This is a genomic window from Micromonospora parastrephiae (assembly GCF_016802865.1).
Classification (GTDB): Bacteria; Actinomycetota; Actinomycetes; order Mycobacteriales; family Micromonosporaceae; genus Micromonospora; species Micromonospora parastrephiae.
This window is the reverse complement of sequence record NZ_JAEVHM010000009.1, coordinates 1-55,967: the sequence shown is the minus strand read 5'-3', so window position 1 is coordinate 55,967 and position 55,967 is coordinate 1. Positions and strand designations below refer to the sequence as shown.

57 protein-coding genes and 2 pseudogenes (1 of these 59 running past the window's edge) are annotated in these 55,967 nt (G+C 70.3%); 40 read left to right on the top strand and 19 right to left on the bottom strand.

The genetic code is table 11. From position 1 onward, the window contains the following. Nucleotides 1-803: the 5' portion of a PP2C family protein-serine/threonine phosphatase gene (locus tag JNW91_RS04145; protein WP_203173611.1), read on the bottom strand. The gene continues 442 nt to the left of window position 1, outside the view; only the first 803 of its 1,245 coding nucleotides appear in the window; it begins with the start codon at nt 801-803; its stop codon lies off the left edge, out of view. Nucleotides 804-926: 123 nt separating this feature from the next. Between JNW91_RS04145 and JNW91_RS31795 the strand changes: the two genes are divergently transcribed. Continuing rightward, nucleotides 927-1,118, top strand: a complete 192-nt coding sequence (locus tag JNW91_RS31795; RefSeq protein ID WP_238424330.1) for a hypothetical protein — start codon at nt 927-929, stop codon at nt 1,116-1,118. An 83-nt stretch (nt 1,119-1,201) separates the two neighbouring features. Here the strand turns inward: JNW91_RS31795 and JNW91_RS04135 are convergent, their stop codons facing one another. Then, complete coding sequence (locus JNW91_RS04135) at nt 1,202-1,867, bottom strand: response regulator (protein WP_203173610.1); 666 nt, start codon at nt 1,865-1,867, stop codon at nt 1,202-1,204. Between the two features lie 418 nt (nt 1,868-2,285). Further along, nucleotides 2,286-2,630 (bottom strand): annotated as a pseudogene (locus JNW91_RS33820) (histidine kinase); the annotation flags it as partial. Nucleotides 2,631-2,823: 193 nt separating this feature from the next. Here JNW91_RS33820 and JNW91_RS04125 point away from each other — a divergent pair. The 4 genes from JNW91_RS04125 (at nt 2,824) to JNW91_RS04110 (ending at nt 5,863) form a co-directional block, all read left to right on the top strand. Next, nucleotides 2,824-3,537 carry an ABC transporter ATP-binding protein gene (locus tag JNW91_RS04125; protein ID WP_203173609.1) on the top strand — a complete coding sequence of 238 codons (714 nt, stop codon included), beginning with the start codon at nt 2,824-2,826 and terminating at the stop codon, nt 3,535-3,537. After that, a complete protein-coding gene (locus JNW91_RS04120) occupies nt 3,531-4,283 on the top strand; it encodes a hypothetical protein (protein WP_203173608.1) in 753 nt (250 codons plus the stop codon). The genes JNW91_RS04125 and JNW91_RS04120 overlap by 7 nt, the downstream gene beginning before the upstream one ends. Continuing rightward, entirely contained in the window at nt 4,280-4,921 is a 642-nt protein-coding gene (locus JNW91_RS04115; RefSeq protein ID WP_203173607.1) for a hypothetical protein, read from the top strand. The genes JNW91_RS04120 and JNW91_RS04115 overlap by 4 nt, the downstream gene beginning before the upstream one ends. 315 nt (nt 4,922-5,236) lie before the next feature. Beyond that, entirely contained in the window at nt 5,237-5,863 is a 627-nt protein-coding gene (locus tag JNW91_RS04110; RefSeq protein WP_203173606.1) for a DUF642 domain-containing protein, read from the top strand. A gap of 132 nt (nt 5,864-5,995) precedes the next feature. On the opposite strand, the gene JNW91_RS04105 is transcribed toward JNW91_RS04110, so the two are convergent. Continuing rightward, nucleotides 5,996-6,694, bottom strand: a complete 699-nt coding sequence (locus JNW91_RS04105) for a hypothetical protein (RefSeq protein ID WP_203173605.1) — start codon at nt 6,692-6,694, stop codon at nt 5,996-5,998. A 568-nt stretch (nt 6,695-7,262) separates the two neighbouring features. Here JNW91_RS04105 and wrbA point away from each other — a divergent pair. Both wrbA and JNW91_RS04095 read left to right on the top strand, forming a co-directional pair. Then, a complete protein-coding gene (gene wrbA, locus JNW91_RS04100) occupies nt 7,263-7,871 on the top strand; it encodes an NAD(P)H:quinone oxidoreductase (RefSeq protein WP_407664250.1) in 609 nt (202 codons plus the stop codon). Nucleotides 7,872-8,098: 227 nt separating this feature from the next. Continuing rightward, a complete protein-coding gene (locus JNW91_RS04095; RefSeq protein ID WP_203173603.1) occupies nt 8,099-10,894 on the top strand; it encodes an ATP-binding protein in 2,796 nt (931 codons plus the stop codon). Between the two features lie 39 nt (nt 10,895-10,933). Here the strand turns inward: JNW91_RS04095 and JNW91_RS04090 are convergent, their stop codons facing one another. After that, nucleotides 10,934-11,350 carry an SRPBCC family protein gene (locus JNW91_RS04090; RefSeq protein ID WP_203173602.1) on the bottom strand — a complete coding sequence of 139 codons (417 nt, stop codon included), beginning with the start codon at nt 11,348-11,350 and terminating at the stop codon, nt 10,934-10,936. A gap of 504 nt (nt 11,351-11,854) precedes the next feature. Between JNW91_RS04090 and JNW91_RS04085 the strand changes: the two genes are divergently transcribed. The 4 genes from JNW91_RS04085 to JNW91_RS04070 all read left to right on the top strand — a co-directional run bounded on the left by JNW91_RS04085 (nt 11,855) and on the right by JNW91_RS04070 (nt 16,030). Next, the gene (locus JNW91_RS04085) at nt 11,855-12,691 is read left to right on the top strand and encodes an alpha/beta fold hydrolase (RefSeq protein WP_203173601.1); all 837 of its coding nucleotides are present in this window, start codon (nt 11,855-11,857) and stop codon (nt 12,689-12,691) included. A 125-nt stretch (nt 12,692-12,816) separates the two neighbouring features. Beyond that, nucleotides 12,817-13,824, top strand: a complete 1,008-nt coding sequence (locus tag JNW91_RS04080) for an alcohol dehydrogenase catalytic domain-containing protein (protein ID WP_203173600.1) — start codon at nt 12,817-12,819, stop codon at nt 13,822-13,824. 160 nt (nt 13,825-13,984) lie between these two features. Next, nucleotides 13,985-14,878 (top strand): dioxygenase family protein, encoded by an 894-nt coding sequence (locus JNW91_RS04075; protein WP_203173599.1) that lies wholly within the window; start codon nt 13,985-13,987, stop codon nt 14,876-14,878. Nucleotides 14,879-15,067: 189 nt separating this feature from the next. Next, entirely contained in the window at nt 15,068-16,030 is a 963-nt protein-coding gene (locus tag JNW91_RS04070) for a hypothetical protein (RefSeq protein WP_203173598.1), read from the top strand. 144 nt (nt 16,031-16,174) lie between these two features. Here the strand turns inward: JNW91_RS04070 and hemC are convergent, their stop codons facing one another. Next, the gene (hemC, locus tag JNW91_RS04065; protein WP_203173597.1) at nt 16,175-17,116 is read right to left on the bottom strand and encodes a hydroxymethylbilane synthase; all 942 of its coding nucleotides are present in this window, start codon (nt 17,114-17,116) and stop codon (nt 16,175-16,177) included. Between the two features lie 150 nt (nt 17,117-17,266). Beyond that, on the bottom strand, nt 17,267-18,457 hold the full coding sequence (locus tag JNW91_RS04060) for an amidohydrolase family protein (RefSeq protein WP_203173596.1): 1,191 nt from the start codon (nt 18,455-18,457) through the stop codon (nt 17,267-17,269). 89 nt (nt 18,458-18,546) lie between these two features. Here JNW91_RS04060 and JNW91_RS04055 point away from each other — a divergent pair, with 89 nt between their 5' ends. After that, nucleotides 18,547-19,086, top strand: a complete 540-nt coding sequence (locus tag JNW91_RS04055) for a GNAT family N-acetyltransferase (RefSeq protein WP_203173595.1) — start codon at nt 18,547-18,549, stop codon at nt 19,084-19,086. Here JNW91_RS04055 and JNW91_RS04050 read toward each other — a convergent pair. Both JNW91_RS04050 and JNW91_RS04045 read right to left on the bottom strand, forming a co-directional pair. Further along, entirely contained in the window at nt 19,083-20,255 is a 1,173-nt protein-coding gene (locus JNW91_RS04050; RefSeq protein ID WP_238424328.1) for a SpoIIE family protein phosphatase, read from the bottom strand. The genes JNW91_RS04055 and JNW91_RS04050 overlap by 4 nt on opposite strands. Nucleotides 20,256-20,338: 83 nt before the next feature. Continuing rightward, complete coding sequence (locus JNW91_RS04045) at nt 20,339-21,145, bottom strand: alpha/beta fold hydrolase (protein WP_203173593.1); 807 nt, start codon at nt 21,143-21,145, stop codon at nt 20,339-20,341. A gap of 248 nt (nt 21,146-21,393) precedes the next feature. Between JNW91_RS04045 and JNW91_RS04040 the strand changes: the two genes are divergently transcribed. The 9 genes from JNW91_RS04040 (at nt 21,394) to JNW91_RS04000 (ending at nt 29,918) form a co-directional block, all read left to right on the top strand. Further along, a complete protein-coding gene (locus JNW91_RS04040) occupies nt 21,394-22,182 on the top strand; it encodes a hypothetical protein (protein WP_203173592.1) in 789 nt (262 codons plus the stop codon). 11 nt (nt 22,183-22,193) lie between these two features. Beyond that, nucleotides 22,194-22,880, top strand: a complete 687-nt coding sequence (locus JNW91_RS04035) for a class F sortase (RefSeq protein WP_203173591.1) — start codon at nt 22,194-22,196, stop codon at nt 22,878-22,880. 61 nt (nt 22,881-22,941) lie between these two features. After that, nucleotides 22,942-23,559 (top strand): ECF RNA polymerase sigma factor SigK, encoded by a 618-nt coding sequence (gene sigK, locus JNW91_RS04030; RefSeq protein ID WP_203173590.1) that lies wholly within the window; start codon nt 22,942-22,944, stop codon nt 23,557-23,559. Then, nucleotides 23,556-24,284 (top strand): anti-sigma factor, encoded by a 729-nt coding sequence (locus tag JNW91_RS04025; RefSeq protein WP_203173622.1) that lies wholly within the window; start codon nt 23,556-23,558, stop codon nt 24,282-24,284. The genes sigK and JNW91_RS04025 overlap by 4 nt, the downstream gene beginning before the upstream one ends. Nucleotides 24,285-24,362: 78 nt before the next feature. Beyond that, nucleotides 24,363-24,617 (top strand): hypothetical protein, encoded by a 255-nt coding sequence (locus JNW91_RS04020; RefSeq protein WP_203173589.1) that lies wholly within the window; start codon nt 24,363-24,365, stop codon nt 24,615-24,617. Between the two features lie 123 nt (nt 24,618-24,740). Then, a complete protein-coding gene (locus tag JNW91_RS04015; protein ID WP_203173588.1) occupies nt 24,741-26,117 on the top strand; it encodes a family 43 glycosylhydrolase in 1,377 nt (458 codons plus the stop codon). Between the two features lie 37 nt (nt 26,118-26,154). Beyond that, nucleotides 26,155-27,594 carry a glycoside hydrolase family 43 protein gene (locus JNW91_RS04010; protein WP_203173587.1) on the top strand — a complete coding sequence of 480 codons (1,440 nt, stop codon included), beginning with the start codon at nt 26,155-26,157 and terminating at the stop codon, nt 27,592-27,594. 211 nt (nt 27,595-27,805) lie between these two features. Further along, nucleotides 27,806-29,263, top strand: a complete 1,458-nt coding sequence (locus JNW91_RS04005) for an RICIN domain-containing protein (RefSeq protein WP_238424326.1) — start codon at nt 27,806-27,808, stop codon at nt 29,261-29,263. 283 nt (nt 29,264-29,546) lie between these two features. Continuing rightward, nucleotides 29,547-29,918, top strand: coding sequence for a DUF302 domain-containing protein (locus JNW91_RS04000; RefSeq protein WP_203173585.1), 372 nt, complete (start codon nt 29,547-29,549; stop codon nt 29,916-29,918). A gap of 50 nt (nt 29,919-29,968) precedes the next feature. On the opposite strand, the gene JNW91_RS03995 is transcribed toward JNW91_RS04000, so the two are convergent. Beyond that, nucleotides 29,969-30,442 (bottom strand): hypothetical protein, encoded by a 474-nt coding sequence (locus JNW91_RS03995; protein ID WP_203173584.1) that lies wholly within the window; start codon nt 30,440-30,442, stop codon nt 29,969-29,971. 309 nt (nt 30,443-30,751) lie between these two features. On the opposite strand from JNW91_RS03995, the gene JNW91_RS03990 reads away from it, so the two are divergent. Further along, nucleotides 30,752-31,228: a hypothetical protein gene (locus JNW91_RS03990; protein WP_203173583.1), complete on the top strand. Its 477-nt coding sequence runs from the start codon at nt 30,752-30,754 to the stop codon at nt 31,226-31,228. Between the two features lie 45 nt (nt 31,229-31,273). Further along, the gene (locus JNW91_RS03985) at nt 31,274-32,452 is read left to right on the top strand and encodes a MalY/PatB family protein (RefSeq protein ID WP_203173582.1); all 1,179 of its coding nucleotides are present in this window, start codon (nt 31,274-31,276) and stop codon (nt 32,450-32,452) included. Nucleotides 32,453-32,698: 246 nt separating this feature from the next. Here the strand turns inward: JNW91_RS03985 and JNW91_RS03980 are convergent, their stop codons facing one another. Beyond that, entirely contained in the window at nt 32,699-33,943 is a 1,245-nt protein-coding gene (locus JNW91_RS03980) for an MFS transporter (RefSeq protein ID WP_203173581.1), read from the bottom strand. Nucleotides 33,944-34,035: 92 nt separating this feature from the next. Here JNW91_RS03980 and JNW91_RS03975 point away from each other — a divergent pair, with 92 nt between their 5' ends. Together JNW91_RS03975 and JNW91_RS03970 are read left to right on the top strand one after the other, a co-directional pair. Beyond that, nucleotides 34,036-34,425, top strand: a complete 390-nt coding sequence (locus tag JNW91_RS03975) for a VOC family protein (RefSeq protein WP_203173580.1) — start codon at nt 34,036-34,038, stop codon at nt 34,423-34,425. A 242-nt stretch (nt 34,426-34,667) separates the two neighbouring features. Beyond that, nucleotides 34,668-35,474: a class I SAM-dependent methyltransferase gene (locus JNW91_RS03970; protein ID WP_203173579.1), complete on the top strand. Its 807-nt coding sequence runs from the start codon at nt 34,668-34,670 to the stop codon at nt 35,472-35,474. A 51-nt stretch (nt 35,475-35,525) separates the two neighbouring features. Here the strand turns inward: JNW91_RS03970 and JNW91_RS03965 are convergent, their stop codons facing one another. Together JNW91_RS03965 and JNW91_RS03960 are read right to left on the bottom strand one after the other, a co-directional pair. Further along, the gene (locus tag JNW91_RS03965; protein ID WP_203173578.1) at nt 35,526-36,056 is read right to left on the bottom strand and encodes a GNAT family N-acetyltransferase; all 531 of its coding nucleotides are present in this window, start codon (nt 36,054-36,056) and stop codon (nt 35,526-35,528) included. Between the two features lie 43 nt (nt 36,057-36,099). Further along, complete coding sequence (locus JNW91_RS03960) at nt 36,100-36,660, bottom strand: TetR/AcrR family transcriptional regulator (protein WP_203173577.1); 561 nt, start codon at nt 36,658-36,660, stop codon at nt 36,100-36,102. Between the two features lie 75 nt (nt 36,661-36,735). On the opposite strand from JNW91_RS03960, the gene JNW91_RS03955 reads away from it, so the two are divergent. From JNW91_RS03955 to JNW91_RS31790, 6 genes and pseudogenes are all read left to right on the top strand, one after another. Beyond that, entirely contained in the window at nt 36,736-37,719 is a 984-nt protein-coding gene (locus JNW91_RS03955) for an alpha/beta hydrolase (RefSeq protein ID WP_238424325.1), read from the top strand. A 131-nt stretch (nt 37,720-37,850) separates the two neighbouring features. Beyond that, nucleotides 37,851-38,735 carry an ABC transporter substrate-binding protein gene (locus JNW91_RS03950; RefSeq protein ID WP_203173576.1) on the top strand — a complete coding sequence of 295 codons (885 nt, stop codon included), beginning with the start codon at nt 37,851-37,853 and terminating at the stop codon, nt 38,733-38,735. After that, complete coding sequence (locus JNW91_RS03945; protein WP_309244215.1) at nt 38,732-39,700, top strand: amino acid ABC transporter permease; 969 nt, start codon at nt 38,732-38,734, stop codon at nt 39,698-39,700. The genes JNW91_RS03950 and JNW91_RS03945 overlap by 4 nt, the downstream gene beginning before the upstream one ends. 8 nt (nt 39,701-39,708) lie before the next feature. Further along, nucleotides 39,709-40,461, top strand: a complete 753-nt coding sequence (locus tag JNW91_RS03940; RefSeq protein ID WP_203173619.1) for an amino acid ABC transporter ATP-binding protein — start codon at nt 39,709-39,711, stop codon at nt 40,459-40,461. Continuing rightward, a complete protein-coding gene (locus JNW91_RS03935; RefSeq protein ID WP_203173575.1) occupies nt 40,461-42,077 on the top strand; it encodes an N-acyl-D-amino-acid deacylase family protein in 1,617 nt (538 codons plus the stop codon). The genes JNW91_RS03940 and JNW91_RS03935 overlap by 1 nt, the downstream gene beginning before the upstream one ends. A 32-nt stretch (nt 42,078-42,109) precedes the next feature. Continuing rightward, nucleotides 42,110-42,700, top strand: a pseudogene (locus tag JNW91_RS31790) (serine hydrolase); the annotation flags it as partial. 47 nt (nt 42,701-42,747) lie between these two features. Here the strand turns inward: JNW91_RS31790 and JNW91_RS03930 are convergent. The 3 genes from JNW91_RS03930 to JNW91_RS03920 all read right to left on the bottom strand — a co-directional run bounded on the left by JNW91_RS03930 (nt 42,748) and on the right by JNW91_RS03920 (nt 46,318). Beyond that, a complete protein-coding gene (locus tag JNW91_RS03930; RefSeq protein ID WP_203173574.1) occupies nt 42,748-43,767 on the bottom strand; it encodes a LysR family transcriptional regulator in 1,020 nt (339 codons plus the stop codon). 190 nt (nt 43,768-43,957) lie between these two features. After that, complete coding sequence (locus JNW91_RS03925; RefSeq protein WP_203173573.1) at nt 43,958-45,772, bottom strand: glycoside hydrolase family 15 protein; 1,815 nt, start codon at nt 45,770-45,772, stop codon at nt 43,958-43,960. Nucleotides 45,773-45,841: 69 nt separating this feature from the next. Further along, complete coding sequence (locus JNW91_RS03920; RefSeq protein WP_203173572.1) at nt 45,842-46,318, bottom strand: hypothetical protein; 477 nt, start codon at nt 46,316-46,318, stop codon at nt 45,842-45,844. Nucleotides 46,319-46,800: 482 nt separating this feature from the next. On the opposite strand from JNW91_RS03920, the gene JNW91_RS03915 reads away from it, so the two are divergent. From JNW91_RS03915 to JNW91_RS03895, 5 genes are all read left to right on the top strand, one after another. Beyond that, nucleotides 46,801-47,358, top strand: coding sequence for a TetR/AcrR family transcriptional regulator (locus JNW91_RS03915; protein ID WP_203173571.1), 558 nt, complete (start codon nt 46,801-46,803; stop codon nt 47,356-47,358). Nucleotides 47,359-47,469: 111 nt separating this feature from the next. After that, nucleotides 47,470-48,489 (top strand): NADPH:quinone reductase, encoded by a 1,020-nt coding sequence (locus tag JNW91_RS03910; RefSeq protein WP_203173570.1) that lies wholly within the window; start codon nt 47,470-47,472, stop codon nt 48,487-48,489. A gap of 131 nt (nt 48,490-48,620) precedes the next feature. Next, nucleotides 48,621-49,202, top strand: a complete 582-nt coding sequence (locus tag JNW91_RS03905) for a TrmO family methyltransferase domain-containing protein (protein WP_238424323.1) — start codon at nt 48,621-48,623, stop codon at nt 49,200-49,202. After that, nucleotides 49,175-49,780: a YdeI/OmpD-associated family protein gene (locus JNW91_RS03900; RefSeq protein ID WP_203173569.1), complete on the top strand. Its 606-nt coding sequence runs from the start codon at nt 49,175-49,177 to the stop codon at nt 49,778-49,780. The genes JNW91_RS03905 and JNW91_RS03900 overlap by 28 nt, the downstream gene beginning before the upstream one ends. 214 nt (nt 49,781-49,994) lie before the next feature. Further along, nucleotides 49,995-50,648 carry a hypothetical protein gene (locus JNW91_RS03895; protein WP_203173568.1) on the top strand — a complete coding sequence of 218 codons (654 nt, stop codon included), beginning with the start codon at nt 49,995-49,997 and terminating at the stop codon, nt 50,646-50,648. Between the two features lie 33 nt (nt 50,649-50,681). Here the strand turns inward: JNW91_RS03895 and JNW91_RS03890 are convergent, their stop codons facing one another. Continuing rightward, a complete protein-coding gene (locus JNW91_RS03890; RefSeq protein ID WP_203173567.1) occupies nt 50,682-51,116 on the bottom strand; it encodes a hypothetical protein in 435 nt (144 codons plus the stop codon). A gap of 112 nt (nt 51,117-51,228) precedes the next feature. Here JNW91_RS03890 and JNW91_RS03885 point away from each other — a divergent pair, with 112 nt between their 5' ends. Beyond that, nucleotides 51,229-51,492, top strand: coding sequence for a hypothetical protein (locus tag JNW91_RS03885; protein ID WP_091635044.1), 264 nt, complete (start codon nt 51,229-51,231; stop codon nt 51,490-51,492). 292 nt (nt 51,493-51,784) lie between these two features. Next, nucleotides 51,785-51,967, top strand: a complete 183-nt coding sequence (locus tag JNW91_RS03880) for a ribonuclease (RefSeq protein WP_203173566.1) — start codon at nt 51,785-51,787, stop codon at nt 51,965-51,967. 87 nt (nt 51,968-52,054) lie between these two features. Here JNW91_RS03880 and JNW91_RS03875 read toward each other — a convergent pair whose 3' ends face one another. Together JNW91_RS03875 and JNW91_RS03870 are read right to left on the bottom strand one after the other, a co-directional pair. Further along, the gene (locus tag JNW91_RS03875; RefSeq protein ID WP_238424322.1) at nt 52,055-54,094 is read right to left on the bottom strand and encodes a hypothetical protein; all 2,040 of its coding nucleotides are present in this window, start codon (nt 54,092-54,094) and stop codon (nt 52,055-52,057) included. Nucleotides 54,095-54,375: 281 nt separating this feature from the next. Then, nucleotides 54,376-54,525 (bottom strand): hypothetical protein, encoded by a 150-nt coding sequence (locus JNW91_RS03870; protein ID WP_203173564.1) that lies wholly within the window; start codon nt 54,523-54,525, stop codon nt 54,376-54,378. Between the two features lie 310 nt (nt 54,526-54,835). Between JNW91_RS03870 and JNW91_RS03865 the strand changes: the two genes are divergently transcribed. Next, nucleotides 54,836-55,030 (top strand): hypothetical protein, encoded by a 195-nt coding sequence (locus tag JNW91_RS03865; protein ID WP_203173563.1) that lies wholly within the window; start codon nt 54,836-54,838, stop codon nt 55,028-55,030. A gap of 290 nt (nt 55,031-55,320) precedes the next feature. After that, nucleotides 55,321-55,967 (top strand): cellulose-binding domain-containing protein (locus tag JNW91_RS03860; protein ID WP_238424321.1); only part of this gene is annotated, 647 nt, incomplete at its 3' end.

Below are 55,967 nucleotides of genomic sequence, written 5' to 3'. Positions count from 1 at the left end.
CGCTGGTCGAGTTCGGCGAGCACTGCGGTGATCAGCCCGTACCGGTCGTGCTCGCGGACCGCGTCGTCGATGTGATGGTAGGTGGCGGTCAGGTCCAAGCCCGTCCTGCGAGCGTTGCGGTAGGCGGCGAGGGCGATCGAGGCGAGCACCACTGCCCGCATCCCGCCGCTGGAGCCGTGTCCGGCCGCGTCGAACAGCGCCAGGTGCGCCGTGTCGCCGTTGACCGCGTAGTCGAAGGCGTCACCGCCCACGTCGTAGCACGGTTCGAGGATGCCGCTGATGATCAGGTGCCCGGTCGAGAAGGTCAGCGGCGGTAGCTGCGCGCGGAGCATCTCCGCCGCCAGTCGCATCGGTTCCCGCCGCCGGAGCCGCTCGATCGTGTCGCTGTAGGAACTCCGCGTCATGACCAGCTCGGCGAACAGGGACGCTACCGCGGCGCAGTCGTCGATGCTGTCGTCACCCAGCGGGCCATCGGCGACAACTTCCAGCACGCCCATGCGTTCACTGCCGTCGACCACCGGCACCCACGCCCGGACACCGTCCTCGCCGTTGCCGCCGACGCAGGTCGACGCCGTGCTGAACGCGCGCCCGGCGAGGGTGCCGTCAATGTCGATCGGTTCGCGGGCCGGCGCGCTGCCGCCGAGCAGCGGTAGCAGCAGCCGCTGCTGATGGTCCACCAGGTAGAGCACCAGGGCGCGCGCGTCCAGCAGAGGCGCCGCCCGCATCGCCATCTCCGGCAGATCATCCGGACGCGCATGGTGTGACTGCTGCAGCAACTGCCGCAGCGACTCCAAACTGCTCATCCTCAACCTCTCCTGCGCCGACCCGTCGATTGTCGCCCAGAAACCGCTGGGCGAGGCCCTGGCCACTGGAGTCACGTCGCACCCGCGGACCGACGTCGGCTCACTGGCCTTCGACGTGTACGTATGAGCCCGGGACTCCCGCCCGCTGTCGGGAGGCGTGGTTGGTTGCTGCCCTCGGCGCGACGGCTGCGGCTGCCCGCGGACGCCCAGCCGACCTCGGCCGAGGTGACGCTGGCCCAGCTGCGGATGCCGGAGCTGACGATCGCCGACATCGAGCGGGCGGAGGCGGACTCGCTGAAGTACCGGTACGAGTGACGGGCCGCGCAGCGATTGTCGAGCACTGCGGCCGGCGCCGTCCCGGAAGGCCAGAAGATCGGCGCAGATCGTAGTGTTCGGGTTCAGTGACGTGGTCGCACCAGCCCTGCGTCGAACGCCGCGATCACGAGTTGGGCCCGATCTCGTACGGCCAGCTTCGCCAGCAGGTGCGTGATATGCGTCTTCACCGTCTTCACGGAGATCGCCAGGGCAGTGGCGATCTCGTCGTTCGACAGGCCGCCGCCGATCAGTGTCAGCACCTCGACCTCACGGCTGGTCAGCCGCCGCAGTGCCGGCGTCGGCCGATCCCGTCGGGGCGCCGTGACGTAGTGCGCGACGAGCCGGGTGAGGATCGACGGCGCGAACAGCGACTCACCACGGTGGGTGCGGCGGATCGCCTCGATCAGCTCGTCGGGGCGGGCGTCCTTCAGCAGGAACCCGGACGCGCCCGCGTGCAGTGCCTCGTACACGTACTCGTCCAGCTCGAACATGCTCAGGACCAGGACGCGGGCGGTGGACAGCGCCGGGTCGGTACAGATGCGACGGGTGGCCTCGAGGCCGTCGAGGTGCGGCATCCGTACGTCCATCAGGATGACGTCGGGGCGGACGGTACGGGCGCACGCCACGGCCTGGGCGCCGTCGCCGGCCTCGCCGACGACGGCCAGGTCCGGCTCGTTGTTGATGATCATGGCGAGGCTGTGCCGGAGCAGCGCCTGGTCGTCCACCAGCAGCACGCGGATGCCGTTCACGCCGCCTCGTCCCAGATCCGCGCGGTGACGCGGAAGCCCGCGTCGACGTGCTCCGCCGACAGCGTGCCGCCGAGACTGCGACCCGCTCCCGTAGCCCGGCCAGCCCGTGTCCGGCGCCCGGCGATGCCAGCCACCCGTCGACTGACGGGCCGGCGTCCGCCACCGTGACCACCACGTATGGTCCGTCCCGATACACCTGCACCCGCACGTCCGTCGGCCCCGCGTACCGCGCGGCGTTGCTGAGCGCCTCCCGCACCGTCTTGCAGACGGCGACCTGTACACCCTGTGACACCGAACCGAGCGGCTCGACCGTCAGCCGTGTCCGAAGCCCTGCCAGCGACGCCCCGTGCACGATGTTGGGCAGGTCGTCGAGGTTGTCCACCGGCGCACGGCGGCTGGCGGCCGACGGCTCACGCAGGACCGTGAGCATGCGCCGTAACTCGGCCGTCGCATGCCGGCTCGCGTCCTCGATATCGGTGAGCGCCGCCTCCACCTCGGCGGGCTTGGGCAGATGCCGGGTGGCCGCCGCGCGGACCGTGATCAGACCCAACCCATGGGAGACGATGTCGTGCAGGTCGCGGGCGATCCGCAGCCGCTCGGCGAGCACCGCCTCGGACGCGGCCCAGGCGGTCAGCCGGGACTCGTAGGCGGTTCGGTCGGCGCGTGACCGCCGCACCGCCCATGCCGCGGCCGCGACGGCGCCGCCGACTATCAGCGGCGGCAGGACGACCGCGAGCGGGCCCTGTGCGCCGACGGTACACATGGCCATCACCAGCACGCTGATCACCACGGCAACCACCAGCACGACCCTGGACCGCCCGGATGGGCGCGGATGGGCGTTCACCACCCCGACTGTAGATCTCAGACCAGGGTCTGACGGTCCGTGGGCCGACCCGGCCGTCAGGATCCGAGAACGGTCCGATGTGCGCGGCCCGGAACACCTGTTGACTCGGCTTATGATCACGATCGATCGCGTCAGCAAGACCAAGAGCAGGACCCGGATTCTGTACGACGTCAGCTTCGAGGCCCGGCCCGGCCGGGTCACCGGCTTTCTCGGGCCGAACGGAGCCGGCAAGACGTCGACGCTACGTATCCTGCTCGGCCTGGACCGCCCGCAGAGCGGGACCGCGCTGATCTGCGGACGCCCGTACCGGAAACTGGACCGCCCGCTGACGACGGTCGGCGCGCTACTCGACGGCAGCGGCGCGCACCGGGCCCGCACGGCCCGCGCGCACCTGCGGTGGGTAGCCGCCAGCAACGGGCTTCCGGATCGCCGCGCCGACGAGGTTCTCGAGGTCGTGGGCCTGACAAGCGACGCGCGCAAGCGTGCCGGCCAGTTCTCGCTCGGGATGAGTCGCCGGCTCGGGCTCGCCACCGCCCTGCTCGGTGACCCTGAGGTGCTGGTCCTGGACGAACCGGTCAACGGCCTCGACCCGGCCGGAATGCGCTGGATCCGCGAGTTTCTCAAAGACAGCGCGGCGGAGGGCCGCACTGTCCTGCTCTCCAGCCACCTGATGGGCGAACTGGCAGAGATCGCCGACGACGTCATCGTGATCGACAAGGGGCGGGTCGTGATCCAGGGCGGACTCGCCGATGTCACCGGCGGTCATCGCACGCTCGAGGACGCCTTCCTGGCGCTCACCGCCGCCGAGGAGGGTGGATCATGGTGAGCCTGGTCCGCGCCGAGCTGCGGAAGCTGCTCGGCCTGCCCACCGCCTGGATCGGCCTGGTGCTGGGCACGCTGACAGCACCCGTGATCGTGCTGCTGAACGCGCCTTACACCCGCCGCGCGATCGCCGCAGGCACCCTCACCGACACGACCGACCTGGGCCTACGCGACCTGGGTATCGGCCTGATCGGTCCGATGATCCTCGGCGTGATCGTCGTGAGCAGCGAGTACACATCGACCGGGCCGGACGCACCCGGCGCCCGCCAGCTCACCACCACGCTCACCGCCGTTCCCAGCCGACGACGTCTGCTCGCGGCGAAGACCACCGCACTGATCCTGGTCGTCGCGGCGCAGGCGGCGGTCACCGCAGCCGCCACACTCACCCTCACCCAGGTGCTGCACGGCGAACACGCGCCGACACCCGCCCCGGCCCGAGTCGCCGCCGCGATCCTCTACTGGACGCTGACCGCGCTACTGGCGTACGCGATCACGCTGATCACGCGCAACGGCATCGTGCCGCTGACGCTGCTGATCATCAACAGCTCGGTCGTCTCAGTGTCGTACCTGCTGACGAAGGTCACCGACCTCGCCGCCTACCTGCCGGACATCGCCGGCGCGCAGATGTTCATCCGCAGCGCGGACGTCCCCGTCGAGATCGCCCCGCTGACCGCCGGACTGGTAATGACCGCCTGGGTTGTGGCGTTACTCGCGGTCGGCGCCGTCCTGTTTCACAGGCGGGACGTATGAACACCGTCCGCGCGGAACTACGCAAACTGCTGACCCTGCCGTCGCTGCGCCTGACCGTACTGCTGACCTGGACCGCCAACCTGATGGTGACGTACGCGTACGCAGCGGCCGAGTCCCGCGGCGAGTCGATCGGCGACAACGCCGCCCTTGCCCCGCTCGGCTACACCCAGGCCGGCTTCCTGGTGCTCGGCGTGCTGGCGGCCGCATCCGAGTACCAGGAGGGCGGCCAGATCCGCACCACACTGCTCGCGATGCCCCGGCGCCGGCACCTGCAGGCGGCGAAAGCCCTCGCGCTGGCTGCTCTGACGCTCCCGGTGGCCGCCGCGACGGCGGCCACCAGCACCCTGCCGGCCGATGGGGCCACCTGGACGCCCGCCGCGACCGCGTATCTGACGCTCACCACGCTGCTCGGGGCGGCAGTCGCCGGCGTCGTCCGCCGCGCAGTGCCCGCCGTGGTCCTGCTGCTCGGTCTGTACTTCATCGCAGGCCCGCTGCTGCGCGCCCGGTCCGCCGCCAGCGCCTCCTACCTGCCGGACACCGCCGCCCTCGATCCGTCACGCGGCGCCACCGCGTCGATCATCTGGACACTGTCCGCCCTGACGCTCGCCGCTCTCAGTCTCCACCGACGCGACGCTTGATCCCGGTCGAGGCAGCGAAGCCGCACAGCCACAGCGGCCCGGCGCGGCGTCCGCGCTCGCTGGCAGCCCGGCGGGGCGCGGCCGTCGATGGTCCGGTAGCCGGACGGCAATCGTCGCCGGGCATCAGATGTCAAGGATTTCCGACGCTCGCCATTGTCGGATTGTGGCCGACTGTCGGGAATTGAACGGCCTTGCCAGCCTTTGTGGCGTCACCGTAACGTCACTGAAGGGCATCGATGTTCCAGTGTCCGGTGGTCGATCGCGACGCGGAGTCCCGGTACCGCCCCGACCGGTGTCTACGTCGGAAGGACAGACATGGCAACGAAACGTCCTCGTACCCATCGCACGGCAATCGGAGTGGCGCTGGCGGTGGGGCTGTCCGCCCTCCTGACCGCCCTCACGGCGAGTCCGGCCGCGGCGGCCACCGTCTTCGCCGACGGTTTCGAGACCCCCGTCATCGGCGGCGACTTCCAGGAGTTTGCCGCCGGCCAGCAGTTCGGCCCGTGGACCGTCACCACCGGCACCGTCGGACTGACCCGCGACTGGCAGGCCGCGGAAGGTGAACAGTCACTCGACCTCAACGGGTTCAGCCCGGGTGCGGTCGCCCGTACGCTGCCCACGACGCTGCTCACCACCTATCGAGTGAGCTACGCCCTCGCCGGCAACCCCGACAATGGCCCCCTTGTCGTGACGGGCAAGGTCACGGCCAACGGCCATACCGTGGACACTTTCTCCTTCGACACCGCCGGCCACACGCCATCTGCCATGGGGTACGTGTACCGGACGGTCTATTTCACGAACGTCCTGTCCGCCACCACGGTTCTGCAGTTCGCCAGCACCACGGCGGGTGCCTTCGGCCCGGTCATCGACGACGTACGGGTCGAAAGCTGCCTCCTCGTCATCTGCTCCGCCGGCACGGCCGGTGCCGTCCGGGTCGCCTAGTACCGGCACCCTTCGATGAGCGGTTGGGCGGGCTGTCGGTCGGCACACGCCGCCCGGCAGCCCGGCCGACCGCGAGGGCCAGTGGCTCCAGGTCGTGTTGGCGTACTGCGGCGCGTTGCGCGGGTGCGACGGTCAGCTGTGGGATGACGTGCGGACGGCGGACAGGATGTAGCGGATGACCTGGTCATCGTCGTAGAGGCTGGAGTGCGCGAGTCCTTTCCGGGTGGAGGTGACGCGCGGCTCAAGCTGGAGCAGCGTCGCCGTGCCCGGCGGTGCGGCCTCGGCCGAGCAGGACGCGACCAGACCCGCGAACGGGCCGTCGATCCCGAATACCACCGCTGACCCAGCCATCGCCGCTGCCACCGCCACCATCACCAGGCCTGGTGCGCCAAACGCGTAGAGCAGCAGGTTGACCGCCAACTGCCCGCCGCGGCCGACGAAACCGGCCACCACGAACGCGAGCTGCGGCAGCCCTATGAGGATGGTCCAGAACCACAGATTGGTCAGCAGCCGGGTCGCCGCCGCGCTCAGCCAACCGACGAACTGGCCGGCCGCGAGCAGCCCCGATGCCTCGTCTCCGGCGGCCCGGATGACAATGGTCTCGTCAGGTCGGGCGGCGGGTGCGTGAATGGCGCCGACGAGCCGGCTGCGCCAGCCCGGCCTCAGGGATCGCCGGTGCAGGACCGCGCCGGCGGAGCACAGCGCCAGTATGGCCGCGAAAATGCTGCCACCGATGACCAGCACCGTGTCACCGGGCGAGTGCGGGCCAGTCACAGCGGTCGCGGAGGCCGATCCGAGCAGCAGCACGCTGAACAGCACGATGACGAACACCGGCCAACCGGTGATGCTCCGAGGGCGCGCGTGCAGGAACGGCGTCGCCAGTGCCACCGTCGTGACCCGCGCTGCGCGGCCCCGCTCGGTACGCAGCTGGTCGGCGGCGTGCAGCGCGACGTTCCCGCCGTGGCTGTGCGCGATCACCCAGTGCCTGGCGCGAGGATGTGCGGTGAGCTGCCGCTGTAAATGCTCGGTCAGGCCCTTGGCGGCGTCCGAACGCGCCCGATGAGAGTTCCGACCCGACCACCCGAACCGGGTCACGTGGCAGCCCGCCCGCTGCAGCGACGTGCTCAGGGCGCTGTCCGGTCGGGTCCACGGTGCGTCGCGCGCGAACGTGCCGTGGACCAACGTGATCACGGTGGCGCGGTCGCCGGTCATGGATCGGTTCGGGCGTCTACCCATCGACGTACCTTACTGACCGCGTCCGGGGCTGGCGACAGCAGGCATTCAACGAAGAGCGCGATATCCGCACCAGGTCAGGCCCGACGACAGCCGCTTCGCGGCCGTTGCTAGAGTCATGTTGTTGCAGAAGCAAATTTATCACCCGCAACTACTTGCTGACAGGATGCCTCCGATGACCAAGCTCTCCGTCATCTACTACTCCTCGACCGGTACGGTCCACGCCATGGCCAAGCGGCTCGCCGAAGCTGGCGAGAAGGCCGGTGCCGAGGTGCGGCTGCGCCAGGTTCCGGAGCTTGCCCCCGAGGAGGCCGTTGCCTCCAACGCCGCCTGGAGCCAGCACTTCGACGCCACGAAGAACGAGCCAAAGGCGACCGCCGACGATGTCGTCTGGGCCGACGCGGTGCTGTTCGGCACCCCCACCCGCTTCGGCAACCTCTCCAGCCAGCTGAAGCAGTTCATCGACACCCTCGGTCCGCAGTGGGGGCAGGGGCTGCTGGCCGACAAGGTGTACGCCGGCTTCACCGCCACCATGACCGCCCACGGCGGCCAGGAGTCGACGCTCCTGGCGCTCTACAACACGATCCACCACTTCGGCGGTCTGGTCGTCGCCCCCGGCTACACCGACCCGGTGAAGTTCGGCGACGGCAACCCGTACGGTGTCTCGCACGTCACCGGCGGGGGCAACGACGCTCCGCTGGGCGACGCCCAGCTCAACGCCCTCGACCACATGGCTCAGCGGGTCGTCAGGATCGCCGGCAAGGTCAACGCCTGACAAGCCCCGCCGGTGCCGGACGGCCTCCCGAGCGGACGTGGACGATCAGAGGCAGCGGTTCGGGTTGCTCCGAGCGCCAGGACCAGGGCCGGTTTCCCATCCCGGGAGACCGGCCCTGGTCCGCCCCGAGGGGACTCGCCGCCGCCCGATCGGCGCGTCCCCCGCGTTGCGGCCGTACCGGCGCCGCCGGCGGATCTTCCCACGAGCGCGGCCAGGAGGTGCCCGGCATGGATCGCTCCGAAGTGTCGAAGTGGTCGTTGATCGGCCGTGACGAAGAACTCGCGGTGGCCCGCAGATTCCTGCGCCAGGCGATGGTCAACGGCGGGTCGATGCTGGTGTCCGGAGAACCCGGGGCGGGCAAGACGGCGCTGCTCGACGCGGTCGCGGAGTCCGCCACGGAGACCGGAATGCGCGTGCTGCGGGCGGCCGGGGTGGAGTTCGAGGCGGACATCAGCTACTCCGGCTTGAACCAACTGCTGTTTCCGCTCTACGACGCCTTCTCCGAACTTCCGCCCGTGCACTGTGCGGCGCTCCAGGTGGCGCTCGGGTTCGGCAGCGGCCAGCCGCCCGGCCGGTTGCTGGTGTCCAACGCGGTGCTGCTCCTGCTCCGCTCCATGGCCACCGCCCGGCCGCTGCTGCTCATCGTCGACGACCTCCCGTGGCTCGACCGGTCCAGTTCGGCCGTACTCGGGTTCGTCGCGCGCCGGCTGGTGGGCACCAGCGTGGGCTTCCTGGCCGCGACCCGGTCGCACACCGCGAGCTTCTTCGAGCAGAGCGGAATCCCCGAACTCGAAGTGCAGCCCCTGCGGCCGGACGCCGCCAGCGAACTGATCAACCAGCGTTTTCCCGAACTCACCCCGGCGGTGCGGCGACGGTTGCTCTCGGAGGCTCGCGGGAATCCGCTCGCCATCCTGGAACTGCCCTCCGCGTTGAGCGGGTCGCAACGTCTCGCAGCGGCCACCCTGCCGGCCGTCCTGCCGTTGACCCGACGGCTGCAGGCCCTCTTCGTGACGCGGGTGTCCCAGCTGCCCGAGGCATGCCGACGGCTGCTGCTGCTCGGCGCGTTGAACGGTACGGGCGAACTCGGTGTGCTCCTCGAGGCGGCGAGTGACCACGACCTCGATGATCTCGAAGCGGCCGAGCGTGACCAGCTGGTGCATGTCGACAGCAGCACACATCGCTTCGTCTTCCGGCACCCCCTGATCGAGTCGGCGGTCGTCGAGGTGGCCACCAGTGCTGAACTGCGCTGGGCGCACCATGCCCTCGCCCGGACACTCGTCGGGCAGCCGGAGCGCAGGGCATGGCACCTCGGCGAGGCGGCGGTCGGGCCGGACGAGCGGGTCGCCGCGTTGCTGGAGCAGGCCGCGCACCAGATCCTGCGCCGCGGCGACGCCGTGGGCGCCGTCGCGTCGTTGACCCGTTCCGGCGACCTGACACCGGATCCCGTGGAGCGCGGTCGACGACTGGCGCAGGCCGCCTACATCGGCGCCGACGCCGGCGGTGAACTCACCAACGCCTCGCAGCTGTTGGACGACGCTCGTCGGGCCAGCCCAGGCGGCTCGTTGTACGCCACGGCCGCCGCCGTGCACCTGTTGCTCAACAGCGACGGCGACGTCTGGACCGCGCACCGACTGCTGGTCGGCGCCATTGAGGCGGGTGGTCACGGCTACGACGCCGACAACGAGGCCCTGATCGACGTGTTGCACACGCTTCTGCTGCTCTGCTTCTTCACAGGTGAGCCGGCCAGCTGGGAGCCGTTCTTCGCCGCGCTCAACCGGCTGACGCCCAAAGCGCCCGAGCTGCTCACGGTGGCGGCCGCCACCTTCGCCGACCCGGCACGTATGGGGCAGGCGGTGGTCGACCGCCTCGACGCGCTCGTCGCCGGAACGGGCGCCGAGGTCAACCCTACGGAGATCGTCCGCATCGGCATCGCCGCCATCTACCTGGACCGGCTCTGGGGCTGTCGAGAGGCCGACTGGCGAGTTGTCCGCCTCGGCCGGGAGGGCGCAGCGCCTGCTCGCCGTCACCTCGGCGTGCTGTTGCACCTCTGCATGGACGACTACCACAGCGGGCGGTGGGACGAGGCCGCGGAACTCGCGGCCGAGGGCATCCGGCTGTGCGACGAGCACGGGTTCCGGTTCTTCGGCTGGTACTTCCAGTACATCCAGGCGCTGCTCGCCGCCGCGCGGGGAGACGCCGACGCCAGCGATGCCTTGACCGATCGCATCCTGCGCTTCGCGGTACCCCGCGGCGCGCGAGCGGCGGAGTCCTACGCCTACCACGTGCGGGGCCTCAACGACCTGGCGCGAGGTGACTTCGAGAGCGCGTACCAGCACTCGGTGCTGCTCAGTACCGCGGGCACGCTCGCGCCGTACGTGCCGCACGCCCTGTGGGGCTGCCTGGACCTGGTGGAGGCGGCGGTCCGTACCAACCGGTTCCGCGAGGCCGCGGCGCACGCCGCCTGCCTCCGGGAGGCGGAGGTGGGCTCGTTGTCGCCGCGGCTCGCGCTGCTCAGCGCCGGTGCGTCAGCCTTCGCCGCCCCGGATGATCGTGCCGAGAAGCTCTTCGAGACGGCGTTGGCGCTGCCCGACATCGAGCGCTGGCCGTTCGATCTGGCCCGGGTGCGTCTGGCGTACGGGGAGCGGTTGCGCCGCACCAGAGCCACGGCGAAGTCCCGGGCCCAACTCCGGACAGCCCTGGCCACCTTCGAGCGGCTGGACGCCCGGCCGTGGATCGAACGGGCGAGCAACGAGTTGCGCGCCACCGGCCTCGCCAGGCCGAGAAACGATCTGAGCTCCGCCGTGCTCACCCCTCAGGAACGGGAGATCGCGGAACTGGCCGCTTCCGGTCTGACGAACAAGCAGATCGGCCTGAAGCTGTACCTCTCGCACCGGACAGTCGGTACGCATCTGTACCAGATCTTCCCCAAACTGGGCATCGCCTCCCGGGCCGCGCTCCGCGACGCGCTCGCGGCGCTGGACGAGGGCGCGGCCGGGGAGACCGAAGAGGCACCCGAACCGTAGTGGCCGGACGATGTTCCATGGCGTACCCGGCGCCGGGCCTCACGCCGGCGATTCGCTGGCTTCCGCCAGCCGCGTCAGTCGCAGCAGCGTTTCCTGGTGGGCGTAGTAGAGCTCCTCCACCTGGGAGTCGCCCACCACCACCGTCGTCAGTTCGCGCTCGACCTTCCTCGCGATCACCTGGGTGCCTGGCGGGACCGTGACGAGGGTCCACGCGTGGTAGATGCTCATGTCCGGCGAGGAGCCGATCCAACCGAACCGGGTGTTGAGCTCGTACTCGGACACCACGGCCTCCAGACGGACGCCGTACATCTCGACCTCGAACGTCGCGCCCAGCCGGATCCCGCTCGGGGCGTGCGCCCGTCGTACCTCGGGAACCCAGTCGGGCCACTGCGGAACGTCGACCAGGTGTGCGTACACCCGTTCCGGCGTCGCCGCGATGAAGGTCTCGCTGCGCACGGAGGATTCCGTGCGGGGAGCCGTGAAGTCTGTGGAGCGGTAGTTGTCCCTACGTGCCCAGGACACACCCCGGCCGGCCCGAGGGTGAAGCATGTCGTTCTCCGTTCCACTACTCCGGGCACCGCTGTCACGCGGGTGCCGAAACCTCTGCACCTTGCGTGATCCAGACTGTCTCCGCCGGCTCGCCGAGTGACCGGTCACATGACGTGGCGGATGACTGGCCTCGATGGGTGCAGGCCGCCGAGGAGGACGTGGGCGGCCAGCGGTCGTTGCCGGAGCACCAAAGGCGAGACCGTCGGTCCGGAGATCACCGTGCCAACTCATGGACGGTCGCCCAGTCATGTGACTGATGCGCCCCCGGGCGTCGGTGCCGGAGTCTCTGATCACCGCAGAGCGCGCCGACCGACGAGCGCGGCCGGGGAGCAACGGCGCTCCGCCGGCACCTGCCACCGACGCCCGCGGCGCATTCAACGGCGACGGATCGCTCAGGGAGAGGGAACGCACATGCCGCACATCACAGTGGGCGAAGAGAACAGCACGGCGATCGAGCTGTACTACGAGGACCACGGCACGGGTCAGCCGGTCGTCCTGATCCACGGTTTCCCGCTCAGCGGGCACTCGTGGGAGAAGCAGTCGGCCGAGCTGCTCCGCGCCGGTTACCGGGTCGTCACCTACGACCGCCGTGGCTTCGGCCAGTCCAGCCAGACCACCCTCGGGTACGACTACGACACCTTCGCCGCGGATCTGAACGTCCTCATGGAGACGCTCGATCTCACCGACGCCGTACTGGTCGGCTTCTCCATGGGCACCGGCGAGGTCGCCCGGTACCTGGGCCGCTACGGATCGTCGCGGGTCGCGAAGGCTGCTTTCCTCGCCTCGCTGGAGCCGTTCCTGCTCAAGACCGACGACAACCCGACCGGCGCCGCGCCGCGGGAGTTCTTCGAGGGCGTCTCGGAGCAGGTGCGCAAGGACCGTTACGCGTACTACACGGCCTTCTACGCCGACTTCTACAACCTCGACGAGAACCTGGGCAGCAGGATCAGCGAGGAGGCCGTCCGGAACAGCTGGGCCTCCGCCGCCAGCGGCGGCTGGTACGCGGCCGCCGCCGCCCCGATGACCTGGTTCACCGACTTCCGGGACGACATCCGTACGATCGATGTACCGGCCCTGATCCTGCACGGCACCGGCGACCGCATCCTGCCGATCGACGCCACCGCGCGTCCGTTCCACAAGGCGCTTCCCAGCGCCGACTACGTCGAGATCGACGGGGCGCCCCACGGCCTGCTCTGGACCCACGCCGACGAGGTCAACAGAGCGCTGCTCGCCTTCCTCGCCAGGTGATGGCCTGAGGGGCGGCGCACGGTGGCGGCCGGGGGCGTTTCCGCTCCCGGCCGGCACCGCCGCCGCCCGAAGTCGACCGCTCGACGGGGGCGGTCGATCGACCGAATCAGAAGGAGTAATCAACCATGCACGCTGCTGTCGCCACCGGGGTCGACGCCCCGTTGTCGCTCGTCGAACGGGACGTGCCCACCCCCGGACCCGGCGAGGTCCTGGTCCGGATGACCGCCTGTGGGGTGTGTTTCACCGACCTGAACCTGCTCCGCGGCCATTTTCCGTTCGCTCGTTTCCCGGTGGTGCCGGGTCACGAGATCACCGGTGTCGTCGAGGCGGTCGGGGAGCAGGTCACCTTCCCGACGGTGGGTACGGCGGTGGGAGCGCAGTTCCTGGGCGACTCGTGCGGGCACTGCGACTACTGCGTACGCGGTGACCAGATCCTCTGCCCGGCAAAGCGGATCACCGGCGTCGTCATGGACGGCGGGTACGCCGAGTACGCGGTGTTGAAGGCAGGTTTCGTGACTCCGCTGCCGGCCGGACTGGACCCGGTCGCGGCGGCACCGCTGATGTGCGCGGGTATCACGGCGTTCAACGGCCTACGGCAGGCCGGGACCCGCCCGGAGTCACGGGTGGCCGTCATCGGCTCCGGCGGCATCGGAGCGCTGGCGATCCGTTACGCCACCGCGATGGGCGCTCGCGTCGCGGTCCTCGGTCACTCCCGTCGCGTCGAGGAGCAGGTGCTGTCGCTCGGCGCGGAGCGGTTCATCGTGTCCAGCGAGCAGGACCCCGCCGCGGCGCTGAAGGACTGGGACGGCGGAGCGAACGTGATCCTCAACGCCGCGCCCACCACCGCCGCCGCGGCGGCCGCGTTCGGCGGGCTCGCCCCAGACGGCACGCTGGTGCTCTGCGGCTACGACAACACCCCGCTGAGCCTGCCCAGTCAGCCGATGGTCCTCAACCGACTGCACGTGATGGCCAACCCGTCCGGGTCGCCGCACGACCTCCGCGACACCCTGGCCTTCTCAGCCGTGCACGGGATCCTCCCCGAGATCAACCGCATCGCCCTCGACCAGGCACCGACCACCCTGGCGGCCATGGCGTCGGGTACCGCGCGCGGCCGCAACGTCATCGTCTTCTGACCACCCGCGGTCATCAGCAACCATCGGAGGAGCAGCATTCGATGTCCGTCGTACTGATCGCCGGTGCCTCCAGCGGCCGTGCCGCCCGACACCCGATGCCGGTCACTCGCGAGAGCCTCAAGGGCCTGCCACGCCGAGCATGGGACGGCGGGGAGCCGGTATGACCCTGGAGCAGCGGAGCCGCGAGTCACAGCTCGTCGAAAGGGTGGTCGCGTCGTTTGACGACGCCCCGGATGAGCGGCTCAGAGAGCTGATGCAGGCGCTGACCCGGCACCTGCACGCCTTCCTGCGGGAGGTGCGGCTGACCGAGCAGGAGTGGCGGCGTGCCATCGCCTTTCTCACCGCGGCCGGGCACATCACCGACGATCGGCGTCAGGAGTTCATCCTGCTCTCTGACGTCCTGGGCGCCTCGATGCAGACCATCACCGTCAACAACGAGGCTCACGGCAACGCCACCGAGGCGACGGTGGTCGGCCCGTTCTTCGTCGAAGGCTCGCCGAAGATCGAGCTCGGCGGGGACATCGCGGCCGGAGCGCCCGGGCGGCCATGCTGGGTCGAGGGCAGGGTCACCGACACGGACGGCAACCCGGTGCCGCATGCGCGCATCGAAGTCTGGGAGGCCGACGAGGACGGCTTCTACGACGTCCAGTACGGCGACGACCGGATCGCCGCCCGTGGGCACCTGTACAGCGACGTGGGCGGGAACTACCGCTTCTGGGGGGTCGTCCCGACGCCGTACCCGATTCCGCACGACGGCCCGGTCGGCCGGCTGCTGGCCGCCACCGGACGGTCGCCGATGCGGGCGGCGCACCTGCATCTCATGGTTCAGGGGGAGGGATTCAGAACCCTCGTGACGCACATCTTCGTCCGCGGGGACGAGTTGCTGGACCGCGACAGCGTGTTCGGCGTACGGGAGTCGCTGGTGACGGATTTCGAGCCCCGGCCGGCCGGTTCCCCCACGCCCGATGGCCGTGACCTGGAAGACCGCGCGTGGTCACGGGTGCGGTTCGACGTCGTTCTGGCGCCGGCAGGCGTGGCTCGCGAGGAGGCGTGACCCAAGTCCACCGACGTGCACCTGTCTGACGCCGTACACATCCTTCTCGACAAGTTCCGCGTCGTCGTCCAACGGCGACGGTAGACCTTTCCACTGATGAAGCTTTCTGTCACGATGTTGCGAGCACTTCGAAGGTTGTCGACATCCCGGGCGGCTCGATGCCGACGTTCAGTGGAGCCAGGAGGAGAGTTGTCCATTCGTACCAGCCGTGTCCTGCGCGGCGTCGTCGCCGTGCTGACCACGGCTCTCATGACCGCGGCGGTCGGCGCCGCCAGCGCTACCGCCGCCTCGGCGGCCGTCAACAGCTCCCCGAGCTACCTGGTGGTCTACAACAACAACATCGAGAACTGGCTGCCGAGCTCCTGCGCCGACGGCTACATCTGGGACCGGCTGATCACCTACCTCAAGGGCCGGCCGCTGAGCCCGGACATCCTCACCGTGCAGCAGATCTCCAACCAGACGCAGCTCAACACCCTGACCCAACGACTCTCCGACGAGCTGCCCGGCACGTACGCCGGCCAGATCGCGATCGCGGACCCCGGCTCGATGGGCTACACCAGCACCTGCGGCAAGATGAAGAACCAGCAGACCAACGCGGTCATCTACCGCTCGGACCGGTTCACCTACGACACCGCCACCCGCTGGCGCTCCGACGCTCCGGAGGACTACGACGCTGGTACCGGCGGGTGTCTGAACCTCGAACCCACCAGGAGCAGCCAGGACCGGGTTCACAACATCGCCGTCCGGTTGCACGACAACGTCGCCAACCAGGACGTGTCGGTGGCCTCGATCCACTGGCCGACCAACACCTGGTACGGCCCCAAGTGCGCCGATGAGAACATCAAGGAGGCCGACGAGGCCATGGGCCGGCTCGGCGGCGACCTCAAGATCGTCGCGGGTGACGCCAACGCCGAGCCCGACGACGCGGGTTGGTGGGAGGACGGCAGGAGCTACGGGTACCGCGACCCGATCGCGGAGAAGTGCGGCAGCCGCAACTGCTCCGCCGCGTACGACACTCTCAACAGCCGGCGGATCGACTTCCTGCTGGTCAAGAGCGGCAACGGCTTCAGCAACGTCGCGACCGTCACCCCGACGACGACCGCAGGCGAGTACTCCGACCACCTCGCCGTCACCGCATACGTCAACTACTGACGATCGACACGGCGGCACCGTGCCGCGGCCCCCGTGATCGGGCTGGCCGCGGTGCGCGTGCCGGTCGATGCTTCGCCCCTGTCGACGACAGGCGTTCGTGCCACGGCCGGCGAGCTCCGTGTGCGGCTGCGGCCCGGCGGTCGGTCAGGCCACCCCGTGGGGAGACAGGTCGAGGAGGTCACGGGCACCCTGCCGGAGCAGGGCTGCGGCGACGGAGGTCCCGAGGGTGATCGGGTCCGCAGCCCACTCGTGCACGTCGAGCACTGTCTTACCGTCGAGGCTGATCACCCTCGCCCGGAGGCCGAGGCGCCCACCGGGCTCGGTGCGTGCGAGCGCGGCGATGGGGGAGTGGCAGTTGCCCTGCAGGATGTGCAGCATGGTCCGTTCGGCGGCGGTCTCCTGCCGGGCCCGCGGGTCGCTGAGGCTGGCTGCCAGGTCACGGGTGCTGGTGTCGTCTTCCCGGCATTGCAGGACCAAGGTGCCGGAGCCGACGGCCGGGACCATCGTGTCGACGTCGACAGGGTGAGTGATCCGGGCAGTCTGCCCGATCCGCGTCAGCCCGGAGACCGCGAGCAGCAGCGCGTCGTACCTGTCGCCGGCGTCGAGCTTGGCGAGCCGGCTGTTCGCGTTGCCCCGGATGGCCACCGGCACCAGGTTCGGCCAGTGCAGGGCCAGCTGCGCGACCCGTCGGACCGCGGAGGTGCCGATCCGGGTACCGGCGGGCAGCTGCTCGATCCGTAGCCCACCCGGATGCACGAGGCAGTCCCGGACGTCGTCACGGGCCAGGTAGGCGGCCATCACCGTGCCGGCTGGGGCCGGCCGGTCCCCGGGGACGTCCTTGACGCAGTGCACCGCCAGGTCCACGTCTCCGGCGACCAGGGCGGCGTCCACCTCCTTGGTGAACGCCCCCTTACCGCCCAGGGCGGCAAGGTCACCGTGCCACCGGTCCCCGCTGGTCGACATCGACATCACTTCCACGGTGACGTCGGGGTGCCGGTCGACGAGCATCGCGCGTACCCGCTCGGCTTGAGCGAGGGCCATCGGTGAGTTGCGGGTACCGATGCGCAGCAGGCGGGAGTCGGACATACCGGCGAGGGTAGTCCGCCAGGGGCGGGCGCCGACGAGCAGGCCGGATGCCCGGCCGACCACCCGCCGGGTCCCTCCTCGACGGACGAGCCGTTCGAGGAAGGCCCGGCTGCCGACACCGTGCGAGAAACCGCCGACGCGCCTACGAGATCACCGGCTCACCGGCTCGCCCGCGCGGTACACGGCGAGCGGGCGGCGCAGTACCGTGATGTCGCTCGTCGGGTCACCGTCCACGACCAACAGGTCGGCGTCGAATCCGGGGCTGACGCGGCCCTTGCGCCGCCCCAGCCCACACACCTCGGCGCCGACCGAGGTGGCCGCGGCGAGGGCAGCGGTGGCGGAGATGCCGCACGCGACGTACTCGACGAGCGTCTCCGGCAGGATCCCGTGCGGCTTCGCGGGGCCGAGGCCCGCGTCCGAACCGGCCACCAGGCGGACCCCGGCGCGGTGCAGGGCGGCGGCGCCCTCGCGCAGCGTGGCCTCGCTGAGCCCGGCCCGCGCCGCCATCGCCACCACCTCCGGCGGTGTGACCACGGCAGGGTCGGTGCCGAGCGTGGCACAAACCGCCACCCCGGACGCTGCCAGGCGGTCCGCGAGCTCGTCGGGGACGTGGGCGCCGGTCGCGGTCACGCACGTGCAGTGCTCGATGCCGTCGACACCGACGCGCAGCGCCTGCTCGACCGCGCTGAGGGCGTGCGCGTGCGCGGTCACCGGCAGGCCCAGATCGTGCGCCCGGGTCAGCGCGGCGGTCAGCTCCTGGTCGGTGAACTGCGGCCGGGTGGTGTCGGTGCCGGGGGTGAACGCCCCGCCGCTGGCCATGACCTTCACCAGGTCGGCACCGGCCGCCGCCCGCAGGCGCACGGCCTCGCGGATCCCGTCGACACCGCTCGCCTCGCCCCCCAGCGAGCAGCAATGCCCGCCGACGCTGGTGACCGGGGCGCCGGACGCCACCACCGTTGGCAGGTCGTCGCGCACCTCCCGGTTGCGCCATCGGAGTACGGCGTCGCGGCGGTCGCCCAGGTCCCGGACGGTCGTGACGCCGGCCGCCAGGTGCGCGCGCAGTGACGCCCCGATGACCACGTCGAGGTCCGTCTCGGCACGCTCGGCGAGCCGGCCGAGCGCGTCGGGCCCGGCATCGGCGCACAGGTGCACGTGCGCGTCGACCATGCCGGGCAGCAGGGTGCCGTCCGGCTCCTCGCGCACCGGCCAGCCTTCCGGTGCGTCGGCCCGACCCCGGTGCACGTCGGCGATGCGCCCGTCGTCCATCAGGACCAGCACCCCGCCATCCACCAGCCGCTCGCCGTCGAACATCCGGGCCGCCCGGACAGCCTGCTTCGTCATCGTGCCTCCCCGTTGAGTTGAACCCTCTCGGTCAGACTTCCGGCGAAATAGGGTGCTTGACAATCCCGTACCCTGCCAGGCTGCCCGGCATGGACGTACGTCTTGAGCCCTGGTCGGAATCCGCGCTCGACCTCCTGCGCCGGATCAACACACCGCAGATGCGTCGACACGTCGGCGGCCCCGAGTCGGAGGAGAAGCTGCTCGCCCGGCACCGCCGATACCTCGCCCTGCCGGCAACCGGCCGCGGCTGCATGTTCGCCGTCCTGCTCGGCGAGGAGATGGTCGGCAGCATCGCCTACCACCGGCGTGGCTGGCAGGGCCAGCAGATCTACGAGACCGGATGGAACGTCCTACGGCCCTACCAGGGCCGGGGCGTTGCCACCGCAGCCGGTGCCGCCCTGCTCACCATCGTCCGCGAGGCTGCCCGTCATCCCGATGCCCCGCACAGCCTGCACGCGTTCCCCTCAGTCGACAACGCTCCCTCCAACGCTCTCTGCCACCGCCTGGGCTTCACTCTCCTCGGCCCCTGCGACTTCGAGTACCCGCCGGGCAGCGGCTCCCTGATGCGCAGCAACGACTGGCGTATCGACGTCATTAACCCCGGCCTGCCGTCGTGGCGTGGCGGTTAGGGTCGGCTGGGTGGGGCGCTGATGGCCAGGACGGCGGTGTCGTCGGTGAGCCCGGCACCGAAGGTGCTGAGCAGCTCGGTGACCGCGGCGACGGCGTCGGCGGCGTTGGTGGGCGCGAGTCGGGTGGCGAACCGGGCGAGGGCTGCCGTTCCGTAACGGCCATCGGCGGTCTCGCTGCTGGCGGGGCGGGCCTCGGTGAGTCCGTCGCTGTAGAGGAGCAGTGTGTCGCCGGGGTTCGCTACGACGGTGGTGTTGGCGTACTGGGAGGTCGGGAAGGCCCCCACGATGCGGCCCCTCGTGCGCTGGTAGTGGACGGAGCCATCCGCCCGCAGCAGCAGTGGTTCGGGGTGCCCGCCGCTGGCGATGACCGCGGTGAACCCGCCGACGGACGGTGTGGGCGTGAGGATGCCGAACACGACCGTGCAGTAGCGCGCGTCCTCCCGGTATTCCTGCCAGAGCACGGTGTTGAGGTTGCGCAGCGCGGCGGCAGGGTCCGGGTCGTAGACGGCCGCGGCGCGCAACGTGTAACGGGCCAGGGCGGTGACGGCGGCCGCTTCGACGCCTTTGCCGCTGACATCGCCGAGAAAGAATCCCCAGCGGTCGTCGTCGAGGGGGAACAGGTCGTAGAAGTCGCCGCCGACCTCGTCGGCGGAGGCCGCCCGGTAGTACGCGGCGCTTTCCAGCCCGGGCGGGGTTTGCAGCACGGCGGGGAGGAGACTTCGTTGCAGTTTGCTGACGAGTTGCCGTAACCGTTCGTCCTCGCGTTCGGCTGCCTTGCGGGCGTTGAGGAGTTCCCGTTCGTAGGCGCGGCGCATCCTGGCGTCGAAGACGGCCGTCCGGATGAGTTGGGGTTGACCTTCGCTGCCGGCCTTGACGACAGACGTGACGAGGACCGGCATACGGGAGCCGTCCTTGCTGCGGAGTTCGAGGGAGACACCTCGGATCTCGCCCTGCATCGCCAGCATCGGTGCGAAGTGGGTTTCGTGGTAGATCCGGCCCCCACCGGTGAGCAGGTCACTGAAGCGGCGTAGCCCGACGAGTTCCTCACGGCTGTAGCCGAGCCATGCCAGCAGCGTGCCGTTGATCTTCGCAATGGTGCCGTCCAAGAGGGTGGACAGGTTCCCGCAGGGCGAATTCTCGTACAGGTCCTCGAGGTTGTCCTCAAGCAACGCGGGGAACCCGGCCTCGCTCGGCCGGGCACTCCCGTCACCGCTCGGACCTTGGCCGTGAGGATCAGCCCCGGCAGTGCCGGTCATCGGTAGGCGGTCCTGATAAACGACGTGATCGCCGCGGCCGTGGCCTCCGGCGCGCTCAACTGCGGGCAATGCCCGGTGGCATCCAGGGTGACGAGCCGACTGCCGGCGATCTGCGCGTGCACGAACGCGCCGACCTCAGGCGGCGCGATGGCGTCCTGGGCACACTGCAGGATCAGGGTGGGGACGCTCACCGCGGCGAGGTCGGCGCGGTTGTCGGACAGGAACGTGGCGCGGGCGAACACCTGCGCCATCGCGGGGTCCGTCCGGCAGAAGCTTGCCGTCAGCTCGTCACCCAGCTCCGGCCGATCGGGATTGCCCATGATCAGAGGTGCCATGCTCGACGACCAACCGAGGTAGTTGCTGTCGAGTGAGTCGAGCAGGTCGTCGATGTCGTCGCGGGTGAAACCGCCTCGGTAGTCTTCGTCATCGATGTAGCACGGTGACGGGGTGACCAGGACAAGCGCGGCGAAGCGGTCCGGTTCGCGGTTCGCCGCGAGCACCCCGATGCTCGAACTGACCGAGTGCCCGACGAAGATCGGCTGCTGAAGGTCGAGGTCCTGGCAGATGCTCAGCACATCATCGGCGTAGCTGTCCAGGGAGGCGTAGCGGTCGGCGTTCCAGGCCGTCGGATCAGCCTTGCCCGATCCCACGTGGTCGAACAACACCACCTGGGCCCATTGCCCGATCTCGGCAGCCACGTGGCGCCACATGTGCTGATCGCAGCCGAAGCCGTGCGCGAACACGACGGTCGGCCCATCCGGACGACCGGCCAACACCACGTTGTTGCGGTTCCGCACACGCATTCACCTATCTTCCACCACCCGCACCTCGGGACCAAGTGCCCCTCCACCTGGGTGAACGTTGTCGCATGCACAGCCACGGGAGCCCGGTGGGGCTGCTGTCCCCGCTCCAGGCCGCAGCAGAATGAGTGGCTCGCCGCCCGGGCCGAAAAAGAATCCGGTCCGACACCAATCCGGCGTACGCCGAGCGACGAATCCCTCCCGACAGCACCTGAGCATCAACGCCGTACCGGCGGAGACGGAGATCTGTTGTGAGACCTTACCGAGCACTGCTCGCTGTGCCAGCGGCGGCGCTGGTCCTGGCGTTCCCCGGCGTGGCGCACGCCGACGAAAGTGTGCAGGTCCAGTTGCAGGACCTCAACGGGACCGGCGCCACCGGGACCGCGACGCTGACCGCGACGAGCGGCGGTGACCTGAAGGTCATGATCCGGTCGAAGGGGATGACGCCCAACTCGCCGCACGCTCAGCACGTGCACGGCGCGGCCAACGGCATGGACTTCCACTGCCCCGACAAGTCGGCCGACGCGAACGGCAACGGCTTCGTCAGCACCGAAGAGGGTCTGCCGATGTACGGGGACATCTTCATCTCGCTGACCACCACCGGCGACACCACCAAGGCCAGCGGGCTGGCGGTGGACCGGATGCCGAAGGCCGACGCGCAGGGCAACCTCAGCTACGAGCGCACCATCCAGGCCGCCGAGCTGCCCGAGGGCACGATCGAGCACCTGAAGGACCTGCACCTGGTGCAGCACGGCATCGACGCGAACAAGAACGACAAGTACGACATGGAGGCGCTCGGGGAGTCGACGTTCGCCAAGTCCATCGGCGTCAACGGCATTCCCGCCGAGGCCACCGACCCTGCCACCTGCGGCATGGTCACCGGCGCGGCCGCCGGCTCCGTACCCGCCGGGGGAGTTGCCACCGGTGATGGCAGCACGTCCGGTGGATCGCCGATGATGATGTGGTCCGTGGGTGGCCTCGCGCTGCTCGGCGCCGCCGGTGCGGTCGTCGTGCGTCGCCGGCTCGCCGGCGAGCGCTGAGGGATCGTTCGATGGACACCGGCGACGTACCTGTGCCGGCCGGCCACCGGCAGGGGCGCTTCGCGCTCCTGGCGGTGGCCGGCATCCTCACCGTGACGGCGACCGTGACGATCGGCTTCGCCGTCGCCGGTCGGGGTGGGGACCCGCCCCGACCCGACGCCTCCGCCGCGGCACCGGCCGCGGACGCGTCGCCTGTCCCGGCGACCAAGCCGGGTGAGTTGACCTCGGGACCGCTGATGGCCAGCTCCCCGCCGGCTCGGGTGTCGATCCCGTCGCTGAAGGCCACCGCGGCAGTCGTCGCCCTCGGCCTGCGGGCGGACGGTGCGATGCAGGTGCCGGACAACGCCACCGAGGTGGGCTGGTTCACCAAGGCGCCGGTGCCCGGCGCTCTGGGCCCGGCCGTGCTGGCCGGCCATGTCAACTGGAAGGGGCGAAGGGGGACGTTCTTCGACCTGGGCAAGCTGGCCGTTGGCGCCGGAATCATGGTGGACCGGCGGGACGGCAGCACGGCGATGTTTACCGTCACGAAGGTCGAGCAGTATCCCAAGGACCGCTTTCCCACCGACGAGGTCTACGGACCGACCGACCACGCCGCGCTACGCCTGATCACCTGCGGCGGTGAGTTCGACGAGGCCACGCAGCACTACCGCGACAACGTCATCGTCTACGCGCGCCTCGCTCACGCTCATCCCGCGTGAGCGCCGTCCGCCTCCGGTGGCCCGTCGACGCGTCGCCAGCACAGGGAAGGACCTGCCGAGTATGAGCGGTGAACCGGAACGGGCGCGACGGTTACGGTCGGTGCCGCAGGACGCCGCGGGCCCGCCGACCGCCGACGAGCTGCTCTGCGGGGTGGCGCGTGGTGACGAGGCGGCGTTCGCGGCGCTGTACGACGTCATGGTGGGAAGGGTCCTCGGGCTGGCCCGTCGGGTGGTGCGCGATCCGGCGCAGGCGGAGGAGGTGACGCAGGAGGTGATGGTCGAGGTGTGGCGCACCGCCGGCCGCTTCGACGCCGGACGCGGCTCGGCCTCGGCGTGGATCCTGACCATGGCGCACCGTCGGGCGGTGGACCGGGTGCGCTCCGAGCAGGCCCACAGAGACCGTGCGCGGCAGTTCGCCGCGACGGAGACGCACGTCCCCTACGACGAGGTGGTCGAGGACGTGGCCGCCCGGTTGGAGCGGGAGCAGGTCCGCCGGTGCCTGGGCCGGCTGACGCCGGTCCAGCGCGAGGCGGTGACCTTGGCCTACTACGGCGGCCACACCTACCGTGAGGTCGCGGAGAAGCTGGAGGCGCCGCTGCCGACGGTGAAGACGCGGATGCGCGACGGGCTGATCCGGATGCGGGACTGCCTGGGCATCGAGCTGGAGGGGCGGGTATGAGCGCCGACATTCACACCCTCGCCGGTGCGTACGTCCTCAACGCGGTCGACGACGTGGAGGGGGCGGCGTTCGAGCGGCACCTGGCCGACTGCGAGCCGTGCCGCCGGGAGGTGGCCGAGCTGCGGGAGACGGTGTCCCGGCTCGCCGACGACGCCATCGTCGAGGCCACACCACCGGGGCTACGGGAGCGGACCCTGGCCCAGGTGGCGCACACGCCGCAGCTGCGGGTCGGCGCCAGAGGTGCGAGCGACAGACGGCAGGCACGCGGGTGGCGACAGCTCAGCGTGGCCGCCGCCGCAGCGATCCTCGTGGCCGGTGGCGCGAGCGCGGTCACCTGGACCGTCAGCAACGACCGGATCAGCGACGAGCAGGACAGCAGCGCCCAGGCCCGGCAGATCGCCGCCGTACTGGACGCCCCGGACGCCCGCGTGTTCGAGCGGTCGCTGCAGCCCGGCGGCGCCGCGACCGTCGTGGTCTCACGCGACCGCGACCGCGGTGTGGTGCTGCTGCGCGACCTGCCCGAGGCCGGCCCCGGGCGGATCTACGAGCTATGGCTCATCCGTGGCAGCGAGCCCCGCAAGGTGGGGCAACTCGCCGAGGGGGTCAGGGCGTCGACCACGGTCATCGGTCCGGTCGCCGAGGCGGGCACGTTCGGGGTGTCGAACGAGCCCGTCGGCGGCTCCGCCGCCCCGACCCGGGTCATCGGTACGGTCGAGCTGAGCTGAACCCGGGCCGGCCGCGGTCACACCGTAGGCCGGCCCCGGCCGAGCCGGAGCATCCGGGCGTCGTCGGGGGTGCGGGACGTGCTGATCGTCAAGCTTGACGACGCGCTCGGCCCACCCCCCGCCAGGCGCTGGTGGCGCGCCGACACCTGGCGTCGCGAAGCGGGTCCGGTGCTGAACCGGGTGGTACGCGCCAGCGCAGCACCGGTGCGTACGGACTGCTGGCCGTGGTGGTGGGATCCAACGAGCGCCTTCGATTCCTTGACACCCGTCGATGCGATCGCTAACACTTGTCCGCAACGCGAATTTAACGAACCGAACACATGGTGTCTGTAGTCGCCGGCGTTGTCCGTGCGGCTTGTCACCCATCGCCCGAGACCTCGAAAACCCGAGCCGCGCCTGGTTCAATCATGTTAACGCTAACATGGAGCATCGACGATGCGTCTACGTTCACTCCTCGTGCTTTCCGCCGTGGCCGCCGCCGCCTTCGTGGTGGTCGCCGACGGTCCGGCGCATGCCGCCACGCTGCCGACCGGCGCCCGTTCGCTGGAGTCGGTCAACCAAGCCGGACGGTACGTGCGGCACGTCGACTATCTCGGTCAGCTCGATCCGGTGACCTCCAGCAGCGCCAACCAGACCAAGCTGGATGCCACCTTCACCGTGGTCAACGGTCTGGCGTCCCCGACCTGCTACTCGTTCCAGACCAGGACGGGCATGTTCCTGCGGCACCGCGACTACCGGCTCCGGGTCGACCCCAACACCGGCGACGCCACGTTCCGGGCCGACGCCACCTTCTGCGCGGTGGACGGGTCAGTCGTCGGATCGGTGGCGCTCGCCTCGTACAACTATCCGAACCGGCGGATCCGGCACCGTGACTTCGCGCTCTGGATCGACACCTACCAGGACACGGCCGCGTTCCGAGCCGACAGCTCCTTCCGCCTCGTCGCGCCCTGGGCACCCAGGACCGCCAAAGGTCCGGTGATCCCGGGCCTCTTCGCCGACCCGCACATCGCCGTGTTCAACGGCCGCTATTACCTGTACCCGACCACCGACGGCTACGCGAGCTGGGCCGGCACCTACTACAAGGCGTTCTCCTCCACCGACCTGGTCAACTGGACCGACCACGGCGTGATCCTCGACCACGGTCCGGACGTGTCCTGGGCGGACCACTCGGCCTGGGCGCCGGCGGTGGCCAGCGCCAACGGCCGCTACTACCTGTACTTCAGCGGCGGTGCGGCCAGCGGCAACACCGCCAAGCAGTTGGGCGTGGCGGTGGCGGACAGCCCCACCGGGCCGTTCCGTGACGCGCTGGGGAGGCCGCTCATCCGCGGCGACCAGTTCTCCGGCGGGCAGACGATCGACCCGATGGTGTTCAGCGACGACGACGGACAGTCCTACCTGTACTGGGGGCAGGGCGTCGCGCGGGCGGTGCGGCTGAACACCGACATGGTCTCCTTCGACGCGGCGCAGGCGCGGGTCGTCACGCCGTCGGGCTACAACGAGGCGCCGTTCGTGTTCAAGCGCAACGGCCTGTACTACTTCATGTGGTCGGAGAACGACACGCGCAGTGAGGACTACCGGGTCTCGTACGCCACCGGCCCATCGCCCCTCGGGCCGTGGAGCAGGCGTGGCGTGGTGCTGCAGAAGCGCCTTGAGGTTGGCATCAAGGGCACCGGCCACCACTCCGTGGTCCGCGCACCCGGCAGCGACACCTGGTACATCGCCTACCACCGGTTCGCCGTGCCGGCCGGCAACGACACCAACCGCGAGACCACCATCGACCGGATGGAGTTCAACGCCGACGGCACCATCCGCCCCGTCGTACCGACCCTCTAGCTGACTCGGATGCCCCTGCGCGAAGGAGGAAGACCCCATGTCGAGAGTCCTCGCCCGGCTCTGCGCGGTCACGGTCGCCGCGTGCCTGCTGTTCACCACCTGGTCGGCGGCGACGCCGAAGGAGGCGGCCGCCCTCGACCCGACCGTCGGCTACCTGATGGCGCACTTCACCGGCGAGTCGTCGACCGATCAGCAGATCTACCTCGCTCACAGCACCGACGGCCTGCGTTGGACCGACCTGAACAACGGTGGGCTCGTGCTGCGGTCCACGGTCGGCACCCGCGGGGTCCGTGACCCCGCCCTGGTCCGGTCGCCCGGCGGCGACCGGTACTGGATCATCGCCACCGACCTGTGCATCGGCTGCGGCCAGGACTGGTCGACAGCGATCAACAACGGCAGTCGCAACCTTGTCGTGTGGGAGTCCACCGACCTGGTCAACTGGTCGGCGCCGTGGCTGCTGAACGTCGCCGGCGCGATCCCGGACGGACGCAATGCCTGGGCTCCCGAGGCGATCTGGAACCCGACCACCGGCGACTACGTCCTCTACTGGGCGACGAACGTCCCGCTCAACGGAGCGACCAAGCACCGCATCTACTACGCGCGCACGGCAAACTTCCGCAGCATCACCACACCGCAGGTCTACATCAGCCGGCCCGGCAGCCAGGAGATCATCGACACCCAGATCGTCGAGGTGCCGGCCGGCGTCGGCGCCTACCGCTACGTCCGGGCGTCCCGGGACGGACAGATCACCCTCGAAGGCAGCAACTCCATCCTCGGCACCTGGACGAATCTCGGAAACCTGTCCGGCATCGGGCTGACGGGCGCCCAGGTCGAAGGTCCGATGTGGATGAAGTTCAACACCCGCAACGAGTGGGTCCTCTACCTTGACCAGTACTCCACCGGGCGCGGGTACCTGCCCGTCCTGACCACCAACCCGTCGAGCCCGGGCGGCTTCCGGCTCCCGGCATCCGGCTCGTACGCCCTGGGCGGCACCAAGAAGCGGCACGGTTCGATCCTCAACCTGACCGCCGCCGAACAGAACCGGGTGCTCGCCCGCTGGCCCGCCACCCCGGTCAACCGGATCCAGTCGTACAACTTCCAGGACCGGTACGTGCGGCACGCCGATTACGACGCCCGCATCGACCCGAATGTCAGCCCCGCGCAGGACGGCCAATGGCGGCTGGTGCCCGGCCTGGTCGGCTCCGGCACGGTCTCCATCCAGTCGGTCAACTACCCGGGCCACTACCTGCGCCACTACGGGTTCGACTTCCGGCTGGAAGCCAACGACGGCACCACCACCTTCGCCGCCGACGCCACCTTCCGGCAGGTCGCCGGCCTCGCCAGCTCCTCGTGGGCGTCGTTCCAGTCCTACAGCCACCCGGACCGCTACATCCGGCACTTCGACTACCTGCTCCGGCTCGATCCGGTCACCGACGAACAGAGCCGTGCCGACGCCACCTTCCGCGTGACCAGCTGAAACCGGCCCCTGCTGTCCGTCCTGGTCTGGAAGCCGGAGAGACCTCGGGCGAACCGCGCTGATCCATACGACGTTCAAGGGTTGTTCGAAACCGAATGTCCTGGACGTGTCGAACCCGGAGAGCCGAGACCTAGTGATTGGACATGTCATGACACGGAGCACGTCGTCCAACGGTCACGTATCAGGACCAGCGCGGAGAAACCTGCGCCGGATGTCGATCGCCCTGGTGGCCGCCTTGGCGGCGATGGTTGGCGTGGTCGCGGTCACGTCATCGCCAGCCACCGCCGACACCAACCAGTTCCGCGGCATGAACTGGGCGGTGTTGGGTGACAACTTCAGCACCGGCCCGCTTGTCGTGCAGGGGCTCAGCTCGTCCGACAGTAACGCGACGGTACGGGCCAAGGCCAATGCGATCTACGACGACATGGCTTCCACCATGGGCGTCAACACCGTCCGGCTGCCCATCAACACCCACACGGTGGGGACGACGTGGTGGGAGGCGTACCGGGGCGCCATCGACGCCGCCACCGAACGCGGCTTCAAGGTCATCCTCGCCTATTGGGAGGACGGCGCCGCCTCCGGCGGCAGGATCACGAACCTCGCCGCGTGGAACACGATGTGGTCCACGGTGACCAACACGTACGGCTCGAACAGCAACGTCTACTTCGAGCCGATGAACGAGCCGCACGGTTACAGCTCCGCGGAGTGGCGTAACGTCGCGGCGGACTGGCTCAACTACCACTACTCGGCGGTGCCCGGCCGGGTGCTCATCGGCGGCACCGGTTTCAGCCAGGACCTGCGGGACATCTGCAACGACGCCCGCTTCAACTCGACGCTGCTCTCCTTCCACCACTACGCCTTCTTCTACGGCGCGATGACCTACGACGCCTTCCGAAGTCACATTCAGACCCGCCTTGGAAACTGCGCCTCCCGTGCGGTCGCGACCGAGTTCGGCGCGCCCATGGACAACGGCCTCAACTACGCCGACGCGAGCAGCACCGACAACTTCGTGCGCCACATCCGCGCCATGGCCCAGGTCATGCGCGACAACCGAATGGGCGGCACCTACTGGCCCGCCCTCGGCGGCAAGCCCGGCAACATTGGTTACGACTGGTACTCGATGTTCTCCCTCAGCGGCAGCGGCACCAACCTCAACCTGACCGTCCGCAACACCTCCGGCGCCGACCGGATCCGGTACGGGTGGGGCGACACCGTCGGAGGGGGCCCCACGACGCCGCCGCCAGGCACGGGAACGGTGTACAGGATCAACGTGCGTCACAGCGGCAAGGCCATGGACGTCCAATCACCGAACACCGACAACGGTGCGCGCGTCGGCCAGTACACGTACGGCGGCAACGCGTGGCAGCAGTGGCAGTTCCAGGATGCCGGCAGCGGCTACTGGCGCATCATCAGCCGGCACAGCGGGAAGTGCCTTGACGTGGTGAGCGCTTCAACCGCCGACGGTGCCGAACTTGTCCAGTACACCTGTGGCACCGGCACCAACCAGCAGTTCCAGATGGCCGCCAACGGCAGCTACTTCCAGCTGCGGGCACGACACAGCGGCAAATGCGTGGACGTACCCTCCGCATCGACCGCGGACGGCGTGATCCTGAAGCAGTATCCGTGCAACACCGGCGCCAACCAGCAGTGGTCGCGCACGGCCGTCTGACGATCGTCCCGACGCAACCACCGATGAAGCCGTTGAGATATCCATCGGAGTTGAGGTCGTTACTGGTGTTCCCCCGCGCTGGCGGTTCGTAGTCGAAGTCGCGTGGCGTGCCAAGGCTGTGGTGAACCCCGACCGGGCCTGACTCCGCGAGAAGCTCCGGCGCTGAGGGGAGTACGGCGGCGGTTTACGGCAAACCTCCCCGGGCGGGCCTCGGTTGCCGACAAGATGGGATGGATTCGCCCAGCGACACGGTGAGCGGGGGTCGGCCGTGAACGACGGATTGGTGACCAGGCGGAGCGCCCACGATGTCGGAGAGACGATCTCCGCGCTGCGGGCCGAGGCGGAACGTATGGGCGCCGCGGTGGCCGCGGTGGTCGACCATGCGGCGGCCGCTCGCAAGGTCGGGCTGAGTATGCCCGACACGCAGGTAATCATCTTTGGAAACCCGCAGGCGGGCACTCCGCTCATGCAGGCCCGTCCCGAGATCGCCATCGACCTGCCGATGCGACTCATGGTGCGGGACGACGGCCAGCCCGGCTCCCTGATCACCTGGCAGGACCCCGGGTACCTCGCCCAGCGGTACGGACTGGGCGAGGATCAACTCGCGCCCCTGAACGCCCCGGCCAGGATCGCCTCCGCCATCGACGGCCACTGAGCGTAGGAGCCATCCGGGCCTCCGGTGTACGGGTACCTGTGCTGGCTGGGTCAGCCGTGCCGGTCCAGCCGCTTCAGCGTCGTGGCAGCGGCCAGGCCATACGCGACGTACGGCAGGGCATCCTCGCGCCAGCCCTCGGCGCCCCAGCGGCGCGGGTCGGTCACCCCGAGGGCGGTCATCGACCCGTCGGCCACCAGCATGCCGCCGATCCCGATCACCCCGGCCGCCACCGGCAGCGGTGGCCGCCACCGCGCGGTGAGCGTCGCGAAGAGCGACACGGCCAACACTCCGTTGACGAACCCGAACACCGGCCCAAACCCGGCACGCCGGTTCGCCGCCCGGTCTGCCGGTCCCAGGTTCACGTGCGCCAGATCCGCCATTCGCTGTACGGCACGCTCGTGCGTGTCACTCATCGGGCGAGCCCGCACACCGACGTCGAGATTGCTGAACAGTTCGCGGGCGAGCGTGCCGGCGGCGCCGGCCACGACCCCGTTCGTCAGGCTGGCCAGCCAGTTCCTTGCCATGACATCACCTCGGCCTTGTCCATCCGTATTCGCCCGCGTCCCGCCGACGGCTGGCCGCGTGTCCGGCATACCCACGCCGTGCCCCGTCATTTCTGCCGGACAGGCCGTTCCGTGCGTGCAGCCTCCCGCTCCGGGGTTGGCGGTCATGCCGTGAACAGGGGGAGTAGACGAACCGGGGCTTCTGTTCCGGAGTGACTGGTTTCTGCGGCTGACGGCCCCCCGAGCGAGGGAGGCAGCTGGTTCCGCGGGGGGAGGCCGGTCGTGCGTGCGGCCGGAAGGGTGATGGGCATCCGACGATTGGAGGCGACCATGAGCCCTACCCACGCCGACCCGTCCCGGTGGGCGTTCGCCGCTGCCTACGCCGTGCCGCTCTGCGTTCTCCCGTCAGCCATCTGGCGGCTGACCGCGGCCCCGGGCAGCTCGGTCGGCTGGTATCTGACCTTCCTGTCCGTGCTGTCCATGGCCCTCGCCATCCTGACGCTCGGGCTCGTGCACAAGTGGGGCCAGCGTCTTCCGCGCTGGCTGGGCGGCAGGCCGATTCCGCCTCTTCTGGTGACACGGCTGGCGATCGGTGGCGGCCTGCTGCTCGTGGCCATCTGCGCCTACTTCCTCCTGAACCAGGCGTTCCATTTCGTCGACCGGGGTTGGAGTCCGACCGCGGCGCAGGACGCAGTCGTGCACGATCGGCCGGGCTGGGAGATCTTGCGGTACTACGTTCCCCTGCTCGCCTGGGGCCCGCTGCTGATTGCCGTCGCCCTCGACTATCGCAGGCGCGCCAGGCGGTGAGGGAGGGTCGGCGCGGGTCGGGACGCAGCGGAATAGGCTTCCGGCATGAGTGGTGTGCTCGGTGGTGCCCGGAACGCGGTGAATCCCCTTCGCCAGCTCACGATCGACCAGCTCCGGCAACGGACGAGTCTCAAGTGGCGCGAGTACCCCGACGACGTGTTGCCGCTCTGGGTGGCGGAAATGGACGTGCCGCTGGCCGAGCCGGTCGCGCGGGCGATCACCGACGCCGTCGCTCGCGGCGACACCGGCTACACCGCCGGCACGGCGTACCCGCAGGCGCTGGCAGAGTTCGCCCGGCGTCGGTGGGGTTGGGACGGGCTGGCCGTGGAGCGCACCGCGCTGGTGCCCGACGTGATGCACGGCATCGTCGAGGCGCTGCGGCTGATCACCGAGCCAGGGGACGCGGTGGTCGTCAACTGTCCGGTCTACCCGCCGTTCTACGAGTACGTGGCGCACGCCGGCCGCCGGATCGTGGAGGCGCCGCTCGGCGAGGACCTGCGGATCGACCTCGGCACACTGGAGGACGCGTTCCGGAAGGCTCGGACCGGTGGGCGGCCAGCGGCGTACCTGCTGTGCAGCCCGCACAACCCGACCGGCGTCCTGCACACCGCCGACGAGTTGGCCGCCGTCGCCGGTCTGGCCGAGCGGCACGGGGTGCGGGTGGTCGCCGACGAGATCCACGCTCCGGTGGTGGTTGGGGGAGCGCGGTTCGTGCCGTACCTCTCGGTGCCCGGCGCGGAGAACGGCCTGTCCCTGATGTCCGCCTCCAAGGGGTGGAACCTGGCCGGCCTGCGCGGTGCGCTCCTCATCGCCGGCCCGGACGCCGCCGGCGACCTCGCCCGCGTTCCGTTCGAGGCCAGCGTCAGCACCAGCCACCTCGGCGTGATCGCCCACACCGCCGCCTTCCGCGACGGTGGCGAGTGGCTCGACGCCGTGTTGACCGGCCTGGACGACAACCGTCGACTCCTCGCCGCGCTGCTCGCCGAGCACCTGCCGGCCATCCGTTATCACCCCGGTCAGGCCACCTACCTCGCCTGGCTCGACTGCCGCGCCCTGGGCCTCGGCGACGACCCCGCCACCGTGTTCCTCGACCGTGGCCGGGTGGCGCTCAACTCCGGCTCGGCCTTCGGCAGCGGTGGCGGCGGCCACGTCCGGCTGAATCTGGCCACCGCACCGGAGCTGATCACCGAGGCGGTACACCGGATGGCCACCGCCGTCGCCTGAGAAGCCACTTCGGCCGCCCCCGGGCGTACTGCCGACCCCTCGGCCGCCCAGCCTGCGGGACCTGACCGGGGCTCGGTCGTCGGCCGGGCCGGAGTACCAGCCCGAGGTGCTGGCTATGCCGCGGCGCTTGGCGTCGGCGGGGTACCGCGACATACCCGAACCGGCGTGGATCACCGTCAGCTCAGCCGAGACGGAGACTGGATGCCAGCGCCGGTACATCCGTCAGCGTCTCGAAGAGCGCAGGCGTCATCCCGGTGGCCGCAGGGACGCGGCCGAGGTGGACCTAGCTGCGGGGCTGATGGGCGGACGGGCGGCGGTCGGAGTTGGCCCGGCGGCGCGGCTCCGGCGCGCGTCCACGGCGAGCAGCGCGAGGGCGACCAGCGTCAGCAGCCCGCCGACGAGTGCCAGCGGGCGTGCCCCCGAGGCGGGCAGGAGCGCACCACCGAGCAGCGATCCGCCGGCAATGCCGGCGTTGAAGGCGGTGCTGACGCCGGCCGATGCGATGTCGGTGCTGCCCGGAGCCAGGTGCAGCATCCGGTTCTGCACGGCGGAGCCGAAGCCCGCGTAAGCGAGGCCGATCCCGGCGAGCAGTGCGACCGTGCCGGGCCGGAGCGCGCCGAGCGCGTACAGGCCGAACAGCGAGGCCGTGCCGATGCTCAGCGGTGTCAACAGCGAAGCGATCGGGTGGCTGTCCAGGGTCCGGGCCGCAGCCAGAGTGCCGACGACACCGGCCGCGCCGGAGACGAACAGCAGCGGCGCCAGCACCGCGTCGGCGAAACCGCTGACGTCGAGCAGGAACGGTGTGACGTAGGTCTGCAGGGTCATGAAGCCGCCGATGCCGAGGGCGGTCGCCATCAGCAACAGGGCGAAGCGCCGCCCGTCCGGTTCGGTGCCCCGGGCGGCGCCGCCAGCGGCCGGCGGATAGGAGGGAAGGAGGACGAGCACCGCGGCGGCGATCGCCAGACCGACCGCGGCCAGCACCGCGAACGCCGCCCGCCAACCGGCCTGCTGGCCGAGCCAGGTGCCGAGGGGTACGCCGAGCACCGGGGCGAGCGTCGCCCCGGTCGCGAACAGCGCTACCACCCTGCCACGCACCGCGACCGGGAAGGGCCCGGTCACGGTCGCCGTGGCGATGGACCAGAACAGCGCCTGGGCGAGGGCGGTCACGACGCGGGAGCCGGCCAGCGCGGCGTACGTCGACGCGAGCGCGGCGGTGGCGTTCGCGGCGGCGAACAGGAGCATCGTGACGCCCAGCAGTTGACGCCGAGGTATGCGCTGGGTGAGCCGGGCCAGCGGCACGGACGCCAGCACGACCACGACGGCGTACCCGCTGACCAGCAGACCCACCTGCGAGCGGGACCGGCCGAGATCGGCTGCGATGTGGGTCAGCAAACCAACGGGCAGCAACTCGGTCGTGATGAACGCGAACGCGGCGAGGGAGAGCGCGACGAGCACCGCCCTGGCCCTTCGCGGCGACACCTCCGGCGCCATGGCCACCCTCCCTTCATGGTCACCGTAACCGAGGGCCCCTCGGTCAGCGCGCGCCGGCGACGAGCGGGACTGATTCTGCGTACGCTGCCGCGGTGCAGATCGACCTGGTTGCCCTGATCGTCGACGAGTATGACCCCGCGATCGCGTTCTTCACCGACGTGCTCGGCTTTGACCTCGTCGAGGACTCCCCGTCGCTGACCAATGACGGGCGACCGAAGCGGTGGGTCATCGTCCGGCCACCGGGCGCCCAGACCGGGATTCTGCTCGCCCGCGCCGACGGAGAACACCAGCGCGCCGCTGTCGGTAACCAGGTGGCCGGCCGCGTCGGACATTTCCTCCGCGTCGACGACTTCGACGCCGCTTACCTGCGGATGGCCGAAGCTGGTGTCACCTTCGTCCGAGAACCGCGGACCGAGCCCTATGGCCGGGTCGCGGTCTTTCTCGACATTGCCGGCAACCGGTGGGACCTCCTCGGCACCTGACGCGCCGCGTCGGCCAGCCGAGGTGGCTGCTCGCCGCCGCTACGAACCGCCCGCTGCCTGCTGCGAAACGCGGGATGACAGGGTCTGAGCAACGCTGACGCTCCCAGCCGGGGTTGCCGGGGCAGCGGCTGTGAATCTATGGTGGGCGATGCCGGGGTGAGAGGCGCTGCGACGGACCGGGTCCGCCACGCTTACCCTGAGTATCCGACCCAAGGGCGCCTTCCTGAGATCAGGGAGGCGTAGTGGGTACACCCACAACCACCTGGGGCGTCGGCGACTACCCCGCGATGGCCCGGCTGTTGATGCCGGCCGCCGAAGCGGTGGTGGCGGCGGCCGGGGTACGGCCGGATGACCGGGTGCTCGATCTGGCCACCGGCACGGGCAACGCCGCGGTGCTGGCCGCCCAGTCCGGAGCGCGTACGATCGGCGTTGACCTCGAGCCCACACTGCTGGCGCTTGCCCGGCGGCGCGCCGCGGATGCCGGGCTGACGGCCGATTGGCGAGTCGGTGACGTGATCCGGTTGCCCGTGCCCGACGACTCGGCCGATGTGGTGTTGTCCGTGTTCGGCGTCATGTACGCGAGCGACCACGACGCGGCCGCGCGGGAGCTGAGCCGGGTGGTTGCTCCCTCCGGCCGGGTGGCGTTGGCCGCTTGGACACCGGGCGACTTTCTGCCGGCCATGGGACAGGTCCTCGCTGCCTACCTGCCGCCCCCACCGGCCGGAAGCGTCCCGCCGAGCCGATGGGGTGACCGGGATTCGGTCGGCCGGCTCCTGGAGGCGGCCGGGCTGCGTGTCACGTCGGCGGTCCCCCAGCGGTTGCACCTGAGCTTCGCTGACGGGGACGCCGCGACCAGCCTGCTCATCGACACCGCCGGGCACATCGTCGCGGAACGGAACCGGCTCGTAGCGCAGGGTCGATGGCAGGCGATGCGCGCGGACCTGCGCTCGTTCGTCGACGACCGTGGTGTGACCGACGGCGACCACTTCCGGCTGGAACTCGAATACCTGATGGTGACAGCCACGCCAGCGACGACGGCGGCGGCATGACGCGGACATATCCCGGCAGGCATGCCGGCGTGGACCCGAGCGCAGCGCGGCTCAACCGACCCGCTGGGCCAGCACCTGCCCCGGCCAGGTTCCCGACCGGAAGGTTTCGGTGCGAGTGAACCCGTGGCGCTCGTAGAACGCCACCAACTTGCCGTCGCCGCCGGCCCAGCAGTCGACCCGTAGCAACCGCACGTCGGCTCGTCGGGTCTCCTCCACGGCGTGTGCCAGCAGGGCCGACCCGAGGTTCCGACCGGCGAAGCGTCGGTCGGAGACCAGGAGCCGGACGTACCGCTCGGGTTCTTCCGCAGGCGCGATCGGCGCCTGCGGGTTGGGCCCGGAGTCCAACACCAACGCGGCGGCCGGTGTCCCGTCCACATCCGCGATGTATGGGACGTTCTCGGTCATGTACCGATCGACCAGCTCGATCCCCCCGGGCTTCTGAGAGAACGGCGTCGTGCCCCACTGCTCGGTGTTGCCGCGCTCGTTCATCCAGATCACCGCGGAGTCGAGCATGGCCAGGACGGCGGGTGCGTCGGCCGGACCACCACGCCTGATACGTATGCCGCGGGTCGAGTCGTCCACGCCGGCAGTGTATTGCGAGGGTGCGGCCGGGGCAGACCAGCGGCTAGGGGAGCGCGCGTAGGACCATCTCGACCAGGGCGTCGACGTCTGCGTCGACCATCGGCTCGCCGGTCATGCCCATCCGGTGCAGCAGGGTTCCGACAACGACATCGATGAAGAAGAGGACCCGGTTCTCCGGTTCGTCGAGCGCCTCTTCGAGCGCGAGCCGGTAGGGGTCCTGCAACTGTGTGGAAAGGATCTGGCGCAGGGCGGAATCGTTGACGGCATCGGTGAATACACCGGCGAACGCCGCGCCGATGCCGGGTTCGCCGATCTTCGCCGCGATCCAGCGGATGGCTGTCGACATGATCTCCTCCCGGCTCGCGCCCGTCAGCGGCGCCGGGCCGAACGCGTCGACGAGGCAGGCGGTGATCAGCGCGCCCTTGGACGGCCAGCGGCGGTAGATCGTGGTCTTCGCGACGCCTGCCGCGGCGGCGATGCGATCAACGGTGGCGTGGGCGTAGCCGAGCTCGTGGACCGCGTTGAGCGTGGCGGCGAAGACCGTGGCGTCGACGCCGGAGCGGGGGCGGCCGGGCGGTCTGGTGGATGTGGTTGCTCGGGCCATGGTCACACGATAGCCAGTTATGCTACTTCTAGTATCGATACCTTAAGTAGCGTAATCCCGTATCGAGGAGGAGCCATGAGCGACATCACCGGTGCACAGCGGCCGCCGCTGGGAATCCGGCTGCTGCACGCCCTGCGGAAGGAGCCGGACTGGCTGACGATGCCGGCCGAGGCGCTGGGCGCGTTCCGTGACGCGGAAAACCGCAGGCGGGCTTCCGGGCTGGCGCGGGTGATCACCGGGTTTCCGGACCGCAGGGCCACGATCGGCTGGCAGCAGCTGGCGCTGCCCGACCGTGTGCTCCGGGTCCGGGTGTACCGCCCGTCGCCCGGACGCGGCGGCTCCACCGCCCTGCCGCTCGTGCTGCACGTGCACGGCGGCGGGTTCGTGGGCACAGCGGTGCAGAGCGACTGGGTCAACAGTCACCTCGCTGGTCGACTGCCCGCCGTTGTCGTGTCGGTCGAGCACCGTCTTCTCGCCCCGGGGATTGCGTTGTCAGCGGCTGTCGACGACGGCTGGGACGTGCTGCGCCACGTCGTACGGCACGCCGCGCAGTGGGGAGTCGATCCGGCACGGGTCGCTGTCTTCGGAGAGAGTGCCGGTTCGGTGGTCGCCGCCCTGGCCGCGATCCGGGCCAGGGAGTCCGATCTGATGTTGCGGGCGCAGGTGCTGGTCAATCCCTGTGTCGATCTGACCTCGACGACGTTCGACTACGCATCGATGAGCGAGCACGCCACCAGCCCGACCCTCACCGTGACGCAGATGGAGCTGTTCCGCCGGTTGGCCGTTCCGGAAGGGACGGATCCTCGTGCCCTGTCACCGTTGTATGCCGAGGACCTGAGCAGGCTGGCCCCGGCGCTGGTGGTGGTGCCGACACTCGACCCGGTGGCCGATCACGGACGTGCATACGCGCAACGGTTGCGCGAGGCCGGGACGTCCGCGCAGCTCGCCGAACATCCCGGCGCGACGCACGCGTTCCTCAGCATGCCGGGCGTGGTGCCACAGGCCAGGTCGGCGCGGAGGGAGATCGCCGGTTTCCTCCGGGGTCGCCTCGCCGGATGACGCCTGACTGCCGCCACAGTCACCAGACCCAGCGCCGACTTTTTCGATGCATACCATGCAGAGCACTCAGGCTGTTCACGCTGGCTGATCCCGGATAGGGTCCCGCCAGTCGCCCAGCCAGGAGGTTTGCCGTGCTCAGGAAGCGTGCGCTCCACGTCGTCATCGGTCTCGTCACCATCACGATCGCGGCAACGGGTTGTGGCCGCTCGACGAGCGGGCAGACCCCGCAGTCCGGCGGCGCCTCCGTCGCCGCCGACGCGAAGGCCGCCGACCTCGTGCCCGCCACCATCAAGGAGAAGGGGGCTCTGCGGGTCGCCACCGCCGAGGGCTACCCACCGATGGAGATGTACAAGCAGGGCACCCAGGATCTGATCGGCGTCGACCCGGAACTGGCCGCGGCCATCGCCAATCGGCTCGGCCTCAAGCTGGAAATGACCAACGCGAGCTTCCCCGGTCTCATCCCCGGCCTGCAGGCCGATCGCTGGGACCTGGCGATGTCCTCGATGAGTGACACCGAGGAGCGGCGCAGGGCGGTCGACTTCGTCGACTACTTCCAGGCCGGCGGCTCGATCATGGTGGCCAGGGGCAACCCCGCCGGCGTCAAGGATCTCGCCGACCTGTGCGGCCGCGCCGTCGTTCTGGCCAAGGGCAGCTCCAACCTCGCCATCGGCGAGGGGCAGAACGCCACGTGCGCCAAGAAGATGACGATCTCGCAGAGCGAGGACGCGCCCACCGGCCTGCTCCAGATCGATGCCGGCCGGGCCGTCGCCACCATCGTCGACTACCCGGTCGCGAAGATGCTCGCCCAGGACAGCGGCAAGTACGAGGTGCTGGAGGCCCAGTACGGGGCCGGACCGTGGGGCATCGCGATCGACAAGAAGGACAGCCAGTTGCGCGACGCGGTGCAGCGGGCGCTCCAGGAGCTGATCGACAGCGGCGAGTACACGAAAATTCTGGAGAAGTGGGGCGTGACGGGTAGCGCCATCCAGGCGGCCACCGTCAACGACCAGAAGTGAGCACGCCCGTGGACCGTACGGCTGACGAGGGGGTACGCGCCGCGGACCCGGCACCCGCAGGGCTGGACACCCCGCAGACCAACCGGATCAGTCACCCCGTCCGACCGGGGCGGTGGCTGGCCGCCGGGGCGGTCGCACTCGTCCTGGTCTGGCTGGGCTGGTCCGTCGCCGTCAACCCCAACCTGCACTGGGACATCGTCGTCGACTACCAGTTCGACCGGGTCATCCTGGACGGGCTGTGGGTCACCATCCAGCTCACGGTCGCGTCGATGCTGATCGGCGTGGTCCTCGGCGTGGTGGTGGCCCTGATGCAGATCTCCGACAGCCGGATCCTGCGCACCGGAGCCACGGCCTACGTCTGGTTCTTCCGGGGTACCCCGCTGCTGGTTCAGCTGATCTTCTGGTTCAACATCGCGCTGATCTTCCCGGAGATTGGTCTCGGCGTGCCGTTCGGCGGCCCGAAGCTGGTGACCTGGGAGACGAACGCCCTCGTCACGGGCTTCGTTGCGGCGCTGCTCGGGCTCAGCATCAACGAGGGCGCCTACATGAGCGAGATCGTCCGGGCCGGACTCCGCGCCGTCGACCCCGGCCAGCAGGAGGCCGCCGCGGCCCTCGGCATGTCCCGCGCGAAGATCATGAGACGGGTGGTGCTGCCGCAGGCGATGCGAATCATCGTTCCGCCCACCGGAAACCAGTTCATCTCGATGCTCAAGACCACCTCGCTGGTCTCGGTGATCGCCGGTGCGGACCTGCTCACCGTCGCCCAACGGCTCTACCTGACCAACTTCGAGGTGATCGCCCTGCTGATCGTCGCGTCCATCTGGTACCTGGTCCTCACCACCGTCGCCAGCGTCGGCCAGTACTTCCTGGAACGCCGGTTCAGCCGGGGCTTCGGGACCACCGTCCCCGGCACGCTGCGTGAACGCATCGGCCGCAACCTGCGGTTCGTCGGGAGTGCGCGGTGAGCGCGCCGATGGTGCGGTGCCGGCAGGTGCGCAAGAGCTTCGGCCGCCTGGAGGTGCTGCGCGGCATCGACCTGGTCATTGAGCGCGGCCAGGTGGTCTGCGTGGTCGGCCCCTCCGGCTCCGGCAAGTCCACGCTGCTGCGCTGCCTCAACCACCTGGAGGAGCCGCAGGCGGGCCGGATCTACGTCGACGATGAACTGATCGGGTACGAGGAGCGCGGCGGGCGGCTGCGACCGTTGCCGGACGCCCGGCTGCGCCGTCAGCGCGAGTCGATCGGGATGGTGTTCCAGCGCTTTCACCTCTTCCCACACCGCACCGCGCTGGAGAACGTGATGGAGGGCCTGGTCGCCGTGAAGGGCGTCCGGGCGGGGGAGGCCCGCAGGCGCGCCGGCGAGCTGCTCGATCGGGTCGGGCTCGCCGACCGGGCGCACCACTACCCGGCCCAGCTCTCCGGCGGGCAGCAGCAGCGGGTGGCCATCGCGCGGTCCCTGGCGATGTCGCCGAAGCTGATGCTCTTCGACGAGCCGACCTCGGCGCTCGATCCCGAACTGGTCGGCGAGGTGTTGGAGGTGATGAAGGACCTGGCGGCGAGCGGCATGACGATGATCGTGGTGACCCATGAGATGGGCTTCGCCCGCGAGGTCGGCGACCACCTGGTCTTCATGGACGACGGCCTGATCCTCGAGGAGGGCCCGCCGCGGGAGGTTCTCGCCGCGCCGGCGCACGAACGGACCCGCGCGTTCCTGTCCAAGGTGCTGTGATGGAGATCGACCTGCTGGTCACCGGCGGAGAGGTCATCGACGGCAGCGGCTCGCCGGCCCGCAGCGCCGACGTGGGGGTGCGGGACGGCCGGTTGCTGCTGCTGCCACCGGGCAGCCGCAGTGCCGCCACGGTCGTGAACGCCCGCGGCCTGGTCGTCACCCCCGGCTTCGTCGACGTGCACACCCACTCCGACCTGCTCGCCGGCGACGACGAGCAGCGCGAGAGGTTGCGCCTCGCGCCGCTGCGCCAGGGGGTCACCACCGAGATCTGCGGCAACTGCGGGATCAGTCCCTTCCCGGTCCCGGCAGGGCGGGCCGAGACGGTGCGGGACCTGGTCGCCGCCACGTTCGGCCCGCCCGCGGCGACGTACGCGTCCTTCGCGGAGTTCGCCGCCGCGCAGGGCGCGGCCCGGCGCAATCATCTCGCCGCCCTGGTGGGCCACGGCACGCTCCGTGCGGCGGTCGTCGGCTTCGCGCAGCGCCGGGCCACCGCCGTCGAGCTCCGGCGCATGTGCGCGCTGCTCGACGAGGCGCTCAGCGCCGGCGCGGCCGGACTCTCCACCGGCCTGATCTACTCGCCGGGGGTGAACGCGGGCACCGACGAGGTCATCGCGCTCGCCCGGGTCGCCGCCGCGCACGGCAAGCCGTACGTGACGCACCTGCGCGACGAGATGTCGCAGGTCGATTCGGCGCTGGAGGAGGCGATCGAGATCGCCACCGCGGCCGGGGCGGTGTTGCAGGTGTCGCACCACAAGACGGCCGGGCGACGCGCCTGGGGCGCCACGGTGCGCACCCTGGCCCGACTCGAACGGGCACGGGCCGAAGGGCTGGACGTCCTTTGCGACGTCTACCCGTACACCGCCGGCAGCACCGCCCTGCACGCCCTGCTCCCACCCTGGGTCATCGCCGACGGCGTGCCGGCGATGCTCACCGCCGTCCGAGAGGCGACGGTCCGGGACCGCATCCGCGCCGACCTGGCCGCCGGGCTGCCCGGCTGGGAGAACACCGTCGGCAACGGCGGTTGGGACCTGATCAGGGTTGCCTCCGCCCCGACCAGCCCGGACGTCGAGGGGCACACCATCGCCGACCTCGCCGCCGCCCGCGGCGTCGACCCCGTCGACTGCGTCTGCGACCTGCTCGCGGCCGAGGCCGGCAACGTGACCATCCTCAGCCACTCGATGCGGGAGGACGACGTGCGGCGGGTGCTCGCCAGCCCGCTGGCGATGCTCTGCTCCGACGGCGTGCCCAAGCCGGGGCGGCCCCATCCGCGCTGGGCGGGCAGCTTCGCCCGGATGCTCGGCCACTACGTCCGTGACGTGGGCCTGCTGAGCCTGACCGAGGCCGTGCACAAGATGACCGGGATGCCGGCCCGCCGTTTCGGTCTGGCCGGGCGGGGTCTGCTCGCCGACGGGTACGCGGCGGACCTGGTCGTCCTCGACCCCGCACAGGTCGCCGACGGCGCTACCTACGACGACCCGCTCGCGCCGCCACGTGGCATCCGCCACGTGGTGGTCGACGGCCGGATCGTCGTGGACGGCGACCGGGTCACCGAGGCCAGACCGGGTCGGGTGCTGGCCGTAGCGAATCGCGCGCCTGCCACGCCGAGGTGGACGTGACCGGGCCGGCCGTCCCCACCCGTGTCGGTGCGATGGTGCGAGGGCTGGACGACGGGCGCGTCCTCTCGCTCGACCCGGACCTCGTCCTGCCGCTCGCCAGTGTCGGCAAGCTGCTGCTGCTCGGCGAGGTGGCCCGCCGCCTCGCCGACGGAACCCTCACCCCCGACCAGCCGGTCGACCTGCTCGACGACGACCGGGCACTCGGCGGAACCGGCCTTCTTGGTCTGCTCTCGCCGCGACGGTGGACCGTCGCCGACCTCACCACCGCGGTGGCCGCGGTGAGCGACAACGCGGCCACGAACGCCCTGCTGCGACTGGTGACCCTCGACGCCGTTCAGGACCTGGCCCGCCGCAGCGGCCTTCGGGGCACCACTGTGCACGACCGGATCCGGGCCAGCCGAGGCCCGGACGTACCACCGACGTTCGCAACCGGCACCGCCCACGACCTCTGCGCCCTCCTCGCGGGCGTGGCGACCGGAACGTGGCAGGGCCAGCGGGCGTCCGGACTGCTGCGCGGGTGGCTCGCGCGCAACAACGACCGTGCCCTCGTCGCCGACGCCATCCGCCACGACCCCTGGTCCGTGACCGGCGTCCAGGTGATGAACAAGACCGGGACCGACACCGGGGTACGCGCCGACGCCGGCATCGTCGTCGGCCGGCGCACCGTCGTCTACGCCGTGGTCGCGGCCTTTTCGCCCGGCGCGGAACGGGCTGCGGTGGGGGAGCTGCGGCGGTGGGGTAGGGCCGTCGACCGGATCGCCGGCACCCGTGGCCACCGCTTGATGAGCTCCTGACTGAGCCCTGCCGCGGCGTCGGTCAGCCGGTCCACGAAGCTGCCGACCACCGGGTTCGGGTTGCCGGGGCGTAGCGCCACCCCGATTTCCCGGTGCAGGTTGGCGTGGGCGAGCGGCTGGACCGCCACCTCGCCGGGGTCGCGCAGACCCAGCGACGGCACCAACGCGACGCCGACACCTGCCCGGACCAGGCCCAGCACCACCTCGTAGTGGTCGCTGCGGCAGCGGATCCGGGGCTGGAATCCCTCGGCGCGCGCCGCCAACTCCAGCACGGAGACCTCGCCCTGCACACCGAGCGTGGTGATCCACGGCTCGTCGGCCAGGTCGGTGAGCCGCAGCCGTCGCCCGGCGAGTGGGTGCCCGGCCGGGAGCACCACCAGTTGTGGATCAACCATCAGCGAAGAGACCTTGGCGCCGGGGGACATCTCCGGGGCGGGACTCAGCGGATGGTCGAACACCACCACGACGTCAAGCTCGCCCTGGTTGAGGCGCGGGAGCAGGTCGGACGGCTGCCCCAGGATCAACGCCAACTCGACCTGAGGGTGGTCGGCGGTGAAGCTGGACAGAGCGCGCGGCAGCAGCTCCGTGCCGGCGGTGGCGAAGAAACCGATCCGCAGCAGGCCCCGCCGGCCTTCCCCATGGGCCGACAGCTCGTCGCGGGCCGCCGACATCAGATCGATGATCTGCTGCGCGTAGTCGGCCAGGCGCTGACCCGCCGCGGTGAGCCGCAGGCTCCGCGGCCCCCGGTCCACCAGCGCCACCCCTGCCTCCTGCTCCAGCGTGGCGAGCTGGTGGGAGACGGCGGACGGGCTGAGCCGCAGCTGTTCGGCGGCGGCGACGATGGTCCCGTGCCGGGCGATCTCCAGCACAACCTGCAGGCGCGCCGTGTTGAACATGCGTGGACCGCCTTCCTGCTCCCACGGGCGCGAACAGCCCCGCCGCTGCCGGACCACCCCGTCCCCGCTGCCGGGGGCGAGGCACACCGGAGTCGGAGGCGGGCCGGGTCATCGTCCCGGCGGCCTGTTGAGAATACGCACGATCACCGGCACCGGGACCGCGCTGGCCCGCGGGCGATCGGACACAGGTTCAGTAGTCGGGGGCGTCTCGGATGGCGAGTGCCGCTTGGATGAGCGCGGCGTGGGTCAGCGTTTGCGGGTAGTTGCCGAGGTGGGCCCCCGTCGCGGGGTCCAACTCTTCGGCGTAGAGGCCGAGTGGGCTGGCGTAGTCGAGCATGGCCTGGAACTGCTCGACGGCCTCCGTGCGGCGCCCGGTGCGCGCGAAGCCCTGCGCGAGCCAGAATGAGCAGGGCAGGAAGGCGCCTTCGGTGCCGGGTAGGCCGTCGCTTCCCGGCGGGTAGCGGTAGAGGAGCGGACCGCCGGCGGAAAGCCTGTCCCGGATGGCGTCGATGGTGCCGCGTACCCGGGGCGACCGGACGTCGTCGATGCCGAGCAGCGGCAGGACCAGCAGGGCCGCGTCGAGTTCCTGGGAGCCATAGCTGCGGACGTAGCTGGTCGCCGTCGGGTCGAAGCCGCGTGTTCGGACCTCGGCGGCGATGGCGTCACGGGATTTCTGCCAGCGTCGACGCTGGCGGTCCCGCAGGGGGTGGGTGTCGGCGATGGCCAGGGCACGGTCCAGGGCGAGCCAGCCCATGAGCTTGGAATGGACGTGTTGGGCGGGCTCGCGGACCTCCCAGACACCGGCGTCCGGCTCCTTCCAACAGTGGGCGACCACGTCGGCGAGCCCGCGCACCGTCCGCCACGTTTCGGTGTAGAGGCGGTGTCCGGCCTGCGCGAATGCCCAGGCCGCGTCGATCACCCAGCCGTAGCCGTCGAGCTGGTGTTGGCTGGCGGCGCCGTTGCCGATCCGTACCGGGGGGCTGTCGAGATAGCCCGGCCAGTTGGGTAGTTCCCGTTCCGCTGGCACGTGGCGGCCGTGCAGGGTGAGCAGTGCCGGCAGGCGTGGCCGTTGCAGCCGGCTGGCGTGCAACAGCCACGCGAGGAACCCGCGGGCCTCGTCGGTCTTGCCGAGGCTGAGGAAGGCGCTGACGCCGATGCTGGCGTCACGGGGCCAGACGTAGCGGTAGTCCCAGTTCCGTACCCCACCAAGATCCTCGGGCAATGACGTGGTGGCTGCGGCAAGCGGGGCTCGGGAGGGCGAGTAGCTCAACAGCCGCAGGGTGAGCATGCTCCGTACGACGTGTTCGCGGAACGGCAGCGTCCCGTCGATTTCCGCCGCCCAGGCCCGCCATCGGGTCTCATCCTCGCTGAGCAGTTCCCAGGCCGCTGCCGGCTCGACGTGGATGAGCGGTTCGCGGTGCGCCACGGCCAGGACGAGGGTGACGGGGTGGCCTGGCCTGACCGCGATCGAGGTAGGCCGACCCGGTTCGATGCGGAGTTCGGGGGTGCTGCTCAGCGAGACCGCGAGCGACCCCCACTCACACACGAGGGCCTGCCGCCGGTGGTGGACTCGGGGCCTGCGGTGCCGTTCGCCGAGGCGGGGGTCGAACTCCACGACGACGTCGACCGGTGCTTGCTCGGCCGACAGACGCCGCACGATCAGTGTCGTGGGCAGCAGGCGGCCGCTGACCTCGGCCACCATGGCCTCGGTGAGGCTGAGCCGGCTGCTACCCACCGCCCAGGTGGTTTCCAGGGTGGCGGTGTGCTGCCGGTAACGTCGTTCGACGACTGCGGCCGGCCGGGCCGGTCCGATCCGGAACGTTCCCGCCTGCGGGCCTCCGATCAGTCGGCCGAACAGGGGCTCGCCGTCGAAGCGGGGCACGCAGAGCCAGTCCATCCCGCCGTCGCTCGCGACCAGGGCAGCGGTGCGTGTGTCGCCCAGCAGGCCGTAGTCGCTGATCGGCGCCGCAGGCCGGGGACACGTCGTTTCGGGCCCACCAGTCATGGAGATCGTTTCCCAACGAGTCGCGCTGGTGAACACAGCCCGTCAGGCGGGGCACCAGCGGGGTGCGGGTCAATTGCCTTGGAGGAGCAGTCCGAGACAGACCCCGTAGATGATGTGGACGACAGTCGTGACCGCGGGAGTCGGGATGCCGTAGTTGATGGCGAACAGGCCGGGCGGCTCCAACACGGCCGTGCTGGCCGGCCCCGCACGTTCCGAGGCCATGCGCGGGTGGACACCCGGAAGCAGCGGCAGGATCACCGTCAGCGCGATCCCGACGTGCAGGATCCCGAGCAGCGCTCCGATCCACCAGGTGGCGCGGTGCAACAGGGCGAACGTGGCCGCGTAACCGAGGGCGAAACCCTGACCGGCGCAGAGGTGAAGGAAGAATCCGGCGACCCGGGCCCGATCGGGATCCTCGGTGACGAGGGTCCCGAGCACCAGGGCGAAGTCGAGCCGAGTGAGGCCGGCCAGTTGAGCCATTAACATCGCCGCGGTGAGCGCCGAGGTGGCGACCAACCCGAACAGCGCCCATCCGGCCCAGTCCATCTCAGCAGTCGTTGACGTCGCGGGCGTTTCCGGTCGGTACGGCCGCGTGGTCGGCGCAGGCGCCATGGACGCCAGGTCTCCCGACGCCGGCCTCGGCCAGCCGCGAATGGAGGCGAGGGCGACCTGTCGAACAGCGGCTCCCAACCGTCGACACCGGGCACGCCGAGGTGCTCTCGGTCATCGGTCCACCCTCCGGCTGGACAACGTGAAAATCCTGCGGGCCAGGGGCGGGCACCCGTCTCGCACAACATGCGACGGCAGTGCCCGCCCGGTTTCTCACCATAAGCCACCAGACCTGTCGCCCTGGCCTGCTCGCCGAGACGTCCGTCGAAAGCAGGCAGCGTCCGCTCATGCCGATGTGAGCATCTGGTCCTGATCAACGGGCCCGTGTCGTACGTGACACCCCTCAGCGCAAAAAGAACGACGGTTCTGTTGTACTGTTCCCTTAAGCAGTACGAGGATTCTTTTTGTGGGGAGGTGCAGTGCCCCGGCTCACCGATGCGCGCAAGGAACTCCGGCGCGCCCAGATCGCCGAGGCCGCCGTACGCTGCTTCGGCCGTAACGGCCTGGAGCGAACCTCGATCGCCGAGATCACGGCCGAATCCGGGCTCTCGGCCGGATCGATCTACGCCCACTACCGAAACAAGGCCGACCTGGTCCAGGCCGCCGCCCGCGCGGTGCTGGCGAAGCGCGCCGCGGTCCTCGACGAGTACGCCGCCAGCGATGTCCCGCCCGACCCCGACGAGCTGCTCGCCCGTCTGATCGCCGCGATCGACCCTGCCGAGGCCCGGGTCGGCGTGCAGACCTGGGGTGAGGCGACCACCAACCCGGCCATCCGCGGCATCGTCGTCGACATGGTCGACCGGATGCGCGCGATGCTGCACGACTGTGTCACGGCGTGGCTGGTCAAGGTCGAGCATCACGAGCCGGCCGAGGCCCGGGAGCGCGCAACCCCCATCGCCCACCGGGTGTTGGCGCTCTACCAGGCCGAACTGCTGTACGCCGCCTTGCGGGCAGCGACCGGGGAGACAGTGTCATGACCGCCGAGACGCCTGCGTTCGCCGGTCGCACCGTTCTCCGCACCCCCGGACGCCCCTGACGAACCTGCTCGCCTGCCGGGCAACCGTTGTTCACCACGTTAAGGACACATCATGAAAGCCATCATCTACCGCGACAACGGTGGTCCCGACGTTCTTCAGCTCGTCGACCGTGACCCGCCCGCGCCCGCTCCCGGCGAGGTTCGCGTCCGGGTCGTCGTGTCCGGGGTCAACCCGGCCGACTGGCAGGCCCGGTCCGGCGCCGGTCACCCCAAGCGCTTCGCCGAGGTCACCCCGCACCTCGACGGCGCCGGCATCATCGACGCCGTGGGTGAGGAAGTCGATCAGAGCCGGGTCGGACAGCGGGTCTGGCTGTTCATGGCCGCCGCCGGGCGGCCCACCGGCACCGCCGCCGAGTTCACCGTCGTACCCGCCGAGCAGGCCGTGCCGCTGCCCGACGAGGCCAGTTTCGACGTCGGCGCCGCGCTCGGCGTCCCCGCGTTCACCGCGCACCGGGCGCTCACCGTCGCCGAGGACGGCCCGCGCCGCCTGCGGCCCGGCGCGCTCGACGGCGGGGTGGTGCTCGCCGCCGGCGGGGCCGGGGCGGTCGGGCACGCGGTGATCCAACTCGCCCGATGGGCCGGCGCCACCGTGATCAGCACGATCAGCGGACCGGAGAAGGCCCGGCTGGCCACCGCCGCGGGCGCTCACCACGTCATCAACTATCGCGAGGGCGACCCGGCCGCCGCGATCCGTGAGATCGCCCCGGACGGCGTCGACATCGTCGCCGAGGTGGCGCTCGGCGCAAACCTCGCCCTGGACCTGGCCGTGCTGCGGACGCGCGGAACGATCTCGACCTACGCCAACGACGGTGGCAAGCCGGTCGAACTGAACGTGCTGCAGAACATGGTGCTGAACACACGCCTTCAGTTCCTGGTGCTCTACACGGCCGGCCCGCAGGCACGCGCCGCGGCTGCGGAAGACGTCGCCGCCGCAGTCCGCGACGGCGCGCTGCCGGTCGGCGAGGACCACGGCCTGCCGCTGATCCGCTTCCCACTCGATCGCACGGCCGACGCGCACCGGGCGCTGGAGAGCGGCGCTGTCGGCAAGGTCCTGGTGGATGTCACGTCGTGAGATCCAGCCGGTGCCGGGCGCGGTGTCTCGGCGCTGACGATGGCGTCCTTGCCGCCGCCGGGGTGATGCTGGCGATCAGCATGCTCCTGCTCGTCGCGTAACCGGTTGCAGCGGAAATTCAGCCTCTAGTCATGGTCAGCTTCCAGATCACCCCGAGAGGTACGGTCCGGAATGACAGGACCGATGTCCAGCACACCGACAACTGGGGTGCCGTCCGCAGCACGATCACCATCGACGAGCGCTTCGGCGATTTGTGCCTCCAAGGACTGGAGGGCTTCTCCCATGTGGAAGTCCTCTTCATCTTCGATCGGTTCTCGGAACGCGGCGACTACCGCGAACCCCGTCCCTACCGCGGCCGTTCCGACCTCCCGCCCGTTGGCGTATTCGCCGGCCGGGGACCCCGCAGACCAAACCGCGTGGGGGTGACGTGCTGCGCCATCGAATCCGTCCGCGGCCGGGAACTGACGGTGGTGGGCCTCGACGCTGGTCTCGGGCACCCCGGTCATCGACCTGAAGCCGACGATGAGGGAGTTCCTCCCGGTGAACGTCAAGCAGCCGGATTGGGTCAGCCGCCTGATGTCGGAGTACTTCCAGCCGTAAGCGGGGTCCGGGCGAAGTTCAACGCTGTGCTGGGTAGGGGCTTTCGGGATGGCGGTAGTGTCGAAGACGCGGTTAGCCTGCCGTCATGGCGAGCGCCGAACTGGATGAGTTGATCGTCGCGGACGTCGAGGCGCTGCGCGCGTGGTTGTCGGCCAACCACGCCACGTCGCCAGGCGTCTGGCTCGCTCTGACCAAGAAGGGCGGCACAGTCACCGCGCTGACCTGGCAGCAGGCGGTCGACGAGGCGCTGTGCTTCGGCTGGATCGACGGGCAGGCCCGTAAGCGCGATCAGGAGTCCTCCTGGATCCGGTTCACCCCGCGCAGGCCCCGCAGTTCCTGGTCGCAACGCAACGTCGCCCATGTGGCCCGGCTCGAGGCGCAGGGGCGGATGATGCCCGCGGGCCGCGCCGCGGTGGAAGCGGCGAAGGCGGACGGGCGGTGGGCTACCGCCTACGCCCCGCCATCGGAAGCCGAGGTACCGGCCGACCTGCTCGCCGCCATCGCCGCGGACCCCGCCGCACAGGCCATGTTCGACGTACTCACGAAGACCAACCGGTTCGCCCTCATCCACCGCCTCAATGCCGTCAAACGGGCGCAGACCCGCGAGCGGATGATCTGCGATTTCGTCGCCATGCTGGCCCGTCACGAGACGATCTACCCGCAGAAGGCCAGCCCGCCGAGCTCGCCGTAGAGCATCGCGGGTGCGTCCGTCGTGGTCGTGACCACGTCGGACGTTCCGCCCGCAACGGCCGGCGAGGTCGCGCGCCCCGGCCTGCCCGCACGGCGGCTAGTCTCGTTCCATGCGGCGACTTGGGGGACTCGTCAGCGTCCATCCCGTGTCGAACGGTCGACGGTGGGTTGCCGGGATCGGAGCGTTGCTGATCGCGGGCGTTCCGACGGGTGTGATGACCACGGTGATCGCCACCTCTTGGATCCCCACCCGCTTCGGCCGGCTGATCGGCTACTCGTTGGTCATCGTCGCGGTGGCGGTGCCGCTCGCGATCACACAACTGACAAAGGCGATGAGGGGCGGTTCCGCCGAGTCGTACGAGATCCACGAGCATGGTCTCGCCCATGTCAGGCGGGGCGACCGGCGCGCCTGGACGTGGGAGCAGGTCTACGGCGTTGTCGTGATCGAGAAGGGCGGCATCGCCTGGTTCGGCTGGGACTTCGGCTGCCTGGTCAGCCTCAACGACGGCGTCCGGTTGCAGTTCAACGGTCTCACCCGCGATGCCAGGGCAATGGCGGGGACACTGAAGAGCCGTTGCCCGCAGGCCGTCGGCAAACGGCATGATCCCCGTTGGCAGGCCATCTTCCTCTGGCTGGCCCCTGTCCTCGCGGTCGCCTTCGGCTGGACGATCTGGTGGGCCGTGGATCTCATCAGGACGAACGACGCGCAGTCCGACTCACTCTCGCCCGGCTACGTGAAGGGCGTGGATCCGTTGAGCGACGGCGCAATCGGCGGTCTCAGCCTGCTCATCGTCGCCTGCGCGCTGGGCGGCATTGCCGCCACCTTCGCCTCGATCGGACTGATCGCCGCCCGCATACGCTCCCGCTGACGCCGCCAGGACGGCGTCAACCATTGCCGGGTGCTATGCCCACGGCGGGAGGTGCCGGCCCACATAGGCACGAGCACGTGGGAGCGGGTCACGCCAATACTGATCTGGCATACGGTGGTGGTGCTCCGCGCAGAATTCAGCTATATCGACCGTTATGCTGACGCGTTCCAGCGGGTGACTCTCGAAGTCCGCGTTGACGGCCAGCAACCGCGGCTCCGGGTTCCAGCCCGAATGGTCGAACGCCCAACCATCCCGGACCGCGTAGACGTGGAAGACCTGTAGCTCGCCCGCCAAGCGCACCGCCGCCACCTCGATCGAGCGGCCCGGGTACGAATCTCGACAGACCCAGGCGAGGACGTGGCACGCTCCGGCAGCGAAGAATGCCTGGTCCGCCCGCTCCCATGCGACGCGCTGATCCGAGCGCTCGATCGCTGTCCGACGAAAGGTTCCCGCTGCCTCTGCTGCCACCGGACCCACGCTAGTGGGCGGGCCTGACGCCTCCGCTCATGCCGCGGATCGTGCGCGCGGACAGCAGTCCGGGATAGCCTTGGCGTATATGGCTACCTATCGCAGTGCCTCAGTGCTTCTCTCCTCGGACGGCACCAGGACCCCCGGGACCGCCGCGCTTTTCGCCGAGCCCGCCCGCAAGGGTGGGACCCCGCCGTGGGCAGGCGACTTCCGACCCGCCAACAGCGCCGGCAATGGCCCCAAGAACGCGGTCGGGAAGACCTTCACGCTGGAGTTGCCCGACGGCAGCACCGGCAAGGTCGTGGTTCAGGGCCTCAAGAGCGGGAAGGGAGGCGTCGTGCTGGCGTTGATGGGCGAGGACGCGCCCCCCTTCTGATCAGACGACTGATCGCCTCAGACGACTGATCGCCGCCGACGCCGCCGGCTGGAGACGGCCGGTGTGCGACGGCGCCGATGTCACCGCGTTCGGACGGCTGCCGGGCGCATTGCCTCATCCGTGGCCGGGCGTGTGCAGCTCGTGGTAGGTCAGCGCGGTGTCCCGTCGGTCACCACCACGCCGTCGGGGCGCCGCGCCTGCCGTTCGATCAGCTGCGTCCTCGCCCCGCAGGTGCCGGTCGAGCAGCACCAGTAACCGTTTGCTGGTGTGGCCGAAGGGTAGTGGGGTGGTTATGACCACGCCTGAGCAGAATCAGCAGGAGAGGGCCCTCGAAACCGGCGAGGTGTATCAGGACGCCGAGGGACGCCGAACGACGGACCCGGCCTCCGGAGCCGCGCACGCCGACAGCGAGGCCGACCGCAACGCGGAGCACCTGAGGCGCGGCGAGGTCGGGCCGCGCGTCCCGGAGGAGTAGCCGCCCGTACCGACAGCCAGGGTGTTCCCCACCGACCCGCCGGGATGGTGAGCCCGGCGGGTCCTTCGGGGGCGTCCGGTCACCCGGTCATGGGCAGGGCCGCCGCGCGCAGACGTCGATGACCTTGCCGGTGAGCAGGAACGCCGCTTTCTGTTTCTGAGCCCCGGCCTGGGCGCGCGGGAACTCGTGCGGATCGTCGCCGTACTGCGGACCGGCCGGAGCGAGGTTGGTCGGCGGCGGAGCGAAGGCCGCGCCGCTGTTCCAGATCACGATGGCCGAACCGGTGTACGGGTAGCTGCGGATCGGCGCGATGCCCCAGTACGGCGGCGCGTCCAACGACCAGCCGTCGGCGAGCGCGGGAGTGTGCAGGCGGGCGCCGATGGTGCGCGCCTGGACCTCCGCCGCGGCGGGTGAGACCTGGTGGTCGCCGAAGGCCACGTGCATCAGCACCTGGTGCGCCGGGGTGCCCGGCAACGGCCGGTCGGTCATGTGCTGGGCGTACCCGTTGGCCTCGGACCGGTCCCACAACATCTGCAACAGCGCGAGAATCAGCTGCTGGTCGACCTTGTCCGGGTAGTGGCCGTCCATGATCGTCTGGAACGGGGCGAAGTCCACGCTGCGTTGCAGCAGCGTGGAGTAGTTCATCGCGGGTACGCCGAGCACCGACCGGGTCCAGTCCTGAGCGATGGCGGTGAGCGCGCCGCCGTTGATGCCGCCCTGGCTGTTGCCGTCGTAGTGCAGCCCGCCGGCCACGTTGATCAGCGGTCGCGCGGTGGCGTCCCGGAAGGCCGGGTGGGCGGCGAACCCGCCGGGGTGGATCATCGCGCGGCCCAGGAAGAGGAAGTTCAGGTAACTCTGCTGCAGCCGGTCCACCACCGCGGGGAAGGCGCTCAGGTCGGTGAAGGCGCCTGCCACATAGGGGACGTCGGCGGCGGCCATGCCGATCCAGCTGGTCGCGCAGAAGGTGAAGTCGTACGTGTTCGACATCGTCCTGACGTTGCCGGCGTTGATCTCGGACGGCCTGCCGAGCAGCCCGTGGCCGTAGAGCGAGAGGTGCGCCGGCTTCGCGGCGGAGGCGCTGCGCGGGATGTTGCAGACGAAGTCCGCCGCCACCGTCGTCCCGGACGGCGTGGGCAGGGAGTTCGGCGTCGGTGGCCTCCCGCCGCCGCCGGCCGGCCCGTAGTGCAGCCGGGAGCCGGGCCCGCCGTCGCCGGTCAGATAGGACGGTACGCCGATGGTGCCGGTCACCTGCCGGGCGATCAGCGGCTCCTGCTCCGGTGGGTAGTCGGTGACCTGGGTGACGGTGAACGACGGCGCGGCCCGGCCGAGAGCGGCGAACGCGCTGTCCCGGACCGCCAGCATCCGCCCGGTCAGACCGTGCCGGCTGGCGACGGTGAAGTCCCAGGCGAGGTAGAGGCCGTGTCGCTTGACGTCGGTCCTGGTCAGGTCACTGACGATGCGCTTCATCTGTGGCACGCGACGGTCCCGATGGCCGAGGCCGGCGCCGGTCACGTACGCCGTGAACGCCTTCGGCGCCGGGATCAACGCCCCACTGCCGTCGCGCATGTCGCGCAGGCCGACGACGTACCGGGTGCCCTCGGCCAGCGCCACCGCCGGCCGGATGATCAGCAGCTGTCGATCGGGCTGGCCGGCGGCGTGCGCGTCCAGCTCGGCCCAGTACGGCGTGCGCTTGCCGGTCCGGGTGTTGAGCAGCACGATCGGCGCGTCCGGCGCCAGCGAGCGACCGATGTCGGTGACCGGCGCGATCCTGGTCGCCACGGCGTCGAGCCCGGGCACGCGTACCAGGATCGGCGAGCCGGGGCTGAACCCGTCCTGTCGGTTCCATTCCGTCGGGTCGATCGGCGTTCCCTGGGTGTTGGCGGGCATCGCGGAGGCCGCGAGCCGCACCCGCCTGCCGGTGGGGCTGGTCCGATCCGGCACGGTGAAGTAGTCGTTCGGGAACGGCAGCAGGCAGGCCGTCGGGTCGATGGGATCGCAGGACGCGTGCCCGGCCGGGCCGGGAGTCGCGGGCGGCGCGGCGGCGGCGGGCGTGCCGAGGAGGGAGGCACCCACCGTCACCAGCACGGACACGGCGAAACGAAGCCGTCTGGGTGTGCTCACTCGCATCTCCTTCGACGCTGGACGGTGGGTCGTCCGGACGGAACGACGGCGATTGATCCGCGGTGTTCTTCCTACGCTCGTGAAGGAATCTCAGCAAGGGTCGCGAAGTCGGCTGCCACCCGGCCGACGCCCAGTCAGAGGTGTCCAGCGCGTACCCGACCTGTTCTCGCCGATCTACACCGCTCGTTGTTTCTCGCCTCAGCTCCGCAGGAACCCTTTGGATCAGTCGATCGACCGGGACCAGGTTGTTCGTCGTATGCGAACCCTGGTCCCGGCCGATCGGCCGATCAGCAGTTCTCGGTGGTGTACTGGACCCACGGGTTGAGGTACGCCCCGCTGATGAAGCCGGACCCACCGGTGCTGAAGCGCGCGTGCCACCAGACGGCGATGCCGTTGACCGTGTCGCCGCCCGTGGCGCAGTCCAGGTACGCCGTCACGCCGCGATTCACCTGGCCATAGGCGGTGCAGGACGTGTGCGGCCCGGTGCGGTAACGGACACCGGCTCTCGTCACCACGGCTGTACGGCTGCTCCGGTCCGACCAGCCCTGCTATCGATAGATGTGCTCAACCTCTCGCTACGACAAACTGGCCGTGCGCTACGAAGCCACACCGACCATCGACGCGGGGTTCTGGGTCGGGTCCGATGCCGGGCACGCACTGTTCATGACCCGGCCGCCCGAGCGACAGGTGCCAGGCGTTAACTGATCGACGGGGTCGATGGTCGGGAGGTGCGCTGTGGCGTTGCCGATGAGCGAGGCCCTGCTACTCGGTGCGTGGCTTGTCGAGTTCGCGGCCAGCGCTGTGGCCATGTACACCGCCGCGACGTACCGGCAGTCTGCCCGCCCGGCCGTCGTCATGCGCACCTCGCGAACCGCCGCCGGTGTCGCCGTCCTGATGCTGGCTGGGCTGGCGATCTGGGCGCTGCTCACACTCGCTCGGTAGGTCTCTCCTGCGAGGCTCGGCAACACGTTGCTCGGCCCCCCACGGAATGCCGACGCTTGATTAGATAGGGATCGGTAAATAGATTGAGGTTGGGCACCGCCGGGGTCCGGGCGACCGGGTCGTCGGCGGCTGACAGGTCCACCCCGAGCCGGGCACTTCGGTCGTACGCACCGACCAGCCGTAGTGGCGCACCGCCGCGCTACACCCAGGGCGCGTTGCCGCGCTGCGTCCGTCCGGGACGCGCGCCGCCGCGCCGCCTCCGTCCCAGCTCGATGGCAGAAGGACCTTCCATGACGATTCTCCGCGCCCGCCCCGCCCCGACCCTGGCGGTCGTCGCCGCCCTGGTCACCGCCGTGACCGCGACCGGAACGGCCCTGCTCACCGGTCCGGCCGCAGCCGCCCAGGGGTGCCGGGTCGACTACACGCCCAACCAGTGGCCCGGCGGATTCACCGCCAACATCAAAGTCTCCCCGGGGGACACCGCCGTCTCCAGTTGGACCGTCACCTGGACGTACGCCGGGGACGAGCGCGTCACGAGCGGCTGGAACGCCACGGTCAGCCAGTCCGGATCGACGGTGACCGTCCGCAACGCGTCGTACAACGGCAGCATCCCGGCCGGCGGCTCCACCGAGTTCGGCATTCAGGGCACGTTCGGCTCCAGCGGCGGCGCGCCGACCGGGTTCAGCCTGAACGGCGTACCGTGCAACGGCACCGAGCCGCCCCCGACCACCCCGCCGCAGCCCGGCCGACCGGTCAACCGAATTACCGCCGGACCACCCGTAGCCTGCGCACCCCGTTGGAGCGGGTGGACAGTGGTCACCGGGCCGACGACTTCATCAGCCGATGCCGAGCGGGCGCCGCAGGTGCCCGTACCCCCGGTGCCTGTACCACGGCGCCGACCCGGCGTACGGCGAATGGTTGGTCACCCCGCCGTGCT

Coding starts and splice junctions, on each gene's coding strand:
- JNW91_RS31795 (WP_238424330.1), top strand. CDS start 927: ATGAGCCCGGGACTCCCGCCCGCTGTCGGGAGGCGTGGTTGGTTGCTG.
- JNW91_RS04125 (WP_203173609.1), top strand. CDS start 2,824: ATGATCACGATCGATCGCGTCAGCAAGACCAAGAGCAGGACCCGGATT.
- JNW91_RS04120 (WP_203173608.1), top strand. CDS start 3,531: ATGGTGAGCCTGGTCCGCGCCGAGCTGCGGAAGCTGCTCGGCCTGCCC.
- JNW91_RS04115 (WP_203173607.1), top strand. CDS start 4,280: ATGAACACCGTCCGCGCGGAACTACGCAAACTGCTGACCCTGCCGTCG.
- JNW91_RS04110 (WP_203173606.1), top strand. CDS start 5,237: ATGGCAACGAAACGTCCTCGTACCCATCGCACGGCAATCGGAGTGGCG.
- wrbA (WP_407664250.1), top strand. CDS start 7,263: ATGCCTCCGATGACCAAGCTCTCCGTCATCTACTACTCCTCGACCGGT.
- JNW91_RS04095 (WP_203173603.1), top strand. CDS start 8,099: ATGGATCGCTCCGAAGTGTCGAAGTGGTCGTTGATCGGCCGTGACGAA.
- JNW91_RS04085 (WP_203173601.1), top strand. CDS start 11,855: ATGCCGCACATCACAGTGGGCGAAGAGAACAGCACGGCGATCGAGCTG.
- JNW91_RS04080 (WP_203173600.1), top strand. CDS start 12,817: ATGCACGCTGCTGTCGCCACCGGGGTCGACGCCCCGTTGTCGCTCGTC.
- JNW91_RS04075 (WP_203173599.1), top strand. CDS start 13,985: ATGACCCTGGAGCAGCGGAGCCGCGAGTCACAGCTCGTCGAAAGGGTG.
- hemC (WP_203173597.1), bottom strand. CDS start 17,116: ATGTCCGACTCCCGCCTGCTGCGCATCGGTACCCGCAACTCACCGATG.
- JNW91_RS04060 (WP_203173596.1), bottom strand. CDS start 18,457: ATGACGAAGCAGGCTGTCCGGGCGGCCCGGATGTTCGACGGCGAGCGG.
- JNW91_RS04055 (WP_203173595.1), top strand. CDS start 18,547: ATGGACGTACGTCTTGAGCCCTGGTCGGAATCCGCGCTCGACCTCCTG.
- JNW91_RS04045 (WP_203173593.1), bottom strand. CDS start 21,145: ATGCGTGTGCGGAACCGCAACAACGTGGTGTTGGCCGGTCGTCCGGAT.
- JNW91_RS04035 (WP_203173591.1), top strand. CDS start 22,194: ATGGACACCGGCGACGTACCTGTGCCGGCCGGCCACCGGCAGGGGCGC.
- sigK (WP_203173590.1), top strand. CDS start 22,942: ATGAGCGGTGAACCGGAACGGGCGCGACGGTTACGGTCGGTGCCGCAG.
- JNW91_RS04025 (WP_203173622.1), top strand. CDS start 23,556: ATGAGCGCCGACATTCACACCCTCGCCGGTGCGTACGTCCTCAACGCG.
- JNW91_RS04010 (WP_203173587.1), top strand. CDS start 26,155: ATGTCGAGAGTCCTCGCCCGGCTCTGCGCGGTCACGGTCGCCGCGTGC.
- JNW91_RS04005 (WP_238424326.1), top strand. CDS start 27,806: ATGTCGATCGCCCTGGTGGCCGCCTTGGCGGCGATGGTTGGCGTGGTC.
- JNW91_RS03995 (WP_203173584.1), bottom strand. CDS start 30,442: ATGGCAAGGAACTGGCTGGCCAGCCTGACGAACGGGGTCGTGGCCGGC.
- JNW91_RS03990 (WP_203173583.1), top strand. CDS start 30,752: ATGAGCCCTACCCACGCCGACCCGTCCCGGTGGGCGTTCGCCGCTGCC.
- JNW91_RS03985 (WP_203173582.1), top strand. CDS start 31,274: ATGAGTGGTGTGCTCGGTGGTGCCCGGAACGCGGTGAATCCCCTTCGC.
- JNW91_RS03980 (WP_203173581.1), bottom strand. CDS start 33,943: ATGGCGCCGGAGGTGTCGCCGCGAAGGGCCAGGGCGGTGCTCGTCGCG.
- JNW91_RS03960 (WP_203173577.1), bottom strand. CDS start 36,660: ATGGCCCGAGCAACCACATCCACCAGACCGCCCGGCCGCCCCCGCTCC.
- JNW91_RS03955 (WP_238424325.1), top strand. CDS start 36,736: ATGAGCGACATCACCGGTGCACAGCGGCCGCCGCTGGGAATCCGGCTG.
- JNW91_RS03940 (WP_203173619.1), top strand. CDS start 39,709: ATGGTGCGGTGCCGGCAGGTGCGCAAGAGCTTCGGCCGCCTGGAGGTG.
- JNW91_RS03935 (WP_203173575.1), top strand. CDS start 40,461: ATGGAGATCGACCTGCTGGTCACCGGCGGAGAGGTCATCGACGGCAGC.
- JNW91_RS03930 (WP_203173574.1), bottom strand. CDS start 43,767: ATGTTCAACACGGCGCGCCTGCAGGTTGTGCTGGAGATCGCCCGGCAC.
- JNW91_RS03925 (WP_203173573.1), bottom strand. CDS start 45,772: ATGACTGGTGGGCCCGAAACGACGTGTCCCCGGCCTGCGGCGCCGATC.
- JNW91_RS03920 (WP_203173572.1), bottom strand. CDS start 46,318: ATGGACTGGGCCGGATGGGCGCTGTTCGGGTTGGTCGCCACCTCGGCG.
- JNW91_RS03910 (WP_203173570.1), top strand. CDS start 47,470: ATGAAAGCCATCATCTACCGCGACAACGGTGGTCCCGACGTTCTTCAG.
- JNW91_RS03905 (WP_238424323.1), top strand. CDS start 48,621: ATGGTCAGCTTCCAGATCACCCCGAGAGGTACGGTCCGGAATGACAGG.
- JNW91_RS03900 (WP_203173569.1), top strand. CDS start 49,175: ATGGCGAGCGCCGAACTGGATGAGTTGATCGTCGCGGACGTCGAGGCG.
- JNW91_RS03895 (WP_203173568.1), top strand. CDS start 49,995: ATGACCACGGTGATCGCCACCTCTTGGATCCCCACCCGCTTCGGCCGG.
- JNW91_RS03880 (WP_203173566.1), top strand. CDS start 51,785: ATGACCACGCCTGAGCAGAATCAGCAGGAGAGGGCCCTCGAAACCGGC.
- JNW91_RS03875 (WP_238424322.1), bottom strand. CDS start 54,094: ATGCGAGTGAGCACACCCAGACGGCTTCGTTTCGCCGTGTCCGTGCTG.
- JNW91_RS03865 (WP_203173563.1), top strand. CDS start 54,836: ATGAGCGAGGCCCTGCTACTCGGTGCGTGGCTTGTCGAGTTCGCGGCC.